At 38.1% G+C, this 53,348-nt stretch carries 57 protein-coding genes, 2 pseudogenes and 2 riboswitches; of the genes and pseudogenes, 16 read left to right on the top strand and 43 right to left on the bottom strand.

Going from position 1 to position 53,348, the window contains the following annotated elements; all coding sequences use genetic code 11:
• Window positions 1-807: 807 nt before the first annotated feature.
• From JOD45_RS12920 to JOD45_RS12905, 4 genes are all read right to left on the bottom strand, one after another.
• Entirely contained in the window at window positions 808-1,098 is a 291-nt protein-coding gene (locus tag JOD45_RS12920) for a hypothetical protein (protein WP_205004316.1), read from the bottom strand.
• A gap of 16 nt (window positions 1,099-1,114) precedes the next feature.
• Entirely contained in the window at window positions 1,115-2,278 is a 1,164-nt protein-coding gene (locus tag JOD45_RS12915) for a Tle-like phospholipase domain-containing protein (RefSeq protein ID WP_205004315.1), read from the bottom strand.
• A complete protein-coding gene (locus JOD45_RS12910; RefSeq protein ID WP_205004314.1) occupies window positions 2,268-2,498 on the bottom strand; it encodes a hypothetical protein in 231 nt (76 codons plus the stop codon). Before JOD45_RS12910 ends, JOD45_RS12915 begins: the two co-directional genes overlap by 11 nt.
• Window positions 2,499-2,731: 233 nt before the next feature.
• The gene (locus JOD45_RS12905) at window positions 2,732-3,073 is read right to left on the bottom strand and encodes a hypothetical protein (RefSeq protein ID WP_205004313.1); all 342 of its coding nucleotides are present in this window, start codon (window positions 3,071-3,073) and stop codon (window positions 2,732-2,734) included.
• 39 nt (window positions 3,074-3,112) lie between these two features.
• Here JOD45_RS12905 and JOD45_RS17040 point away from each other — a divergent pair.
• Window positions 3,113-4,190, top strand: a pseudogene (locus JOD45_RS17040) (tyrosine-type recombinase/integrase); the annotation flags it as partial.
• Window positions 4,191-4,255: 65 nt separating this feature from the next.
• On the opposite strand, the gene sufB reads toward JOD45_RS17040, so the two are convergent.
• The 11 genes from sufB to JOD45_RS12845 form a co-directional block, all read right to left on the bottom strand.
• Complete coding sequence (sufB, locus tag JOD45_RS12895) at window positions 4,256-5,653, bottom strand: Fe-S cluster assembly protein SufB (protein WP_205004312.1); 1,398 nt, start codon at window positions 5,651-5,653, stop codon at window positions 4,256-4,258.
• A 147-nt stretch (window positions 5,654-5,800) separates the two neighbouring features.
• Window positions 5,801-6,244: a Fe-S cluster assembly sulfur transfer protein SufU gene (gene sufU / locus JOD45_RS12890; protein ID WP_205004311.1), complete on the bottom strand. Its 444-nt coding sequence runs from the start codon at window positions 6,242-6,244 to the stop codon at window positions 5,801-5,803.
• Complete coding sequence (locus tag JOD45_RS12885; protein WP_205004310.1) at window positions 6,231-7,454, bottom strand: cysteine desulfurase; 1,224 nt, start codon at window positions 7,452-7,454, stop codon at window positions 6,231-6,233. Before JOD45_RS12885 ends, sufU begins: the two co-directional genes overlap by 14 nt.
• Window positions 7,454-8,764 (bottom strand): Fe-S cluster assembly protein SufD, encoded by a 1,311-nt coding sequence (sufD, locus tag JOD45_RS12880; protein WP_205004309.1) that lies wholly within the window; start codon window positions 8,762-8,764, stop codon window positions 7,454-7,456. The genes JOD45_RS12885 and sufD overlap by 1 nt, the downstream gene beginning before the upstream one ends.
• Window positions 8,765-8,824: 60 nt before the next feature.
• A complete protein-coding gene (gene sufC, locus JOD45_RS12875) occupies window positions 8,825-9,610 on the bottom strand; it encodes a Fe-S cluster assembly ATPase SufC (protein WP_205004308.1) in 786 nt (261 codons plus the stop codon).
• A gap of 201 nt (window positions 9,611-9,811) precedes the next feature.
• On the bottom strand, window positions 9,812-9,961 hold the full coding sequence (locus JOD45_RS12870) for a YuzK family famiily protein (protein ID WP_205004307.1): 150 nt from the start codon (window positions 9,959-9,961) through the stop codon (window positions 9,812-9,814).
• A gap of 216 nt (window positions 9,962-10,177) precedes the next feature.
• Window positions 10,178-10,555 carry a carboxymuconolactone decarboxylase family protein gene (locus JOD45_RS12865; RefSeq protein ID WP_205004306.1) on the bottom strand — a complete coding sequence of 126 codons (378 nt, stop codon included), beginning with the start codon at window positions 10,553-10,555 and terminating at the stop codon, window positions 10,178-10,180.
• Between the two features lie 195 nt (window positions 10,556-10,750).
• Window positions 10,751-11,569: a MetQ/NlpA family ABC transporter substrate-binding protein gene (locus tag JOD45_RS12860; RefSeq protein WP_205004305.1), complete on the bottom strand. Its 819-nt coding sequence runs from the start codon at window positions 11,567-11,569 to the stop codon at window positions 10,751-10,753.
• A gap of 13 nt (window positions 11,570-11,582) precedes the next feature.
• Window positions 11,583-12,251: a methionine ABC transporter permease gene (locus JOD45_RS12855; RefSeq protein ID WP_205004304.1), complete on the bottom strand. Its 669-nt coding sequence runs from the start codon at window positions 12,249-12,251 to the stop codon at window positions 11,583-11,585.
• The gene (locus JOD45_RS12850) at window positions 12,229-13,269 is read right to left on the bottom strand and encodes a methionine ABC transporter ATP-binding protein (protein ID WP_205004303.1); all 1,041 of its coding nucleotides are present in this window, start codon (window positions 13,267-13,269) and stop codon (window positions 12,229-12,231) included. Before JOD45_RS12850 ends, JOD45_RS12855 begins: the two co-directional genes overlap by 23 nt.
• An 89-nt stretch (window positions 13,270-13,358) precedes the next feature.
• A riboswitch (SAM riboswitch) is annotated at window positions 13,359-13,491 on the bottom strand.
• A 125-nt stretch (window positions 13,492-13,616) separates the two neighbouring features.
• Complete coding sequence (locus tag JOD45_RS12845) at window positions 13,617-14,627, bottom strand: homoserine dehydrogenase (RefSeq protein WP_205004302.1); 1,011 nt, start codon at window positions 14,625-14,627, stop codon at window positions 13,617-13,619.
• A 69-nt stretch (window positions 14,628-14,696) separates the two neighbouring features.
• Window positions 14,697-14,830, bottom strand: a riboswitch (SAM riboswitch).
• Between the two features lie 250 nt (window positions 14,831-15,080).
• Between JOD45_RS12845 and JOD45_RS12840 the strand changes: the two genes are divergently transcribed.
• Complete coding sequence (locus JOD45_RS12840; RefSeq protein WP_205004301.1) at window positions 15,081-15,503, top strand: TlpA disulfide reductase family protein; 423 nt, start codon at window positions 15,081-15,083, stop codon at window positions 15,501-15,503.
• On the opposite strand, the gene JOD45_RS12835 is transcribed toward JOD45_RS12840, so the two are convergent.
• The 10 genes from JOD45_RS12835 to JOD45_RS12790 all read right to left on the bottom strand — a co-directional run bounded on the left by JOD45_RS12835 (window position 15,486) and on the right by JOD45_RS12790 (window position 25,551).
• Window positions 15,486-15,842, bottom strand: a complete 357-nt coding sequence (locus JOD45_RS12835; RefSeq protein ID WP_205004300.1) for an SCP2 sterol-binding domain-containing protein — start codon at window positions 15,840-15,842, stop codon at window positions 15,486-15,488. The genes JOD45_RS12840 and JOD45_RS12835 overlap by 18 nt on opposite strands.
• Before the next feature lie 99 nt (window positions 15,843-15,941).
• A complete protein-coding gene (locus JOD45_RS12830; RefSeq protein ID WP_205004299.1) occupies window positions 15,942-17,057 on the bottom strand; it encodes an anti-sigma factor domain-containing protein in 1,116 nt (371 codons plus the stop codon).
• 17 nt (window positions 17,058-17,074) lie between these two features.
• On the bottom strand, window positions 17,075-17,833 hold the full coding sequence (gene sigI, locus JOD45_RS12825) for an RNA polymerase sigma-I factor (RefSeq protein WP_205004298.1): 759 nt from the start codon (window positions 17,831-17,833) through the stop codon (window positions 17,075-17,077).
• A 339-nt stretch (window positions 17,834-18,172) separates the two neighbouring features.
• Entirely contained in the window at window positions 18,173-18,502 is a 330-nt protein-coding gene (locus JOD45_RS12820; protein WP_205004297.1) for a thioredoxin family protein, read from the bottom strand.
• Window positions 18,503-18,590: 88 nt separating this feature from the next.
• Entirely contained in the window at window positions 18,591-18,974 is a 384-nt protein-coding gene (gene gcvH, locus JOD45_RS12815; protein WP_205004296.1) for a glycine cleavage system protein GcvH, read from the bottom strand.
• A gap of 76 nt (window positions 18,975-19,050) precedes the next feature.
• Window positions 19,051-19,410 (bottom strand): arsenate reductase family protein, encoded by a 360-nt coding sequence (locus tag JOD45_RS12810; RefSeq protein ID WP_205004295.1) that lies wholly within the window; start codon window positions 19,408-19,410, stop codon window positions 19,051-19,053.
• 120 nt (window positions 19,411-19,530) lie between these two features.
• Entirely contained in the window at window positions 19,531-19,809 is a 279-nt protein-coding gene (locus JOD45_RS12805; RefSeq protein WP_205004294.1) for a hypothetical protein, read from the bottom strand.
• 290 nt (window positions 19,810-20,099) lie between these two features.
• A complete protein-coding gene (locus JOD45_RS12800) occupies window positions 20,100-21,881 on the bottom strand; it encodes an acyl-CoA dehydrogenase family protein (protein ID WP_205004293.1) in 1,782 nt (593 codons plus the stop codon).
• 18 nt (window positions 21,882-21,899) lie between these two features.
• Window positions 21,900-23,078, bottom strand: a complete 1,179-nt coding sequence (locus JOD45_RS12795) for an acetyl-CoA C-acetyltransferase (RefSeq protein ID WP_205004292.1) — start codon at window positions 23,076-23,078, stop codon at window positions 21,900-21,902.
• 88 nt (window positions 23,079-23,166) lie between these two features.
• Window positions 23,167-25,551 (bottom strand): 3-hydroxyacyl-CoA dehydrogenase/enoyl-CoA hydratase family protein, encoded by a 2,385-nt coding sequence (locus JOD45_RS12790; protein WP_205004291.1) that lies wholly within the window; start codon window positions 25,549-25,551, stop codon window positions 23,167-23,169.
• Between the two features lie 174 nt (window positions 25,552-25,725).
• Between JOD45_RS12790 and JOD45_RS12785 the strand changes: the two genes are divergently transcribed.
• Window positions 25,726-26,007, top strand: a complete 282-nt coding sequence (locus tag JOD45_RS12785) for a hypothetical protein (RefSeq protein WP_205004290.1) — start codon at window positions 25,726-25,728, stop codon at window positions 26,005-26,007.
• Window positions 26,007-26,345, top strand: a complete 339-nt coding sequence (locus tag JOD45_RS12780) for a spore coat protein (protein ID WP_205004289.1) — start codon at window positions 26,007-26,009, stop codon at window positions 26,343-26,345. Before JOD45_RS12785 ends, JOD45_RS12780 begins: the two co-directional genes overlap by 1 nt.
• Window positions 26,346-26,531: 186 nt before the next feature.
• On the opposite strand, the gene JOD45_RS12775 is transcribed toward JOD45_RS12780, so the two are convergent.
• The 3 genes from JOD45_RS12775 to JOD45_RS12765 all read right to left on the bottom strand — a co-directional run bounded on the left by JOD45_RS12775 (window position 26,532) and on the right by JOD45_RS12765 (window position 30,636).
• A complete protein-coding gene (locus JOD45_RS12775) occupies window positions 26,532-26,735 on the bottom strand; it encodes a DUF1657 domain-containing protein (RefSeq protein ID WP_205004288.1) in 204 nt (67 codons plus the stop codon).
• 271 nt (window positions 26,736-27,006) lie between these two features.
• Complete coding sequence (dacB, locus tag JOD45_RS12770; RefSeq protein ID WP_205004287.1) at window positions 27,007-29,847, bottom strand: D-alanyl-D-alanine carboxypeptidase/D-alanyl-D-alanine endopeptidase; 2,841 nt, start codon at window positions 29,845-29,847, stop codon at window positions 27,007-27,009.
• Window positions 29,848-30,279: 432 nt separating this feature from the next.
• Window positions 30,280-30,636: a DUF488 domain-containing protein gene (locus JOD45_RS12765; RefSeq protein ID WP_338056097.1), complete on the bottom strand. Its 357-nt coding sequence runs from the start codon at window positions 30,634-30,636 to the stop codon at window positions 30,280-30,282.
• Between the two features lie 173 nt (window positions 30,637-30,809).
• On the opposite strand from JOD45_RS12765, the gene JOD45_RS12760 reads away from it, so the two are divergent.
• The gene (locus JOD45_RS12760) at window positions 30,810-31,442 is read left to right on the top strand and encodes a CAP domain-containing protein (protein WP_205004286.1); all 633 of its coding nucleotides are present in this window, start codon (window positions 30,810-30,812) and stop codon (window positions 31,440-31,442) included.
• A gap of 112 nt (window positions 31,443-31,554) precedes the next feature.
• Here JOD45_RS12760 and JOD45_RS12755 read toward each other — a convergent pair whose 3' ends face one another.
• The 5 genes from JOD45_RS12755 to JOD45_RS12735 form a co-directional block, all read right to left on the bottom strand.
• Entirely contained in the window at window positions 31,555-32,694 is a 1,140-nt protein-coding gene (locus JOD45_RS12755) for an AI-2E family transporter (protein ID WP_239549271.1), read from the bottom strand.
• Window positions 32,695-32,913: 219 nt separating this feature from the next.
• Window positions 32,914-33,084, bottom strand: a complete 171-nt coding sequence (locus JOD45_RS12750) for a CsbD family protein (RefSeq protein WP_205004284.1) — start codon at window positions 33,082-33,084, stop codon at window positions 32,914-32,916.
• 446 nt (window positions 33,085-33,530) lie between these two features.
• Window positions 33,531-33,710: a hypothetical protein gene (locus JOD45_RS12745; RefSeq protein WP_239549270.1), complete on the bottom strand. Its 180-nt coding sequence runs from the start codon at window positions 33,708-33,710 to the stop codon at window positions 33,531-33,533.
• 80 nt (window positions 33,711-33,790) lie between these two features.
• On the bottom strand, window positions 33,791-34,933 hold the full coding sequence (locus JOD45_RS12740) for an AI-2E family transporter (RefSeq protein WP_239549269.1): 1,143 nt from the start codon (window positions 34,931-34,933) through the stop codon (window positions 33,791-33,793).
• A 255-nt stretch (window positions 34,934-35,188) separates the two neighbouring features.
• A complete protein-coding gene (locus JOD45_RS12735; RefSeq protein ID WP_205004281.1) occupies window positions 35,189-36,163 on the bottom strand; it encodes a nuclease-related domain-containing protein in 975 nt (324 codons plus the stop codon).
• Window positions 36,164-36,542: 379 nt separating this feature from the next.
• Here JOD45_RS12735 and JOD45_RS12730 point away from each other — a divergent pair, with 379 nt between their 5' ends.
• Complete coding sequence (locus JOD45_RS12730; protein ID WP_205004280.1) at window positions 36,543-37,550, top strand: aromatic acid exporter family protein; 1,008 nt, start codon at window positions 36,543-36,545, stop codon at window positions 37,548-37,550.
• 37 nt (window positions 37,551-37,587) lie between these two features.
• On the opposite strand, the gene JOD45_RS12725 is transcribed toward JOD45_RS12730, so the two are convergent.
• Window positions 37,588-37,959, bottom strand: coding sequence for a signal peptidase II (locus JOD45_RS12725; RefSeq protein WP_205004279.1), 372 nt, complete (start codon window positions 37,957-37,959; stop codon window positions 37,588-37,590).
• A 428-nt stretch (window positions 37,960-38,387) separates the two neighbouring features.
• On the opposite strand from JOD45_RS12725, the gene JOD45_RS12720 reads away from it, so the two are divergent.
• Window positions 38,388-38,678 (top strand): hypothetical protein, encoded by a 291-nt coding sequence (locus JOD45_RS12720; RefSeq protein ID WP_205004278.1) that lies wholly within the window; start codon window positions 38,388-38,390, stop codon window positions 38,676-38,678.
• 193 nt (window positions 38,679-38,871) lie between these two features.
• Here the strand turns inward: JOD45_RS12720 and JOD45_RS12715 are convergent, their stop codons facing one another.
• The 3 genes from JOD45_RS12715 to JOD45_RS12705 all read right to left on the bottom strand — a co-directional run bounded on the left by JOD45_RS12715 (window position 38,872) and on the right by JOD45_RS12705 (window position 40,502).
• Complete coding sequence (locus JOD45_RS12715; protein ID WP_205004277.1) at window positions 38,872-39,804, bottom strand: S8 family peptidase; 933 nt, start codon at window positions 39,802-39,804, stop codon at window positions 38,872-38,874.
• A gap of 263 nt (window positions 39,805-40,067) precedes the next feature.
• Entirely contained in the window at window positions 40,068-40,274 is a 207-nt protein-coding gene (locus tag JOD45_RS12710; protein WP_205004276.1) for a hypothetical protein, read from the bottom strand.
• Window positions 40,275-40,286: 12 nt separating this feature from the next.
• Window positions 40,287-40,502, bottom strand: coding sequence for a hypothetical protein (locus JOD45_RS12705; protein WP_205004275.1), 216 nt, complete (start codon window positions 40,500-40,502; stop codon window positions 40,287-40,289).
• A gap of 210 nt (window positions 40,503-40,712) precedes the next feature.
• On the opposite strand from JOD45_RS12705, the pseudogene JOD45_RS12700 reads away from it, so the two are divergent.
• From JOD45_RS12700 to JOD45_RS12690, 3 genes and pseudogenes are all read left to right on the top strand, one after another.
• Window positions 40,713-41,414: pseudogene (locus JOD45_RS12700) on the top strand (glycosyltransferase family 2 protein).
• Entirely contained in the window at window positions 41,411-42,562 is a 1,152-nt protein-coding gene (locus JOD45_RS12695) for a glycosyltransferase (protein ID WP_205004274.1), read from the top strand. The pseudogene JOD45_RS12700 and the gene JOD45_RS12695 overlap by 4 nt, the downstream one beginning before the upstream one ends.
• Window positions 42,559-43,626 carry a polysaccharide pyruvyl transferase family protein gene (locus tag JOD45_RS12690; RefSeq protein WP_205004273.1) on the top strand — a complete coding sequence of 356 codons (1,068 nt, stop codon included), beginning with the start codon at window positions 42,559-42,561 and terminating at the stop codon, window positions 43,624-43,626. The genes JOD45_RS12695 and JOD45_RS12690 overlap by 4 nt, the downstream gene beginning before the upstream one ends.
• Window positions 43,627-43,727: 101 nt before the next feature.
• Here the strand turns inward: JOD45_RS12690 and JOD45_RS12685 are convergent, their stop codons facing one another.
• From JOD45_RS12685 to JOD45_RS12670, 4 genes are all read right to left on the bottom strand, one after another.
• Window positions 43,728-44,249 carry a competence protein ComK gene (locus tag JOD45_RS12685; protein ID WP_205004272.1) on the bottom strand — a complete coding sequence of 174 codons (522 nt, stop codon included), beginning with the start codon at window positions 44,247-44,249 and terminating at the stop codon, window positions 43,728-43,730.
• A gap of 138 nt (window positions 44,250-44,387) precedes the next feature.
• Window positions 44,388-45,497, bottom strand: a complete 1,110-nt coding sequence (locus JOD45_RS12680) for a DNA sulfur modification protein DndB (RefSeq protein WP_205004271.1) — start codon at window positions 45,495-45,497, stop codon at window positions 44,388-44,390.
• Window positions 45,385-46,491 (bottom strand): DNA sulfur modification protein DndB, encoded by a 1,107-nt coding sequence (locus JOD45_RS12675; protein ID WP_205004270.1) that lies wholly within the window; start codon window positions 46,489-46,491, stop codon window positions 45,385-45,387. Before JOD45_RS12675 ends, JOD45_RS12680 begins: the two co-directional genes overlap by 113 nt.
• A gap of 348 nt (window positions 46,492-46,839) precedes the next feature.
• Window positions 46,840-47,043, bottom strand: a complete 204-nt coding sequence (locus tag JOD45_RS12670; protein WP_205004269.1) for a hypothetical protein — start codon at window positions 47,041-47,043, stop codon at window positions 46,840-46,842.
• Between the two features lie 506 nt (window positions 47,044-47,549).
• Between JOD45_RS12670 and JOD45_RS12665 the strand changes: the two genes are divergently transcribed.
• The 4 genes from JOD45_RS12665 (at window position 47,550) to JOD45_RS12650 (ending at window position 50,209) form a co-directional block, all read left to right on the top strand.
• Window positions 47,550-48,077 (top strand): hypothetical protein, encoded by a 528-nt coding sequence (locus JOD45_RS12665; protein WP_205004268.1) that lies wholly within the window; start codon window positions 47,550-47,552, stop codon window positions 48,075-48,077.
• A 198-nt stretch (window positions 48,078-48,275) separates the two neighbouring features.
• Window positions 48,276-48,797 (top strand): hypothetical protein, encoded by a 522-nt coding sequence (locus JOD45_RS12660; protein ID WP_205004267.1) that lies wholly within the window; start codon window positions 48,276-48,278, stop codon window positions 48,795-48,797.
• Between the two features lie 368 nt (window positions 48,798-49,165).
• Window positions 49,166-49,366 carry a DUF7836 family putative zinc-binding protein gene (locus JOD45_RS12655; RefSeq protein ID WP_205004266.1) on the top strand — a complete coding sequence of 67 codons (201 nt, stop codon included), beginning with the start codon at window positions 49,166-49,168 and terminating at the stop codon, window positions 49,364-49,366.
• Window positions 49,367-49,603: 237 nt separating this feature from the next.
• Complete coding sequence (locus JOD45_RS12650) at window positions 49,604-50,209, top strand: YkoP family protein (RefSeq protein ID WP_205004265.1); 606 nt, start codon at window positions 49,604-49,606, stop codon at window positions 50,207-50,209.
• Between the two features lie 47 nt (window positions 50,210-50,256).
• Here the strand turns inward: JOD45_RS12650 and JOD45_RS12645 are convergent, their stop codons facing one another.
• A complete protein-coding gene (locus tag JOD45_RS12645) occupies window positions 50,257-50,493 on the bottom strand; it encodes a hypothetical protein (protein WP_205004264.1) in 237 nt (78 codons plus the stop codon).
• A gap of 128 nt (window positions 50,494-50,621) precedes the next feature.
• Between JOD45_RS12645 and JOD45_RS12640 the strand changes: the two genes are divergently transcribed.
• Window positions 50,622-51,071 (top strand): CBO0543 family protein, encoded by a 450-nt coding sequence (locus JOD45_RS12640; RefSeq protein ID WP_205004263.1) that lies wholly within the window; start codon window positions 50,622-50,624, stop codon window positions 51,069-51,071.
• Between the two features lie 324 nt (window positions 51,072-51,395).
• Here JOD45_RS12640 and JOD45_RS12635 read toward each other — a convergent pair whose 3' ends face one another.
• Window positions 51,396-52,157, bottom strand: a complete 762-nt coding sequence (locus JOD45_RS12635; protein ID WP_205004262.1) for an N-acetylmuramoyl-L-alanine amidase — start codon at window positions 52,155-52,157, stop codon at window positions 51,396-51,398.
• Window positions 52,158-52,344: 187 nt separating this feature from the next.
• Here JOD45_RS12635 and JOD45_RS12630 point away from each other — a divergent pair, with 187 nt between their 5' ends.
• Entirely contained in the window at window positions 52,345-53,229 is an 885-nt protein-coding gene (locus tag JOD45_RS12630) for a chemotaxis protein (RefSeq protein WP_205004261.1), read from the top strand.
• Window positions 53,230-53,348: the final 119 nt, after the last annotated feature.

Below are 53,348 nucleotides of genomic sequence, written 5' to 3'. Positions count from 1 at the left end.
ATTTAAAAAGGATGACCCCTGTTCAATACAGAGATCATCTTCTAAAAATAGCCTAGGCTTTTTTTAAAATGTCCTTTACAAAGGGTACACTTTAAACGGATACGGGGTTTGACTTAGGGCAGATCTTACAATGCTCATGTACCTTGAGAGATGTAGACAGTTGAAACAGAGTCAAAAATAATTGAGTATTTTTGGTTATGTTTGGTACATTTAGCATTATAGACCTGTGTGTTGAAGTATAGTATATATCACCTTGTATGTAAATCCTTAATGAATTATTTCAATAAATGTTCAAAATCTTTCTTGCTCTTTTGTTCCTTCAGCAGACTAAATACTGGCCTTTAAGATGCAGGAAGCGACCATCACCGCCATTATGTAAAATATCAAACCAGCAACCTTTCGATTTAAATTATTAAAAAAAAATCAGCCTAGAAGCCGCTTCACTTTCCAAATCCAACCATTCTTTTTTTAGAATCTATTGCCTTCCATTTATTGACCCCTCTTTTGGGAACTTTTATTTTTAATCATTTTCATATGAGCACTTTGTCAAAATATAGTGCTCTATCTGTTATATTATCAGAAAAATACGCCTAATATTCCTTATTCATTCATAATCGGCATAATCTTCAATAACATATGTTTCATTTTTTGACGGCGAAAATATATTTTATTTAAATAAGGACGGCGCCGAGCAATAAATTAAACCCGTTTTTAAAAATTATTTTTTTAAGCCCTTTCGACATCTATAGACAAATAAAAAATGTCCCTCTCAATGAGAAGGAACCATTTTTATATGAATCGAAATTTTTATTTACTTTTTTTAACTATATCAACAGGCGGAAAGGCTGCTTGAAGTTGTTTAGCGTACAACGCCCCTTTGAGTGCTTCCAGATCGCTTGCCTTTTTCTGAATATCAAAAAATGCCGAGTTGAGTTTTTGCTTGCTTTTATCAGCGGAATGACCTCTCCAATCGTTCAGCTGTCCATAAGTTTGTTTCATTTTAGTTTCTGTTTCTTTTAAAATGCTAATCTCCTCATCTATTCTATAAGCAATTAATCGGCATAGGTTTTCCGCTTCACCAAATGACTTTATTATCATCCTTTCACCTTCTTAATTAATCCTCATCCGCTTGTTCGAATCGAGAAGCTGCATCTTTTAACATCTGTGACTGTTCCTGTATTTTTTCCGTATGAAAATATTGAACACCTTTAACCGTTTGGATAACGCGTTCCGCAAGCTCCGCTAAATTTAATTCTTTAGCGCCTTCCACACTGAATAATCCTTCCGCAGCCATCACAACAGAGCCGGTCGCAGATTCAACAGCACCAATTCTTTGTTCAAGTTCGGTTGCAAGTTGTCGTAATCTATCAGGGGTAACTTCGATTGTTTGACCTCCAGCAGTATATCTCGGAGAAGCCATCAGTTGTTCACCTGTTTTTTGATCGAAAACCGGATTAGCTAAGTTGCCGTCTTTATCAAACTTATAATCTGTATTTAAATAATGATAACCTGGTCCCGCAACTGATTGGCCATACCATTTAATATTTGTCACTAAGGCAGAAGGGATATCAAACTGCGGAATACCTATTTTTGGGGCTTCAGGTTTGCCCTTATAAGGTGAATTAATATAATAGGTTGAACCTACATGTTGTTTAAATTCTTTTATGTAACCGCTTCCTATCCAATCTTTCGGATTAACATAGTTCGTTACTTTACCATTGAACTTGCCTTCTTTTACTTCTTTTTGGAGGTCTTTTGGAAGCGTATTGGTTATATCTGGCGCATTAAATGTTACACCTTCAAGATCATGATTGGCAGCCGTATATTGGGCTAACGCGCCACCTAAAGAATGCCCTGTCACAAAAATTTTAGCAGAAGGATATTTCTTTTTAACATCCTTTACAAGATTATCTGCTTCTGTAAATTGATCATGCTTAGATTCATAGTTGTCGTAAGAAGCCATTGCCTTCCCTATGATAGGGGAATAAGAGTGTTCTTTCATTCTTTCTTGCCGTCTCTTTCTCTCATTAAGAGCCATTTCGGCATCTGTCCGAAGATCACCGAGGTCACTTGGACTAGTGCCAGCGAAGGCAATAACGACTTGATCGTCATGTTTAAAAACTTTGGCTTGAAAGCCGCTTTCTTTATCTTTTTCGATCCATTTTTTACTATTAATAATTCCCCATTCTTTATTATCTGTTTTTGCGGTTTTTCCCCATTTATACACTCTACCCGATAAAAAGTAAAAATCTTTATCTTTTATAGCATTAGTAGGCAATACCAAGGACCTCCCACTGTCCATTTTCGTGTCTAATCATATCAACACTAATTTCTTTTTTTGATTTTTCATTGATATAGTCTAAAGTTATAACTCTCATTGGAGAAATACTATAATCTTTGAATTTAACGTGATTTATTCCTTCTTTTTCTTTTAAATATTTCTTCGCCACTTTTTCTCCTTGAGCTATTATTTCTCTTTCACCTTGTTTATGCTTCACATAAGCACCTCCTATAAAAATAATGAAAATTAAAACCACAATACCGATAGTTATCCATAGTTTCTTTTTAATCTTCAACCAACACCTTTTTATTGTGATTAAGTTAATTTTACCATTTGTTCCAATATGATTAAAACCATTTTTTTGAATTTAAAAATAAAATGATGTTTATAGACAAATAAAAAACCCCGCATCTAAGCAGATACGGGGGGAAAACTCTGTTAAATACATACTTATAAATTTAAAATCTTAGCAATGTTATTTTCGTACATTCCGTCTGAATAATACCCTAACAACACCTCTTCTACATGGAGCATTGGAATACTATCCACAGGAAGATCTTTTATTTCAGCAATCTTTTTTCTAAATTCTTCTTTAGTCGGTATTTTTTTAGTTAACTGAATATCCACTAAATAGTGATCTAATTGACCCATTTCCTCAGACGTATATCCATATTTAAGTAAAACGAAATCTCTTGTTCTAAAATTAGGATCAACATGTTCATATAATGCCAATATGGCATTTTTCATCAGCAACAATTTAGAAGCTAGTTCTTCTCTTTCTTTATCATTCATATTTCAATCCTCCCATTCTTTAAAATAACCATTCTATAAAAAGAAAAATCAAAACGTGGATTCAAAACTAAAAAAGAAGCACAACTTGCAGCGGCACAAGTTGAGATGGAAATTGAATACTACGGATTTTCAGAAGATGGAAATGAGCAAGTGGACAAGTTTTTTGAAAAATGGTTAGAAGTGTATAAAAAGCCTAACGTAAAACCAATAACCTATTCTGTTCAAGAGAGGAATGTAAGATTAAATATTCTTCCACGCTGGGGAAATTACAAACTAAAGGAAATTACAAGAACTGAATATCAAAAGTGGATTAATGAATTAATAAATCATTATAGCAAGGGTACGATTAGGCGTATTCACAGTATAATGAGTACCGCATTACACGATGCTGTTCACGAATTTAAAATATTACGTGAGAATCCCAATTGTACGAATAAACATTCCTAAAAATCCTGATAAAAAGATGAATTGAAATATTTCACTCGTGAACAACTTGAAATATTTCTTAATGAAGTCAAACGTCCAGTTAAAAATGCTAAATATAAACATTCTATCCAGTATTATATTCTTTTTTCTTTAATAGCTCGTACGGGACTTCGTATTGGTGAAGCTTTAGCTTTAACTTGGAAGGACATTGATTTTGAAAAAAACACATTGACAGTTAATAAAACTTTGGTCTACCCATTAAATTCAACGGCTTATTTATCAACGCCTAAATCTAAGAAAAGTTTACGAACAATTAAACTCGATAATAAAACAATTCACTTGCTTAAAAAGCAGAAGATTAATCGTAAAGAAATGTACCTAATGTATGAAAATTACAAAGCGCCAAAGTCAGATATTATCTTTCATCAACATGACGGCCGCTGGTTAAGAACAAACGTAGTAAGAGAATACTTCAAAGCGTAAACGTGCAAATTCACCAATATTATCACCACATGCTCTACGTCATTCACATGCAGTACATTTACTTGAAGCTGGTGCAAATTTAAAATACGTGTCCGAAAGAATTGGACACGCTAGTGTAAAAGTAACCGCAGATACTTATCTGCATATAACTGAAAAGATTGAGGATGATGCTCTTGAATTATATGAGAGTTACACCCACAACCTTTAATTTTTTTGTGGGTGGATTGTGGGTGTAACCTACATTATTTGGTTAAAATCATTGATATATCAAGATTAACCAATGCTACCTTCCATTTCGAATTTAATCAAACGGTTCATTTCAACAGCATATTCCATTGGCAGTTCTTTAGTAAATGGTTCGATGAATCCCATGACGATCATTTCAGTTGCTTCTTGTTCTGAAACGCCGCGGCTCATGAGATAGAAGAGCTGCTCTTCGGATACTTTAGATACTTTTGCTTCGTGTTCCAATGAAATGTTCTCATTAAGAATTTCATTGTATGGAATTGTATCAGAAGTGGATTCATTATCCATTATCAGCGTATCACACTCGACATTGGAGCGGGAGTTCGCCGCTTTGCGTCCGAAGTGAACGATGCCGCGGTACGTAACATTTCCGCCGTTTTTCGAAATGGATTTCGATACTATTGTTGAAGATGTGTTTGGCGCTAAGTGCATCATTTTAGCGCCTGCATCTTGGTTTTGTCCTTTGCCTGCGATGGCGATGGATAATGTATTGCCTCTTGCCCCTTCACCTTTAAGCAATACAGCAGGATATTTCATCGTTAATTTTGAGCCGATGTTGCCGTCGATCCATTCCATCGTTGCATTTTCGTACGCAACAGCGCGCTTAGTTACGAGGTTGTATACGTTGTTTGCCCAGTTTTGGATAGTTGTATAACGGCAGTAAGCATCTTTCTTAATAATAATTTCAACTACTGCACTGTGCAAAGAGTTTGTTGTATATACCGGTGCTGTACAGCCTTCAACATAGTGAACTGATGCGCCTTCGTCAACGATAATTAATGTCCGTTCAAATTGCCCCATATTTTCTGAGTTGATGCGGAAATAAGCTTGCAGCGGCGTTTCGCACTTAACGCCTTTAGGAACATAGATAAATGAGCCGCCGGACCATACTGCGGTGTTTAGCGCTGCGAATTTGTTATCGGAATAAGGGACAACTGTTCCAAAATATTCTTTGAAAAGATCTTCATTTTCTTTTAATGCGGAATCAGTGTCTTTAAAGACAATTCCCATTTCTTCAAGATCTTTTTTCATATTGTGGTAAACAACTTCAGATTCGTATTGCGCTGAAACCCCGGCAAGATATTTTTGCTCAGCTTCCGGAATGCCAAGCTTGTCAAAAGTCCGCTTAATTTCTTCAGGAACTTCATCCCATGAACGTCCGGATTTCTCTGAAGGCTTCACGTAATATGTGATGTCATCAAAATTAAGATCATTTAAATTACCGCCCCACTGCGGCATTGGTCTGCTGTAGAAATGTTCAAGTGCCTTTAATCTGATATCAAGCATCCACTGCGGTTCATTTTTTCGTCTGGATATATCTTCAACAACTTCCTTAGTCAAACCGCGTTCTGTACGGTAGACCGAGACGTCTTTATCTCTAAAGCCATATTTATAATCGCCAATTTCAGGCATTTTCTTGGCCATTGAAAACCCTCCTTAATATAATGGCGCTGCCTACTATTAACATGCAGGTTCATTGTAACATATTCGTTTTCCCGATACATGCTTATTTTGATTGTGTTCAAAGAGTCCGGAAAAGGAGGCTCTATTTATCCTTTTTGAACATGAACTTTATTGCTTTTGTTCGTTTAAAGCCTTTTCCATTGCTTTCCACGCCAAGGTTGCACACTTAATTCTTGCCGGGAATTTGCATACGCCTTGCAACGCTTCTACATCCCCCAGATCAAGTTCATCTTCATCATAATCTTTTCCCTGAACCATGTCAGAAAATATTTCAGACATGTGCAGCGCATCATTAACCGATAATCCTTTAATGGCATCCGTCATCATTGATGCCGAAGATTGGCTGATTGAACAGCCTTCTCCGGTAAATTTCGCATCTGTAATTTTTCCATCTTCAACTTGAAGCTGAAGTTGAATACGGTCGCCGCAAGTGGGATTATTCATATTAACAACTAACTTGTTATCTTGATCCAATTCGCCGCGGTTTCGTGGATTCTTATAATGATCCATAATAACTTGGCGATAGAGTTGATCTAAGTTATTCAAAGACATGACCGAAATACTCCTTTGTTTTCTTTAATCCGGCGGCAAGTGCGTCGATGTCTTCTTTCGTATTATAAAGATAAAAGCTTGCTCTGGCAGTGGCATTAACGCCAAGCCATTTCATTAAGGGCTGTGCACAATGGTGACCCGCGCGTATAGCAATGCCTTCAGTATCAAGGACCGTTGCAACATCATGAGGATGCACCCCGTCAATATTGAAAGTAACCAGACCGGCACGTTCTTTTGGTCCGTATATTTCAAGCCCTTCTATTTCTGATAATACATCCAAAGCATAATTTGCCAGTTCTTCTTCATGTGCATGGATGTTGTCAAGCCCTACTTCATTTAAAAAGTCTATTGCGGCACCCAAGCCAATCGCACCGGCTATCACAGGTGTACCCGCTTCAAACTTCCAAGGAAGTTCTTTCCATGTTGAATCATAATAATCAACATAGTCAATCATTTCGCCCCCGGTTTCAACCGGTTCCATTTCTTCAAGCAATGCTTTTTTTCCATATAAAACGCCTATACCCGTAGGGCCAAGCATTTTATGACCGGAAAGAGCAAAGAAATCAGCGCCAAGCTCCTGAACATTAACCGCTAAATGAGGTGCACTTTGCGCACCATCAACAACCAAAACAGCTCCGTGTCGGTGAGCGATATCAGCAACCTCTTTTATAGGATTAATCGTGCCGAGGACGTTTGATACATGTGCCATAGCAACAATTTTGGTTCTTTCTGTAATGGTCTTTTTGACATCATCTAAATTAAAGGTCCCGTTAGGCTGAAGCGGAATGTACTTCAATGTTGCTCCCGTTGCTTTTGCGACCTGCTGCCAAGGAATAAGATTAGCATGATGTTCCATGGCATTAATAACGATTTCATCGCCTTCTTCTAAACGAGCGCGTCCGTAGCTGTAAGCGACAAAATTAAGCGAAGTGGTTGTGCCGCGTGTAAAAATAATTTCTTCAGTGCTTGCCGCGCCGATAAAGCGCCGTACCTTTTCACGAGCAGCCTCGTAACCGTCCGTTGCTTTCGTTCCCAGCGTATGCACGCCTCGATGAACATTAGAATTATATTCACGATAATATTGACTGATGGCTTCAATCACGGAAACAGGCTTTTGTGATGTTGCAGCACTGTCTAAATAAACAAGAGGGTGTCCATTGACTTGTTGATTAAGGATTGGAAACAGCTCGCGAATGTTTTTAATGTTCATTATTGAACTTTCCCTTCGATAACCTCAGTTAATTGAGCTCTAACCTCTTCGATCGGCAATTGATTAACAACTGGCGCTAAGAAGCCATGAATAACGAGACGTTGGGCGTCTTCTTTTGTAATGCCCCGGCTCATAAGATAAAACAGCTGTATTGGATCAACGCGTCCGACTGAAGCAGCGTGGCCGGCAACAACATCATCTTCTTCAATGAGAAGAATTGGATTGGCATCACCGCGTGCTTGGTCACTTAACATAAGAACACGCTGCGTTTGTTCACCGTCTGATTTAGAAGCGCCATGTTCGATTTTTGTTTTGCCATTAAAAATAGAGTTAGCAGAATCTTTCTGAACACCGTGAATAAGCATGGCGCTTTCTGAATGTTTGCCGAAGTGCCTGATAAAGTTGACAAAGTTTTGCTTTTGGTCTCCGCGGCCAACGCTGACAGCTTTAATATCAGCCGCTGAAGCTTCGCCGATAAGATCAGTTAAGTTTTCAGAAATTGTGTTGCCTTCATTCATTTGGCCAAGCGCCCATTCTAATTTGCCGTTATTTTCAACACGGCCCCGGCGATTAAAATAACTTGTCATGTTTTCTGAGAAGTTATCAACAGAACCGAACTGAACCTTAGCATTGTCCCCGACAAATACTTCAGTGATAACATTTGCTACAGGGGCTCCGCTCTCTTCTGTCGACAAATAGTTTTCAACATAAGTGACTGAGCTGCCTTGTTCAGCGACTACGATAACATGGTTAATAAATCCTGCATTTGGATTTTCCTGCCAATAAATTGTTTGGATTGGTACATTGACTGCTACATTCTTTGGCACATAAAGGAATGTCCCGCTGTTGACTAATGCTGCATGAAGAGCTGTTAAACGATTTTCATCTGCTTTCACTGCATCGGTAAAATAATATTTTCTAATTAAGTCACCGTGATCTTTAAGAGCCGTAGCAAGATCGGTGAATATGACACCTTTATCTTCTAATTCTTTTGTTAGCGAGCGAAAAGCAGGCGCACCGTTATGCTGTATAAGCACATTGCCTGATTGATCGCCTTGTCCGACCAATTGTTTGATTTTTGCCGGCAAATCTTCAAGCGAAGAGAAAGATTTTGCTGATGGCTGATGTTCAAATTCAGTAAAGTTCCAACCAATAATCCTTGTTTTTTCAGGTTTTGGCATTGGAAGTTCTTCAACCCATTGCAACCCTTTTAATCGAAGATCCGTAAACCACTCCGGCTCATGACGATCCTTGGAAAAGCTTTTGATATAATCCGAATCGTATTGAACCCCTGTTACTTCCGTTGACATATTATTCCTCCTACCTCATCAAGATCATTTGAATGCTCTAGCGTTAAAAAGCTCTCAACCTTATACTTCTTGTTCTTCCGCTTCATCTACAATGCCGAGTTCTGCTTTCAGACCGTCATAACCTTCTTCTTCAAGACGCTGTGCAAGCTCAGGTCCGCCGGATTTGACAATACGGCCTTGCATCATAACGTGGACTTTGTCAGGTGTAATATATTGTAATAAGCGTTGATAGTGAGTAATGATTAAGCATCCAAACTCAGGAGAACGCATTTCGTTAACGCCTTTTGCAACGACTTTAAGCGCATCGATGTCCAATCCTGAATCGATCTCGTCGAGGATAGCAATCTTTGGTTCAAGCATCATAAGCTGAAGAATTTCGTTGCGTTTTTTCTCACCGCCGCTGAATCCTTCATTTAAATAACGTTGTGCAAATTCTTGGTCGATGTCGAGCAAATCCATTTTTTTATCAAGCTGCTTAATAAACTTCATTAATGGAATTTCATTTCCTTCGCCGCGGCGCGCATTGATCGCAGTTCTTAAGAAGTCGGCATTTGTTACACCGCTGATTTCACTTGGATATTGCATAGCTAAATAAAGGCCGGCACGAGCCCTTTCATCGACTTCCATTTCTAGAATATTTTGGCCATCAAGTATCACAGAGCCTTCTGTAATCTCATATTTAGGGTGCCCCATTATAGCAGAAGCAAGCGTTGACTTACCAGTACCATTAGGACCCATAATCGCATGGATTTCCCCGCCGTTGATTTCTAAGTTAAATCCCTTAACAATTTCCTTATCCTCTATAGAAACATGAAGATTTTCGATTTTAAGATTTGGTGCAGACATGGTCATACCTCCGTTAATTGATGTCTTATCTTTACTTTTCCTATATTTAAATAGGAAGATTTATTCATTATTATTCTCATTCTATTCTCATTACAATCTTATATCAAATCCAAATACATTTCAAATAATGTTATGTAAAAGTTTTTACCTATAATAAGGAGAAAAACCAGCCGTAAAGACTGGTTTTTATGATGTCTATAACTAAATTATTTTATGGTCCTGCTCAGCTGCAATGGTGTTGCATTTTCGATAGTCTTTTTCGCGTGTTTTTTCAACTTGAATTCGTTTTTCCAAGCTTCTCTCGTATTCAGCATAACCAATACCATGACAATGATGCATCGCTTTTTCCATTTCGCTGGTGTGTAACAGACGAATCTGGTTTTGGGTGTTGATATAAACCATCCCTTTCAAAATGTTTTAACAAATTCAAGGTTAACATATAAAATATCTGCACCCAAAACGCAATTTAAAACATTTCGAACGATAGCCGGCATTGTCGCTTCCTCTAATGCCCCTAACAGTATAAAGGGAAAAATAGCTGGATATTCCTCTGTTTTTCAATATTGTCTAGTGTTTCATCTGATTAAGCTCATCCAAAGTATCCTGGACCAATGTCACCGACTGGCTGATTGCTGCGCCGCCGCCAAAAGCGGCTGTCACACCAGCTGCCTCTAGAATTTCTTTTTCCGTACATCCTTGATCCATACAGCCTTTAGTATGATATACAATGCAATACTCATCTTGAGAGTATATGCTGATGCCGAGAGCAATTAATTGTTTTTGCTTTTGGTCAAGTTCACCTTCTTTAAAACATGCTGCTGTAAATTCATTATACTTATCTGCAATATGAGGCATTTTCTTTTCAAATTCATGAAGTCCGGATTTGTAATCCAAAATAATTTGTTCAGTGACATTTGCAGATGTGTGTTCTTTTTCCACTCTCATACCTCTCTTCTACAGAAGTTCAGGTTTTAGTATGTCAAGAACACGTATAATTATGCGATGCTTTAAAACATGTTAAAAGGAGTAACTATAGCTGCTCCGGGCTGTGTGAAAAGCGGCTGTGCGACTACAAGAAATCCAACAGCGGCGCGCACGCCATAAACACAGCGCCAGACTCTTGCGTCCAACTTCTTCAGACTATTTAATTGGAACAACAGCGCCCTTATACTTCTTATTAATAAAATCTTGGATTTCTTTTGAATGAAGCACCTTCACCAGTTTTTTAACAGCTGGATTATTTTCATCTTTTGCTTTCACAACGATGGCATTGGCATATGGAGATTTTTCATTTTCCATTGCAATAGCATCCTTTTTTGGATCCAGACCCGCGTCTAATGCGTAGTTCGTATTGATCAGCAAAGCATCTCCTTCGCCGTTTTTATAAATTTTAGGAAGCATAGCAGCATCATATTTTGCTTCTATTTTTAAATGTTTTGGGTTAGACGTGATGTCATCAATTCTTGAGTTGACATTGCCGCCATTTTTCAATTTGATAAGCCCCGCTTTTTGAAGGAGCAGCAGCATCCGCGGCTCATCAGAAACTGAATTGCTCATAATGATTGTTGCGCCGTCGGGGAGTTGCTTTAAGCTTTTATATTTTTTTGAGTAAATACCAATCGGTTCGATATGGATGTTTCCAACATCTTTAAAATTGTAATGGAGTTTCTTTTCTTGCACTCTTAAATAAGGAATGGTCTGGAAATAGTTGGCATCAATATCCCCTGCTGCTAAAGCTTTATTTGGTGTGACATAATCTTGGAACTTAACGATTTTTAAATTAACACCTTGCTTTTTCAATATCGGTTTTGCCTTTTCAAGAATTTCCGCATGAGGAACAGGAGTCGCCCCGACTGTTAACGTATTCGTTTTTTCGTTTTTTCCATCTTTTCCAGCTCCGCAAGCAGCTAAAAGAAATACTAAGCTTAGACTTATGACCAATGCATATATCTTCTTCATTCTTTGTTTTCTCCTATCTTTTATCTAATTTTTTCGTTATAAAATCTCCTATAAATTGCAAAATAAAAACAATGATAAGTATGCAAATTGTCGACAGTATCGTGACATCGCTATTTCCGCGTTCGTAACCTTCGTTATAAGCAAGCGTTCCTAAACCGCCTGCGCCAATAACGCCCGCCATCGCTGTAAAGCCTACAAGAGCAATAGCTGTCACCGTTATTCCGGAAGAAAGCGCCGGCAATGATTCAGGCAAGAGTACTTTCCAAATAATTTGCCATTTGCTTGCTCCCATTGCTTGGGCGGCTTCAATGACTCCTTTATCAATTTCCCGCAGTCCAATCTCTACCAAACGAGCGTAAAACGGAGCCGATCCGACTATAAGTGCAGGAAGGGCAGCTGTTGAACCGAGCATTGTGCCGACCAAGATCGTTGTCAGCGGAATCAGTAATATAATAAGGATAATAAACGGAATGGAACGAAAAATATTGACAACAGCTGAAACACACTTGTAGACGATTTTATTTTCAAACATATTTCCTTTGGCTGTTACAAATAATAGCAATCCCAAAATAATTCCTAATATGACGGTTGCCGCAATCGAAATAACCGTCATATAAAGCGTTTGTAATACGGCTTGCCAAAGCTCGCTCCAATCAGCGTTAGGAAATAAGCTGTGCAGCATCTTGTATCACCTCAACTCCAACGCCTTGTTGTTCTATATAATCTATAGCGCTTTTTATCTCGCGGATATTGCCATCTATAAGAAGCGTTAATGTTCCAAACGCCCCATTTTGTGTTTGTGAAATATTGCCTTCCAAAATATTAATTTCAACACGCTGCCTTTGAAATAACTCATTAATGATCGGACGTTTGGCTGAATCTCCTTTAAACAATAATTTAATAATGGTGCCTGATGGATGCGTTTGTTTCATAAGGTCAACCGCTTCATCCGCTTCTTCCTGATGAGTGATTTGCTTCACAAATTCCTTCGTAATAGCCATTTTTGGATTTTGAAAAACGTCTAAGACATTGCCTTCTTCCACAATTTTCCCTGTATCAAGCACCGCTACTTTATGGCAAATCTTCTTCACAACATGCATTTCATGCGTAATCATAACGATCGTTAAGCCTAATTTTTTATTAATATTGAGAAGCAAGTCTAAAATCGAATTTGTTGTTTTTGGATCGAGTGCAGAAGTCGCTTCATCGCAAAGCAATACTTTAGGATTATTGGCCAAAGCTCTTGCGATGCCGACACGTTGTTTCTGACCGCCGCTTAATTGTGACGGATAAGCATTTTCACGTCCTTCTAATCCAACGAGTTTAATTAACTCTTGGACCCTCTTTTTTCTTTCAGCTTTTTTCACACCGGCCACTTCAAGAGGAAAAGAAATATTCCCTTTTACAGTTCTTGACCATAACAGATTAAAATGCTGGAATATCATACCGATGTCTTTTCTTGCCTCACGCAATTCTTTTTTTGATAAGCTGGAGATTTCTTTGCCGTCAACGATTAAACGGCCGCTCGTCGGTTGTTCCAGCCTATTGATCAATCGGATTAAAGTGCTCTTGCCAGCACCGCTGTAGCCAATAATGCCAAAAATCTCACCTTGTCTGATGCTTAAATCAATACCGCTCAATGCTTCCACTGCACCGTTTTTTGAAGGGTAAGATTTCTTAATGCTCTTCAGTTGGATCATGCTGTCACCCCTAACCGTATAAAATCCGTTAAAATTAAAAATCTCCCTACCTGAACAGATAGAGAGATTAAGTATCCAAACTCTTCTCCCTCTTATCTGTCAAGCCTCAGCTTGCAGGAATTGGCACCTTACCCGCACTTAGCATGCTGCATGATTGCAGCTGAGTGCCGGGTGGGTTGCCGGGTTTCATCGGGCCAGTCCCTCCACCTCTCTTGATAAGAGATATTTCATTCTTTTAATTCTATTCTATATATTTAGTATATTATCACTAGGTCTTTATTCTGTCAATGAGAAAATAATCACCTTTTGCCCGGGACAACACCCAAATCATTGACATAGACGGTATATCATTTAAATAATGGAACAGCGCGGCGCTTCTTGCTTATGTCCTTCAATGGTTTATTATTCTTAAAAAGTGAAACAAAATCTTCCATGATGGCGCTTGCTGTCGGAAAAGCCCCGGCTCCCGGCCCGCTTAAAACTAAATCATCCGCAAGATCGGTTTTAATTCTGACAGCATTATTCACCCCTTCAACCGCATAAAGCGGGTGATCCTTTTTGATCCTTACTGGCTCAATACTGGCTTTAATACTTCCATTAGACGACCGTGACAGAGTAGCCATTAATTTGATTTTTTCTTGGGATTCAATAGCAGCATTGATATCTTCTAAAGTGACTTGATCGATCCCTTTTCGGACAACATCGTTCCAATCCGGCTGTCTATGATAAATCAGCTCGCTAAGAATCATTGTTTTATAAAATGTATCCCATCCTAAAATATCATTGGAAGGATCAGCTTCCGCATAACCTAGACGCTGGGCTTCAGCTAGAGATTGTTCAAATGATTGCTTATTATTTCTCATCGCCGTTAAAATAAAATTAGACGTCCCATTCAATATCGCTTCAAGCTTTTGAATACGGTTTACTTTAAGATAATTTTTAATTATGTACAGTATCGGAATACTCCCTGCAACAGAAGCTTCAAAAATGAGTTCCGTTTGATGACGATCTGCAGTGTTCATTAATTCACTGCCCTTTTTAGCCAAGAGTTCTTTGTTTGCTGTAATGACAGGTATCTTTCTTTCCAGGCATTTTCTTAAATAGCCATAGACAGGCTCGCAGCCGCCGACCGCTTCAATAACGGCATCAATTGGATATTTGAATATATCATTAAAATCAGTTGTTATTTCAACGTCTCCACTTATGCTTCTGTTTTTACAAGAATCCTTAATTAAAATGACAGGTATCCTGACAGACTCGCCAGCCGCTTGCCGTAATTCTTCTTGATGACTAACCACTGTTTCGTAAACCCCTTGACCAACCGTTCCTAATCCGAGTAAAGCAACATTAACTGTCATCTTACCACTCCTAAGTCTATTTGGTTTTTGGGTATAAAAAAAACCCTCCGATAAGAGGGGTTATCACCGCTCTTATCTTTCAGGAGCACAGTGCTCCTGCAGGAATTAGCACCTTTCCCTGCACTCAAAAACGTCAGCTGTCTTGAGTGCAGGGAGGTTGCCGGGCTTCATCGGGCCTTTCCCTCCGCCTCTCTGGATAAGAGAAAACTTTATTCAAATTTATAATTGTCAGTCAATAAAACATTATAGTTATAGTATCACTCAAATACATGAGTGTCAACATAAAATTGCCGCTCCATAAGCGTTTAAACCAATTCACCATTGCATAAGTTCTTGCAGCGGCAAAACGGGAATGAAAACGCATACATAAATATTTTCTAATTAGACATATGTAATCGGTAAAGTTATACTTTCCTATAGAAGATTTTTAGAAAAATTGCCTGCGAAAGGGGTATGAAATTGAAAGCGCCAGACTTTGAACTCATCAATTTGCAAACACAAGAAACGGTTAATCTGTCTCATTATAAAGGCAAACCCGTTATGATTACTTTTTGGGTATCTTGGTGCTCTGATTGTCAGAAAGATTTGCCTAAAAAAGTCGAGTTTTATCAATCACTAAATAAAGATGAACTCGTTTTCCTAACTATTAATGTAACGGGACGTGAAGGAAATGAAACAGACGGTCAGCGTTTTGCCCGTGAATATAAACTTCCTTTCCCGGTGCTTTTAGATGAAGGAACAAAAACCTACGATGCCTATCATTGTCATAGTGTGCCAACAACGGTTATTATTGACCGCCATCAACAGATCACGCATTCCTTCGATGACAAATCGTCCTTTTACGATATTATAAAAGCTTTAAGTTTGGTCGTATAGCGGCCTGGAATCACCCTTTGTCAATAAAAACAGGGATTCTAATGCAAGCAAGTGGCGCCCGGGGCCATCTACTCTTAAGCGCCCTTCCTTTTCTAGGGTCATTAATCTTTCCTTCCCATTGATAAGAGCCTTGATTTGTTCTTCCTCCCCGGAAATATATACATCAATTTGATTAGGCCGTTCATTTAACAAAGAACAATCGCCGTCTTTAAATGATATCCAGACAGTGTCTTTTGTATCATTTAACTGCAAAGTAAAATGTCTATTTTTATATAATGGCTGCAGTACAGGTTTTTGTAACAAAACTTGAACGAAGCTTTCAGATGTTTCTTTTAACATCATCTTTCACCTCTTCATAAAGTCCGCGATTCGCGATAATGCAATCTTTTTCCGCTGTTTTTATTAGGCTGGCGAGCCGAGCGGCTTCATGATATCGATTTAATCTTGATTTTCTGCCGATGGCCTATCCGCCTTGTTATTCTGGACTTTCTCCCTGTCTGAGGGGGAATCGGCATGACTGATAGTCTGTAAATCCTCAGTTCTTTTCGTTTGCTGCTGTTTTGTTTTTGCGGAAGAATGAGCCCTCTCTTCACCATGTCTATCGCTGTTGTTCGATCTATTCTTCTGTTCTTCAGCCGGCTTTATTTGCTTATATGCAGATGTGCGGGTTCCTTCAGATTGATCATTTTGATTAGTGATATGAACTTCAGATGGTGAAGTTTTGCCATTCTCAGACCGGCTTTCTTTATCAGTCACAGATCTTGTTTGAATAGAATGATTAATATAATTGCTGCTTGAATCTGTATTCGGCTGAGTGTAGGCCTCCATATCTTTGACCGATAATTTTTTGGCTTGATCAATGGTCAAGTCCTTTTTATATTTAGAAGCATCTAAGTAAACAAGGTATTTCCCGGTTGATAATCCTCGCTTTTTAGCCTTATTGTGCATTTTAAGCGTTGTCGGCCGCACTTCACAATGACCCAAGTTTTTTTGAAAAGTTTCCTGATTAGACAACCTGTCAACGGCTTGATCTATTTGTTTGGCGAAATCTTCACGATTATTTTTGCTAATATGATTTGTAAGCGCTGTTGTGATTAAAACCTCCGGTCGGTCTTTAAAATATCCCTTATGCGCAAGCTTGCTGGCCATTTTTAACACAAACGTTTCGAGAGGCATTTTAAAATACTGTTTAGGGTCATGCAAAACAGCTCTTGCATCATCATTTAATGGTTTAACAGAAAGTACATGCAACTTTCTATTAACGCTGACTTCAATGCTTGGGTTAATATCCAAACTTACGTAAGCAGCCACAGCTTTATTTTTTATCATGCCGTTGATAAAAAGTAAGATACATATAATAGAAAAGCAAGCTGCCAGAGTAGGAAGCCAAATTTTCATATAAAAAGGAAGCGGACGGGAAAGATCATTTTCAAGGATAGCTTCTCCAACATCCACATCAGCTGTCCTTTTTAATTTAATAGTTTCAAAGGCGCCATCGTTTGTTAACAAAACACCGCGACGCCCTTCTTTTGACATTAGTATCCCTCGACTCACCTACTCCCTCCTTCCTGCTACGGGGTTTCCGGCTCTATATAAGACTGCAGCGCACTGAACCCTCCGATGTATATAAGCGCAACTGCTATTATATACTTTCGGTTCCTTTCAATCGTTTTACGACTGCATGACACAAATTGAAGAAGATCTTTAATCGGCAATTGCTTTTTCACTTTAAGATGCTGGGCCATTTCAGGATTTTCAGCAAGCGTTTTGGCTACACGTTTGGCGTTCTCTCGAGCATCTACATGTTTTGGGCAATTTTTGCTTAATACATTAAAAGTGATCCCATATTCTAATAGTAATTGTTTATAAACTTCGATCTGCTCGAGCCTTTCCTCGACTTTACATTGTTCTTCATAATAATCTATTGCAGCCCGCTGCTGAATATAGCTTTCTTCCTGCTGCCCTTCTTCGTCTACTTCTGTTTGGTTTAAGTAAATCGTTTTGGTCTGCCTTGCTTCCTTCCTAATGTAGTCAATGATTCTCCTTCTTATAACCATATCGGCAAAGGTCAAAAACTTGCTGCCTTGTCCGCTTTGGTATTGATCCATAGCTTCATTAAAGCCGATTAATCCTATACTGTATTCATCCATTGTATGATCGATGAATCTATTGCACACTTTTGAAACAACTTTTTTTATAAAGGGTTGATAAGAATCTATAATAACGTTTCTAAGTTTCTCGTTGCCTTGTTGAATTTCATAAATTCTATCCTCAAGGGTAAATGCATCATTTGATTTTGATGCTGCGGGTTGTAATTTTTGGGCTTTCACGATCTCACCTCTCACTTTTGAAAGTCATCTTTTTTAGCGGTCATTTATCATTAACGTCCAACGTATCTTTTAATTGAAAAAAATAAATATAACTTAACCAATTTTAGTATAGATAAAAAAAGTTAGTTTCATAGAAAATGTGTAAAAATCTTTAAAAGTTTGTCCGCACTGTCAAAGAAAACGGACAGCCCTAAAAAGGCCCCGTTATCTTTTATACCATTCTTTAACCGCTTATGAATATACATTTTATTAACAATAGAAGAACTTTCACTTAACAATTGTAATCTTCAACCCAATATTTTCTATAAAAATGAGAGGTGTTGTGTCGCCTTCCAAACATCACCATTTCAAATGATGATAAAGCTTGGTTACTGATTCAAATGCATAAACTTGCAACTTTTTTGAATTGTTTTTAATAATGGCCAAACACGGCACACTTTTTACTTTTAACTTAGCAACTGTTTCGGGCCATTCGGATACTCGGCATTTATATACCGGAAAATCGGGTTCTGCTGCTTCGATCGCAATGTTTAACATTTGTTCAGCCAGCTGGCATGTACCGCAAAACGGGCTGACAAAAAATAGTCCGGCGTCTTGTTCGTTTTTTGCAAAAAAATCGGATTCAGATATTTCTTTCATCTCATCACCAAAGCCGCTTTTATATTCCATTCCTAAACTGCTTGGAACTAATAGAGCCTGCTAGATTATCTAACAGGCATTATAAACTCATTCAATTTGATGCTTGTCCTAAAGAACCTTATTCCTCACTAATCATTTTCTCGTAAGCATCTGCATCCATCAATTTTTCAATTTCTGATTCGTCGCTTGGCTCAACGACAATCATCCATGCTTTTTCATATGGAGATTCATTGACAAACTCAGGAGAATCGTCTAAATCTTCGTTAACTTCCAAAACTTTGCCGCTGATCGGCGCATATAACTCAGATACAGTCTTAACAGATTCTACACTGCCAAACGGCTCATCTGCTTCAACTTCGTCGCCGGCCTCAGGGAGTTCAACAAACACAATGTCTCCAAGTTCATCTTGAGCAAAATCGGTAATGCCAATGCGCACTTTGCCGTCTTCAACTTTGACCCATTCATGTTCCTCTGAATATTTCAATTCCTTAGGTATATTCATTGATAATCCCTCCAAAGTAATAACAATTATAATCTACATATTTAATCTTATTAAAAAATAAAGTTATCAGCAAGCCTTATTTGTTTCCCCAAACATCATGAAACATTTCTTCGTTGAATCCAACCGTTACATATTCATTATCGGTTATAATCGGCCTTTTTATAAGCTTTCCGTCTGAGGCCAGCCAATTGAGCAGCTCATCTTCATTTGCAGTTTTAATTTTATCTTTTAAGCCGAGCTGTCTATATCTTTGCCCGCTGGTGTTGAAAAATTTGCGCAACGGAAGGCCGCTTTTTTTATGAAATTCAGCAAGTTCAGCTTTTGTTGGCGGCGCTTCAACAATATGTATTTCTTTATACTTCAGGTTATGTTCATCAAGCCATTTTTTCGCTTTACGGCAAGTTCCGCAAGTAGGATAACTATAAACCGTTAACATTTTCAAAAACCTCCAATGCTTTCGTCATAAAGGATGCTTAAAAAGTCCGGACAATATCGAAGCCGTTCAAGATGCCATGCTCGTTCCTTTCTAACAAGCATCCCCATACTAGACTAGAATTTAAGATCTATATGATTCCCTTATTTTATTTATCCTCTCAATTTCTTTGACAAGATCTTGATCTGCCTCGATAAGAATAAGCATTAAAGCTAAAAGTTCATATGTTAAATCAGCGCCGCCAATTTCCAATTCCCGAAAATTCACGCCATCTTTCGTACGCTCAATTTCCAAAACGCTGCCATGTACGCCAGACGAAAGCTTAACATATTGGCGACCGGCACGCTCAATTAATGAAACGGTATAATCCTCCATCTGAATTTCATTAATAATTTTTTCCATATAATGGCCTCCTTCTTGCATTTTAATATACTTTCGACAATCATCAAAAGTATAAGACTCTTTCGGTGCGAGGCTGACTCGAAAATGCTGGATAAGCTCACTTTAAAAATAAGGCTGCTTAACTTATCGGCATTTGCCTTCCAGACCGCCTGCATGGCTGGCTTTCATGCGCCTCGGCAAGTTTTCTTTATATTATATCAAAAAAGTCTGTCTCTTAGTATGAAAAAAAGCTCTCCAAAAAAATTGGAGAGCCCCATAAGGAATACGTTTATAGAAGGTTTTCGGAAAAATTATACGGTAAACTGTTCTTCCTTAATTAAGGTTTTGGCAATTGAACGCTTCTTTTCAACCAAATTGCTTGGCGTATAACGGGTTAACTTTCTCAAAACAGATAACATCATGCGGAGCTTATCCCCTTCTTCCACCATTAATAAAGATTCTTTCGCCAATTTCTCGATGTCATCAAAGGCTTCTTGGCAAAAAACTTCTGTCATCAGCAGCTTTTGTTTGGACTGATCGACGCCAGTATTGCGTATAGATTTTTCAGTGCGAACAATAACAGATTCCATGGCATAAATGTTGCTTACAATGTCAGCTACATTTGCCAATATCTCTTGCTCGCCTTCCAGTTTTTTGCCGAACTTTTGCGCGCCTAATCCTGCAACCATTAGGAAAATCTTCTTCGCATGGTTTAACAAATATTTTTCTTTTTCAAGCGGTTCATCCCCTGGTTCTTCAGGCATTAACATCATTAATTCCTCTTGCAGGGTTTGAGCTTTTTCAAAAAGCGGCAATTCGCCTTTCATTGCTTTTTTAAGCAATGTTGACGGAACAATCAATCTATTGATTTCGTTTGTGCCTTCAAAGATTCGATTGATGCGGGAGTCACGGTACATTCTTTCAACTTCATATTCCTGCATATAACCGTAACCGCCATGAATCTGTACAGCTTCATCAACGGCATAGTCCAGCGCTTCTGATGCAAACACTTTATTTAGCGAGCATTCTAGTGCATATTCAGCAATGGATTCAGCCATCTTCTTACCGTCATTCGCTTCTTCATCGGACAATTGATCCAGCCGGTCACGGAACAGTCCAACAGTACGGTAGACCGAGCTTTCAGTTGCATATGTTTTAACCGCCATATTCGCAAGTTTATTCTGAATAAGCGTAAAGTTAGAAATCGGTTGTTTGAACTGTTCCCGTTCATTGGCATAACGAACAGCTAACTCCAAGGCGCGCTTGCATGCGCCAATGCATCCAACCGCTAATTTATAACGGCCGATGTTTAAAATGTTAAAGGCGATAATATGGCCTCTGCCGGGCTCACCTAAAAGGTTTTCCTTCGGTACTGGTACGTCCTCTAATATTAATGTCCGGGTTGACGAAGCTTTAATCCCCATTTTATGTTCCTCGGCACCTGTTGAAACTCCCGGATAATCTTTTTCTACAATAAATGCCGAAAAGTCTTTTCCGTCAATTTTGGCATAAACAACAAACACATCGGCAAAACCGGAGTTTGTGATCCATTGCTTTTCGCCATTTAAAATATAGTGCGTGCCTTCATCATTTAACCTTGCTGTTGTTTTGGCGCCGCGGGCATCCGATCCTGAGCCCGGTTCAGTAAGCGCATAAGCTGCAAACTTGTTGCCATTAGCGAGATCCGGCAAGTATTTCTGCTTCTGTTCTTCCGTTCCAAATAAAACGATTGGCAGCGAGCCAATGCCGACATGAGCGCCATAGCTCAATGAAAAAGAATTGGCTAAAGAGAATTTTTCCGTAATTAATGAAGTGCTAATTTTGTCAAGGCCTAATCCGCCGTATGCTTCAGGAACATCACCTCCAAGCAAACCTAAGTCCCCTGCTTTTTTCAGCAGTTTTTTTGTCAATTCCAAATCTTTGTTTTCCAGTTCTTCAACGTGAGGAAGAACTTCCTTTTTTATATAATCTTCAGTTGTTTTCGCTATCATTTTATGTTCTTCAGAAAAGTCTTCAGGTGTAAATAATTGTTCAGGGGAAAGAGCATCAATGAGAAAGGCACCGCCCTTTAAGACTTCACTCGTTTTTGACATATTGTTTTCCTCCTTAAATTAATCATTAATTAGTTCAAAAACGCCTGCGGCTCCCATGCCGCCGCCGACACACATAGTCACTAAGCCAAATTGAGCATTCCGCCTCCGCATTTCATGAATGCATGTAAGCGTTAATTTAGTGCCTGTGCAGCCAAGCGGATGTCCCAGTGCAATGGCCCCGCCGTTGATATTGACAATTTCTTCATCTAAATTAAGCGACCGGATCACTTGAACAGCTTGAGAGGCAAAAGCTTCATTAAGTTCAATGACCCCTATATCGCTTAAAGTTAGACCGGCCATTTTAAGCGCTTTAGGAACAGCTTCAATCGGACCGATTCCCATGACTTCCGGACGCACACCCGCAACTGCAAAAGAGCGGAATTTCGCCAATGGCTTTAACCCTTCGCTCTTAGCCTTTTCTCTGTTCATGACCAATACAGCAGCCGCTCCGTCGCTTGTTTGCGAAGAATTTCCCGCTGTAACCGAACCTTTGCGATCGAAAACGGGTCTTAGCTTTGAGAGGGCTTCCATCGTTGTATCCCTTCGCACACCTTCGTCTTGCTTTACGGCAATGGTTTTTTCTTGCACTTGGTTGTTTTCATCGACCCAGCGATTAACGACTTCCACAGGGACGATTTCTTCATCAAACTTGCCTTCGTCTTGTGCTCTCGCTGCCCGTTCATGACTTCTCATGGCAAATGCGTCTTGTTCTTCCCTTGACACACCGTATTTTTGTGCCACCTGTTCCGCAGTTTGCCCCATTCCCATATAATATTCCGGCGCGTCTTCTACTAATTTGCGGTTTGGCTTGATTAAATGGCCGCCCATAGGGATAAGAGACATCGTCTCCGCTCCGCCGGCAATAACAGCATTCGCCCTGCCCACCATAATGCTTTCAGCTGCGTTTGCGATACTTTGAAGCCCTGAAGAACAATAGCGGTTAATAGTTATCGCCGGGGTTTGTTCTGATATACCGGAAAGCGCGCCGATCATCCTCGCCATATTTAATCCTTGTTCAGCTTCCGGAATTGAGCAGCCGATGATTAAGTCATCAATTTCCCCTTCATAACCCGAACGCCTTAACGTTTCTTTCACGGCAACAGCGCCGAGGTCATCAGGACGCATATGCCGAAAACTGCCTTTATTCGCTTTGCCTACCGGTGTTCTGGCACCTGAGACAATCACTGCTTCATTCATTTTTTTCTCTCCTTTCTATGAATACATGTTGCGGACTTTTTATATTTCAGGTCATTTGCCGCCTTTTGAGGCTATTAGCACACTTTCTTTAGTTTCTGAGCGGTTTTCCTTTCAGAAGCATATGCTGCATACGCTGTTGAGTTTTGGCTTCGCCTATAAGGCTCAAAAACGTCTCGCGCTCAAGGTCAAGCAAGTATTGTTCTTCTACTTCTGTTCCTTGAGGCAGCAGTCCGCCTGAAAGCACTTTAGCCAGCTTTTCAGCAATTTTCAGATCGTGTTCTGAAGCATATCCCGACATTGCCATTGACTTTGCCCCCATTAGCATGGCTGCATAACCCGCTTCGCCTGAAACAGGAATTTTCTTTTTAGCCGGCGGCTGATAACCGCTTTCATAAAGGCGAATGACTTTTTGTTTTGCATCATACAATAGGTGGTCATTATTAACACTAATACCATCCGATCGGCGGATAAAACCGTTTTCAACAGCTTCATTTGCGGATGATGATACAGCTGCTGTTGAAATGAGTTTAAACACTTGATTGGAAACTGCCGTTAAATCGACAGGAACGTCTTTTGGCAATTGCTCAAGATGCCTGATATACAACTCCTTGTTGCCGCCGCCGCCTGGGATAAGACCAACGCCGACTTCAACAAGCCCCATATAGGTTTCCATTGATGCCTGCTGAGCGCTTGTATGCAGGCAAACTTCAGTCCCGCCGCCCAAAGTCATATTAAACGGGGCCGAAACAATCGGTTTCCTGGCATATTTCATAAACATCATCGTTTGCTGAAATTTTTTCGCAACATTTTCAAGTTCAAAGAAATCGTCATCCTGAGCCGCCATGAGCATAATGGCAATGTTAGCCCCTACACAAAAATGGCTGCTCTGATTGCCAATAACAAGACCTTTATAATTTTTTTCCACTTCTTCAACCGATTTATGGATCATTTCTAAAATGTCCAACCCTATGGCGTTGTTCGGCGAATGGAATTCTAGACAGCAAACGTCATCGCCTATATCTATTAAGCTGGCGCCTGAATTTTTCTTAATGACACGTTCTTCTTTTTTTAGTAGATTTAAGTTAATATGCTTTTTCGAGCAAGGGATGGGAACGTACTGTCCTTCATGATAATAGGATGGAACGCCGTCGACATCTTTATAGAAAGAAGTAAAGCCTTTCGCAAGCATGAGTTCCACCCAATCAGGAACCGTATCGCCTTCTTTCCAAATGCGTTCTATTGACGCTTCAAGTCCAATGGCATCCCATGTTTCAAATGGACCGTATTTCCATCCGAATCCCCATTTCATGGCCAAGTCTATGTCACGGATGTTATCAGCGATTTCATAAGCTTTTTCAGCAGCGTACAGCAGCGTTTGTTTCAGCGTCGACCAAAGAATTTCTCCGGCCCGGTCATCCGCAAATGCGAGCGCTTTAATTTTTTCTTTGGTTGACTTAAGCTGTTTAGCCTTTTCTATAGATGGTGCTTTTAATTTTTCGCGAGGCTCATAGTCCATCGTTTCTGGGTTTAATTGAAAGATTTCCTTGCCCTGTTTTAAATAGAAGCCTTGCCCTGTTTTGGCGCCAAGCCATCCCCGCTCAAGCATGCTGTTGACAAAATCAGGTATCTCAAAAGCCCGTTTCTCGTTTTCTTCCTCAACATGCTGCCTGACATTTTTTGCTACATCAACAAAAATATCAAGTCCAACGACATCTAAAGTTCGAAATGTCGCGCTTTTAGCCCTGCCGATAAGCGGGCCGGTAACTGAATCAATTTCTCCTATGCTATAGCCTTTCTCAAGCATTGTGTTAATAGTTATTTGGGTCCCGTATGTTCCGATTCGGTTCGCTATAAAGTTAGGTGTGTCTTTAGCTGTAACGACACCTTTGCCAAGTCTTTCTTCACCGAATGTTTTCATAAATTCTGTTACTTTTTCATCTGTATCTTTTGTTGGAATAATCTCTAGAAGTTTTAAGTAGCGTGGAGGATTGAAAAAATGCGTGCCAAGGAAATGCCGTTTAAAATCATCTGAACAATCTTCAGCCATTGCTTGAATAGAGATCCCGGATGTATTCGAACTGACGATTGCCCCTTTTTTGCGGTAACGGTCAACTTGTTCGAAAACTTGCTTTTTGATATCCAAATTTTCAACAACGACCTCAATAATCCAATCTGCTTCTGATAATCTTTCCATATCATCTGCCATATTTCCAGGAGTGATGAATTGAATATTATCTTTTACAGTTAATGGTGAAGGCTTTTGCTTTAAAAGTCTTTTAACACCCTGAGTACTGATGCGATTTTTAACCGCTTTATCATTAAGGGTAAGTCCTTTTTTCTTTTCTTCCTCTGTCAATTTTTTAGGAACAATGTCTAGCAGCAAAGTCGGTATACCTACATTGGCCAAGTGAGCAGCGATGGCAGCTCCCATTGTACCAGATCCTAATACAGCGGCTTTTTCAATTTTATACATTTATGTACCTCCTTTTATATGTTTTGAATGAATACTCATTCATTTTATTACTAGAATTATCCGCCTATATTAAATATAAAACATTTATAAAAAATTCTCAATATTATTTTAAAAGTTCACAATGTGTATTTTTTTAAAACAGTTGGTGACATTAAGAAAGAGGAGGTATCAAGTATGAATCAACAGCAACAACAGCAGCAAAATCAAAACGTTATGGCTCAGCCGCCTTCCGTTATTACAACAAAAGATCATCTCTACTTACAGGATATGCTGTCTTGGAATTTAAATGTCGTTAAAAAGTTTAATTTCTTTGCCCAACAGTGCCAAGATACTGAAGTTAAGCAAGCCATCAATCAAGCCTGCCAAATGCATCAAAATCATTATCGCACCCTTTTAAACCATATTCAGCGGCATATTCAAAATAACACAAATCCAAGCACTGGAGGGATGCAATAATGCAGCAAAGCAATAAAATCCAAAACCCTTCCACGCAAACACCTAAGACTCCGCAAATGAACGACCGGGATTTTTTAAACGATTGCTTGGCAACCGAAAAATATTTAACAGCATCATACAGTATGGCGCTTCATGAAATGAGCCACCAAGGCCTTTACCAAGACCTTTCAAGAATTTTCAACGAAACTGAAGAGTGCCAGCGCCAAATGTTCAATTTAATGTTTAAAAAAGGCTGGTACGCCATGGATGCCGAACAAGGGCAAACACTTCAGCAAACTTACCAGCAATTCTCGCAATATGAAACTGAGCAATTCCCAAATCAAGGTACCGTTCAGTAAATTTTTATAAGAAACCTGGCGGCCTTTGAAAAGCTATTTGGCTGCGACTATTTGGAAGATGATCTCTGTAATTGAACAGAGGTCATCCTTTTTAAATGCCATTGATATCTGCGGTTATTGCCATATGTCATATATATGTACCCGTCAGTTCCATAATAAAACCGGCATAAAGCCGGTTTTCTGCATTTATTGGTTATATTGCGGTTCTTCTTGTTGAATTTCTTGAAGTCGCGGTTCAAGCTGATCACAAATCATTTTTGTTTGTTGAGCAGCATTTTGGTAAAGTTGCTTGGCTTGTTGATTGTCTGTTCCTAAAGCAAATGTTTCTAAGCTGGCTTGAGCACTCTTTAAGCTTGCTAAAGTTTGTTTAACTTGGTTAATGACAGTCATTTAGATGCCCTCCTTTTTTTATTCCGAAAAAAATAGTTCATCTGTTTCAAGAAAGCTTTCTTGGATCAATCGGTGAACCACTCCGACTGTTATAGATTATGTCATTTGCTTCTTGTTATGCGGCTCTCCAGATGACTTTTTTTGGAAAGCAAATACAGCTGTAAACCATCATATATAAAAGCTTTATGCCTAAAATAAAAACGTATCCGGAATCGGAAACATGCCCGGTTTTTGCCCCGGGCATGCATGAATAAAAACATTTAATTAAAATTTATGGTTCCGATAAAGCAATTCCAAATCTGTCTAAAAGACGGTCCAGTGATGCCCGGCTGTACCCTTCCGTTTCAATAGAATAAGCTAAAAGATCGCCGTCTGGCGTCTTAACATATCCTGACAAAGCACGCTGCATTGGCATTGAACCCGTAATCCCCCGCAAGCGATGTTCGGCACTCGTGCCGCGCATCCAGTTGTGCAATAAACCCTTTTCACCCGCTTCAGGCAATGAACGATAAAAGCTTTCAAACGTTGATTGATGTGTTTGGGCAGCAAGCAGAGAAACCAATTGTTCAGCGGAAACTTGGTTGTATCCGGACAATCCTGAACCATCCATCATATCAAATGGAGATAAAATGCCGAGATTCTTTAAATGATCATGAACCGCATCAATGCCGTTTTCGAATGTTCCTTTTTTGTCTTTTTCAAGTCCTAATGTTTTTAATATCATTTCTGCACAAAAATCATTATTATAATGGTTCATATAGCTGATGATATGTGACAATGGCGGAGAATGATAAGTTTTTAAAAGTTTAATGCCATCATGTACTTTACCGGCTTTTATTTGAGTATCCGACAGTAAGCGCACGCCTTTTTCTTTTAACTGATCACGCAATAGATAACCGGTATAAAGATAAGGTTTTTCTACAGTGACACTTGTATGACCGCCGTTATCATTTGCCGGCAGGCTTCCTGTGATACGAATAATATTTTTGCCGCGGCCGCGCTGAATTTTCAGATTGCTTTTCGAGTTCTTCTTGCCGGTTACTGCTTTATTTATCACGCTTACATAGCCAGCTGCTGGTATCTGCTTTAATCGAATCGGCATGCCTGGCTTTTTTCCTGGACTATAGTCAAACCGCACCGTCCCTTGATTGACGGATAATGCCGAAATTTGCGGTTCAAAAGGTTTGCTTTCATTATCCCATGTCCAGCCGGGTGCATATATCTCATCTGTAAAAGCGCTTGTATCAACAAGAATATTTCCTTTGATGCGATGAATCCCCGACTTTTTAATATCAGATGCCATACGTTCTAAGGTCGGCCCATTCAGTGGATTTAAGGAACCTTTCACAGATATCGTTGGGTCGCCGTAACCTTTTATAATCAGATCACCATTTAACAGTCCGTTATGAATCTTTCCGGCTGTATAAATGTTTGTACGAAAACGGTAATCCGGGCCGAGTTTTGTCAAAGCGGCAGATGCCGTTAATAATTTTGTGTTCGACCCGGGCGTTAATAATCCTTGGGCGTTGTTTTCATATAGCATTTTGCCGCGTTTCGTTGAATAGACCATCGCCCCTTTTATAACCCTGCGATACTTTTTGTCATTTAAGATCGGATCTAATTTTTTTGAGAGCGGATATTTCCTTTGATCAGGTATTTGTCCCGGATCCGGCAAATCAGGATACTTAGCCATAGCCACCGCCATCTTATCTTGAAGCGCCTGTGCATATTTGCTCTTATATACACCGCCTGTCATGATAGAAAAGGCCAGCCTTTCCCCATTTTTGCTCTTTACAAAACCGACCAGAGAATTAACGCCGTTCATGCTGCCTGTCTTCGCTTTGATATTCCCTTCCGCAGGGGTGTCTTTCAGACGCTTTTTCAAAGTGCCGTCAACACCTGCCACTGGAAGATAGGATATAAAGCGTTGACGGTAAGGCTTATTATCAATTCCCTTTAATAATTGAATAAAGTGATCTGGTGAAATGACATTTAAACGGGATAAGCCTGATCCGTCCTTTTGGACAAACCCGCTGTCAACCCCTAGAGTGCCTTGGACATAATCTTTTATGACGCTAAGTCCGGCCTTTGTGCTCCCTTCATGCCGAAATCCAGCGCCTAATTGTTTTGTTAACATTTCGGCTATAAAATTATCGCTGTCTTTATCTTGTTTCTTTAAGATTTGATCAAGCGGCGGAGAATAAACTTTGGCCATTAATTTTCCATGCTTATCGATTTTTCCTTGCTTAATTTGCGGTGTATGCTGAAATGAAATGCCGCAATGTTTTAGTTGATCATAAAAAACGCTCCCTGTATAATGCGCCGGATCTTGAATTGACATTCCTTCTTCATAATAATGATGGCCATTGTGTTCATCACCCTTGTAGTCTTTTCCAATTGAGCCTTTGATAAGGATTTCATTCTTTAACCTTTTACGGGTTATGGTTAAATCTTCATCCTTTCCCGATACCGTTTCGGCATGGTTTATAACTTTAACATATTCAGGCAAAGGCTTAATTAAAATCCTTGGTTTATGGCTGAGCTCGGACGGCTCCACCATAACATTGACTGTGCTTTCATTCACTGACAGCGCCCCAATTGGCGCGGCATAATCGTACGGCTCATCATCCCACATCCAATTAACTCCTAAGCGCTTATTATCAAAATAACTATCATCTACAACAAGCCGGCCCTTTACGCGGCGCACACCCTTATCTTTTAGGGATTTGGCTAATGCTGCTAACTTTTTTACAGTTAAAACGGGGTCTCCATAACCTTTAAGTTCAATATCCCCATTTAAAACACCTGAGGAAGAGAGCTTCCCGCTCATATAGACTTTTGTAGGGAACCTTTTATCCTTAGACCATGAACCGCTCGCCGCTGCCGTTACCAGCAATTTCAAAACAGATGCCGGCACAAAAGTCTTATCTTCTTGATAGGAGGCCAGCGTCTTATGCCGATCCAAAGAATATACTTCATAGCCGACATTCATGCCTTTGGCATCAGTTTCAGAATGCAAATCTTCAACATAATGGCGGAGGGTATCCGCCAAAACTTTATCCGAACCTTGGGTTTCCCGGGCACCTGCCGGAGAAGCAAATCCTATAAGCAAAAGGACTGAAAGAAATAAAGATAAGACCCTATAATATGTAAAAATGACTTCTAAACCTCCTTTTTATATTTTGTCTTCTCAGCATCCCTTACAGTGATTGCCCAACTGCATCTATAATGCGCCTTCACCTTGAACACCATGACGTCTCACTAAAAAAAACGCAGTCATCCCAATCGTATGATGGCACCGGAAAAGAATGACCCTAAATAGCCGAAAAGCTTTCTTGGGGTAAATGAATCGTACAGGATATAACATGCAAAATTAAAACGTCTCTTTCCTTCGGCATATTGCAACATCGATAGCTTCCCGCATTCAGAATGTTTTAATTCTTAACAAACAAAAAAATCCATTTGGCCGTGATCAAAATAAAAAAATCAGAGCAGGCGCAGCATGAGGTTTTTCCATAAAAATACACTTTAGTTTTTAATCCCTTTATCTTTCAATATATTCTTTTAACACTTTCACATGATTATGCATTTCATCTTTTGCAGCGTAAACTAGCGTCACAACGCCATTTTCCAGCCGTTCTTTAACTTGTTCGACAGCCTTTTGCTTTTCTGGTTCTGTTTCTAATTCCTCGATATATCGCGCTTTAAAAGCTGCAAATTTATCCTTATCATGTGCAAACCATTTTCTTAGATCGGGACTTGGCGCAATATCTTTTAACCATAAATCAATATGAGCGCTCTCCTTTTTCACACCTCTGGGCCATAATCGGTCAACTAATATCCGAAAGCCGTCTTCAGCCTCAGCCTTTTCAAAAATCCTTTTCATTTTTAACTCAGACACTATAAACGCTCCTCCTTATTTTCTCTACTCATATTCTGCCCGCAAATGGACTTTTTCTGCCGAATAATGATTTACTTATTCTATCAAACTGGTAATTTCCAGCAATAATAAAATAACCCTTACACATCTCCTATCATCTCGAAGGCTATAAAGTGAAGGAGGGAATCAATCTTATGAAAAAAATATTAGGCATCGTCCTTACAAGTTTATTGGCACTGCCGCTTTTTGCTGTACATCATGCCGATGCGGCTGGACATGAACATCGTCAATCCGCTCAAACAAACTCGCACTCTATCCATCATTATAATAAAGATAAGAGCAAGAACAATGATCAAACAAAACCAGCCGCAACTGATCAAAATAATAAAGCAGCTGGAAACGATCAGAACGCTGGCCAAACTGGCTCAAGCAAAAGCCAACTTAATGCTTTTGAACAAAAAGTGGTAGAACTCACAAACCAAGAGCGTCAAAAGAAAGGCCTTAAACCATTAAAGGCGGATAACCAATTAGCAAAAATGGCTCGTGACAAATCACAAGACATGGCTGACAAAGGTTATTTCGACCACCAATCGCCAACATACGGTTCTCCATTCGATATGATGAAGACTTACGGCATTAAATATACGGCGGCTGGAGAAAACATTGCCGCAGGACAGCAAACGCCTCAAGATGTTGTGAATTCTTGGATGAAGAGTCCAGGACATAGAGCCAACATACTTAATAAGGACTACACATACATCGGTGTCGGCTATGTTAAAGGCGGTTCTTACGGTTCGTATTGGACTCAAGAATTCATTAAGAAGTAAAAAAAGTCTCCAAAAAATAAAGCAAGCGGTGAAAAACAGTCGTTTTTCACCGCTTGCTTTTATATTTTTTAATGATTTCATCTGCTGCTTCTTGCAGTTTCCCTTAGGGGTTCTAGTTTGAATCAGAATACATATTAGAACGCAAACGGATGAACCGATAGAGATGTGTAACGATAACTTTCAGAACCGCATAGCCAGGAACAGCCAAGATAATGCCAACTATCCCAAAAAGATTCCCAGCCGTTAAAATGACGAAAATAACAGTAATAGGATGGATGTGCAAGCTTCTGCCCATAATTTGAGGCGAAATGACTTTGCCCTCAAGTAAATGAACCACTACCCAAACGATAGCTAATTTGAGAATCATTAAAGGTGAAGTAACAATAGCCAATACAGCAGCCGGCAAAATTGCAATAAAAGGGCCCAAATAAGGAACGACATTGGTCACCATAGCAATTACGGCGAGCAACAAGGCATAGTTCAAGCCAATAATTGAGTAGCCAATAAATAATAAAATGCCAACACAAACGGCAACAAAAATCTGCCCCCGAATATAAGCGCTTAATGCATGACTCATGTCACTTAAGATTTTCTTTGCTTCTTGATGTGTTTGATTCGGCAAGAAATTAACGATATAATCCGGCAGTTTTTTACCGTCCTTCAACAAATAAAAGAGAAGGAAAGGCAAGACAATAATTGATAGTATAACCTCAGTGATCGTGCCGACAAATGTCACGATTCCTTTGGAAAAACTAGCGGCATATTTACTCAAGTATTCTGATATATCTTTAGTTATTTTACTGATGTCAGTATTTAATGATGAGCCGGCCTTATGAATAATTTTGCTCTGTGTAACTTTATGAATAATCCCTTGTATTTCATGACTGAGGTAGGGAATACTTTTTATTAAACTTTGAATTTGCTCTTTCAATGGCGGTATCACCGATCCAATGATAAACGCAATAATACCGATGATAGCGATATACAGCAATAGAATAGATAAGATTCTCGGAATTCTCAGTTTCTCTAAAAAGTCAATGATAGGATTAAATAAGTAGAAACAGACCCCTGCCAATAATACCGGCAAGAAAACCGTTTCTATGAAAATGATAACCGGCTTTAAAATAAAGGTAATCTCTGATAAAGAGAAGATCGTTATACTGATAATAAAGATGATTATTGTATAAACAACGAACTTATTATTTAAAATTTTCTCTTTAAAAACCGTCCTTTTTGAATTCTTGAACTCCAAATCTATCACTCCTTCACTTAAGGACATAGATGCTTATTTTTTATACAGTCATCATACCATAATGACTTTAATTGGAAACCTCTTTAGATTCATTTTTCATAGCATCGCTTTTTGTCAGCCTTTAATAGAGACTTTATGTCCGATAAGATTATTATATTTGAAATGAATTTAAAAAGGAGCACCCATTTTTAATAGGATGCTCCTTTTTAAATTTAGTGTTTATTTTGTAAATTTATCTTTTAGTTCACCTGCTTTTTCTTGAATTTTTCCTTTAACTTTATCTTTTTCACCTTCAGCGGCTTTTTGTTCATCATTAATTAAATCTCCCCAAGCTTTTTTCGCTTCACCTTTAACTTGATTGGCTTTACCTTTTAATTTATCATTGCTCATCGAAATTCCTCCTTTATTTGGTTATTTTTCTTTACCCGTACAAAAAGATCGTTAAACATTAAAACAATATAGATAAATGCACTTATCAAGCCTGGATAACCGAATTTCGTGATCGGTCAATCCCTTTTTTTCAAGCGATCCATTTCCTCTTTGTGCTTTATTTTTAAAGCCTCAATCTTATTAACGATATTTTTCATTTCTTTAGCTGTCTTAACCCTCTTTAATTTATGCCTCAAAGACTTTAGTTTCATTTGATGCTTGAGTATGTTTTGACTGACATGACTAGAAATATGTTTCATCTTAAATGCTTTCCTTTCCGATATTAGCGTTGTAAGCTTTTCTTCTGAGAAGGGATATCGAGCTCTCCTTATTTAATATCATGTCCACTCCCTATATCAATGACAGTAAAAAATCGAGAACTGTAATGTTCCCGATTTTTATACTTACTAATCTTCAGCTTTTCTCGGTTTTTCTTCCTTTTCAACCGGCCTTGATTCATCAATATGAGGACGTTGATATCTATTGTCAACAGTCCCGCCGGCCAGCCCTTCATCGATCATCCGGTCAACATCAAAGTTATATGACTTCTTTTTTCCACTGTCATTGTTTTTATTCTGTTCAGTCAATGTCATATCACTCCTTTACTTTCCTCATACCCGTTCAGCAGCATATTCTAAACTTCAAATATTCCTAATTGTCCTTTTAATTAATCTTTTGTATCAGTGTACATATCAGAATGCAAGCGGATAAACCGATAGAGATGGACAGCAATGACTTTCAGAACAGCATAACCAGGGACAGCCAAGATCAACCCGCCAATGCCAAAGAGATTTCCAGCCGTTAAAATAACGAATATAACAGTAATTGGATGAATATGCAGGCTTTTGCCCATAATTTGAGGTGAAATCACTTTGCCTTCGAGCAGCTGGACAACGACCCAAACAACGGCTAATTTCAAAATCATAAAAGGAGAGGTGACAATGGCTATGATAATGGCCGGCGAAATGGCTATGATAGGTCCCAAATAAGGAACAACATTAGTCACCATAGCAATCACTGCGAGTAATAATGCGTAATTTAAGCCAATCATTGAATAGCCGATAAACAGCAGCATCCCTACACAAACAGCAACAAAAATTTGGCCGCGTATATAAGCGCTTACCGCATGATTCATATCTCTTAAAATTTCCCTGGCCTCATGGCGTATTTTATTCGGTAAATGCATAACGATATAATCAGGTAATCGCTTGCCGTCTTTCAAAAGATAAAAAAGCAAGAAAGGCAAGACGGCGATCGATAATACAACTTCAGTGACCGTGCCGACAACATTCATGATGCCTTTCGATAAACTTGCAGCGTACCGGCTGATGTAACCCGTCAAATCCTTAGTTATCTTACTGATATCGCCATTTAATGCGTCCCCTGCTTTATCTGCAATTTTGCTTTGCGTCAATTGATGGATCATGCTTTGAATGTCATGGCTTAATTGAGGAAGATTGGAAATGAGACTTTGAATTTGTTCTCTTAACAGCGGAATAACAGATGTAACGATAAGCGCAATGATATCAATGATCAAGATATACAAAGCAAGAATAGATATCATCCTTGCGATGCCTCTTCTCTCTAAAAAATCGATTAACGGATTAAATAAATAAAAACAGACACCAGCTAATAAAATAGGCAAGGCAACCGTTTCTATAAAAATCAACAACGGCTTTAAAATAAAACTAATCTTTGCCAGAGAAAACATCGTCAAACTGATGATAAAAACAATGATCGTATAAACGACAAATTGATTATTTAATATTTTTTCCTTAAAAATTGTCGTCTTCGCGTTTTTCGATTTCAAATCTATCCTCCTCGCTTTGCAAAACGCTGACATTTCAATATTGCTCCGATATAAGCAGATAAAATATTAACCTTGTCATATCATATTCTAAAATCATAGATTTATGATTTTAGACTTCTATCTTTAGGTGAAAAAATTGAGGAGGAAGATGATTTCTAATAGCTGAGCATTGATATCCGGTTCAAGCAGATTCACATGTTAGGAATAAAAGCATCATCTCAGGACAAAAAAAGACACCGCAGTCAAACGGCGATGTCAATAAAGATCAGTCTTTCTTATATAATTAATATTTTGCAGCGTTTCTTTAATCTGCCGCAAATCATTTTCAGAAAAAACCGGCGCATGATTAAGCTGGTTCCTGATAAATCCGCATAGATCCTTTTTGTTTGTCAATCGGTAGGTGTCCCCGTCATTTGATAAATCTAAGACACCTTGTTTGTAAGCTTCATCTTTGACAGATTCGTAACTAAAATAGACGATAGGCGTTACATAAATTTTATGATCCAAACGCTCCGACAAATACTGACCAAGGACTTGAGCGGAGCGTTTGGCTTGTTTGGCCGGATCTCCATAAGATTTGATCTGTACTGTCGGTATTTCAGCATCATCGTCTGTACCTTGTACAAATACAAGCGTTTGATCATCATGACTATCTTTTGCACCCATCATATCATTAATAAATGAAAACATTCCCGCATTATGTTTATTTAACCCATGGATAACCTTTCCTCGCCAACATTTTGTTTCCACAACAAATAAGCCGGCAGGCAGCAAAATAAGGTGATCCATTTGACGGGTTTTTGTTATACCATCTTTATCCGTATATGGAATAAATAAATTAGGCAAAATAACCATCTCAGAAGAAGCCAAATGGCCTTCTTTCATTAATTGCTGTTTTAGCTCTTCAAGAATCCGATGCGTTTCAATTTCACTAGCATTCTTCGAATACATCTGCAAATCTATCACATGCTGCTGCAGTGCATCTATTGATCGATTTAATTCATTAACCTGCTGATAATAAGCATCCTCCATCTCTTGAAGCTTTTGCTGATAATCAAAATCTTTCTGTTCTTGCTGGGTTTCAAATAAGCTTTGAGTCGCTGCTATTTCAGTTTTGTGCTTCTTAATCAGCCGCGCTTCGGTTTCTTGCATCTTTTTTCTTAGATTATATATATACCAAACGCTCGCACCAAGAGCTATTATCAATAAAATCATAATGAAAATGCTCATTGTTATTCCCCTTTCTATAAACTCATTCGTTATAGGAAGAAAGCTTGTGACTACGGTAAGATGTTACCATTGTTTGCGACTCAGCGCCATTCCTAAATGTCAATTAAGGAAATAACTCATTATATATCTAATGTTTCAATACTAATATTAAAACTTCTATATTCTATAGATTTTTCCTTCCAAGCCGTTAATCAATGAACTTGTATGTTTGCCATAACAAGAATGATAAAATAATGAATAAGGTTCTTTAACTGCTTAGAACATTAAGGGGGTCTTTCGACAAATCGAGGAATATGACATCATGCTTGACTCTGCACATCTGATAATTTTAAACCATGCTGTAAAACTACAAATTAACGGAGGTTGCTTAAAGAGATAGATGTTTAATATAGGTTACAGAACGATTAAGACCGCAATCGGAGCCGGTATTGCCATTGGCATCGCACAGTTTCTTGGATTAAACTTTTATATCTCCGCAGGAATTATTACCATTTTATGTATCAAACCTACTAAGAAAGCGTCATTATACAGTGCATGGCAACGCTTTATCGCCTGTCTCCTTGCCATGCTGTTTGCTGTCGCTTTCTTCCATATACTAGGATATCATCCTTGGACAATTACACTTGTTTTGCTTTTATTTATTCCATCACTTGTTAAGTTAAAGGCACAAGACGCTGTCGGAACAAGTTCGGTTATTATTCTGCAGTTATACTCACTGGAACAAACATCATGGGCAATTATCTGGAATCAATTTCAAGTGATTGTAATCGGAATCGGCGTTGCACTTTTGATCAACTGGTATATGCCAAGCATGGAGAGACGGATTAAACAATACAGGAAACGAATTGAGGAAAACTTTTCAATCATTTTAAAGGAATTTGCCGTCTACTTGCGCAAAGGCGACTCTGATTGGGCAGGCAAGGAAATTATTGAAACAGGCGACATTCTAAAAGAAGCCAAAATGCTTTCGCTTAAAGATATCGAAAACCATCCGTTTCGTGAAAAAGACAGCTATTACACATATTTTAAAATGAGAGAAGAACAATTTGAAATTTTAGAGCGGCTGATGCCAATGATTGCGTCGCTTGATAAGACTTACAAACAAGGTGAACATATAGCCGATTTTTTAGAGCGCTTAAGCCAGAAAGTATCACCCCAAAATACAGCAAACCTATTCTTAGAAGATCTAAGAGCGATGCGGGCAGAATTTCGCGAATCACCGCTTCCGAAAGATCGAAAGGAATTTGAGATTCGTTCGGCTCTTGCTCATTTTGTAAACGAAATGGAAAAATATCTTGAACTAAAAAGCAATTTACAGAAAACTTCTGATTTAGAGGAATCAAAACGGCAGATGCTGTTCCAGCGTCTATTTGGCCGAACAAACTGAAATAGATAAGACTAGACGCAAACGAGCCGTCTAGTCTTCATTGTTTTTTTAAGTGGAGGCACAATAGTAAAAACAGACCAAAAATAATTTCGACGTCTGCGATATTAAAGATTACCGGACAGGCATGAAAAGAAATAAAATCAACAACATATCCGAAACATAAGCGGCTGACGAGATTGCCGAAAGCACCGCCTATCAATAATGAAAAGCCTAATTGCGCCGGCAGCGAAGGCACACATCTATGATACAAATAAAGAATCAATAGAATTGCGCTACAATTAATGCTAATTAATAGATTGGCATCCCCAGAAAGCAGTCCGAAACTTGCTCCTGTATTATGAACTAATTTCCATGCCAGCCACCCTGGGATAACGGTGATGAGTTGATCTGTTGTTAAATGGGTATCCATCCAATGTTGTTCCCCAATCTAAAATAAAGAAAGCGCCAATGATCCAGCTTACCCGAGTCATTGTATAACTTCCTTTTCCTATAAAGTTAAATAGGTTTCCATGTTATCTCATAAACAAATTATTCATTTTTTAAGTAAAAGTTCATTTGTCGGCTCTTATTTACAATTTTGGGCTATCTCACTATTAGTTGCAAGGGCAAGCGTCCAAAAATCCCGGCTTGCAAATAACAAGCGGTTAAAAAAGCTTCATAAAAAGCAAATGGAGTGTATATATTATAGAAATCATGACAGACATTTCGAAAGTTACAATGCCTATGGCCCAGACAAAGCAAAACATCTTAACAGAAACAGCGACCAAGTGTAATGTTTTGAACAGCATCTTATATAGGGTGCTCGTCAAAAGATTGAAATAGGAAAGGGGTAAAAATATGATTTTTTCTGAATGGGATGAAGCGTCGATCAACCATGACCAACAGAAAGAAAAAGAAACATTAAACCAAAAGCCCAACAATGAACATGGCAATATTTCACTTCTATTGGAAATCGCCAATCAGCTTAACAAGTGCAAAACAACATTAGAAGAAGAATATGGAACAAAAGCAGCAAAGCTTGCTGAAATCCCATTTAATCGGTTAATCCATCACATTTTGGATATTTATGATGTTACAAACGTCGATATAAAAGCGAATCATATTAGCATTCAACTTTCAAATTCGTAATTTCCGAAATATAACCTATGTCTTACACTTGCCAGAAATCTAGATTTATAAATTCGAAAGGCCGGCTTAACCAGAAGCCGGCCTTTCGTTTTGACTGGAACGAATAAATGTCCATCTCTTACGGCTTTATTTTTCCTCACAGATACATTATCGAATGCCTATTGAAACTGACCAATCGTTATAGTCAGCAGATTTAATTTTTATTAGAATTCTGCATTGCTGTCAGATTAATAAGCCCGTTTCCTTGAGCTTTTCTGCTTACACCTAAATCCTCAGCATGCTTGCATAACTGGGCATATAATTCCGGTTCTGTCAGAGTGCGGCCGAATTGCTTTTCTGATATTTTCTTAACTAATGCTGCCGCACCCGAAACATGCGGTGTCGCCATTGATGTTCCGCTCATTTTTGCATATTGGCCGCCTGGATAAGTGCTAATAATATCTACCCCCGGAGCAACGAGATCTATTTCACTATTAGTATTTGAAAAATCAGCTATATTTTTGTTTAAATCTACTGCACCGACTTCAACGACTTCCGGATACGCCCCTGGATAATCTCGTTCATCTGTATCGGGATCGCCATCCCCTTCATTTCCTGAAGCGCAAACGACAAGAATATTATTTTGAACAGCTTTCTTGATCAGTTGATGCTCCTGCTCATCAGCCTGGCCGCCTAAAGACATAGAAATAATATTAACCTTTTCTCCTTTTGCTCCCCGCCAATTTATAGCATATTCAATGGCATTATTAATCCATTGAGATTCACCTTCACCTTGCTGATTGAGCGCTTTCAACACCAGCACCTTGGCTAATGGAGATACACCGACGACACCCCTATTATTTAGAGAGGCCAGTATCGTTCCTGATACATGAGTGCCATGACCGTGATCATCTTGATAATCGCCAGTGCCAGTAAAATCCTTGCCATCTATAATTCTATCTTTTAAGTCGGGGTGATTTTTATCGATACCTGTATCTATTACAGCAACGATCGCTTCTCGTCCATAATCGGCTTCATTCCAAACCTTTGGCGCATGAATCAATTGAATGCCTTTAGGAATATTATCTTTTATCTCCTCGGCACTCATTATTTTTTCAATTCTATGCGGAATGAGTCTTTTATTCATAAAATACCCCTTTCAAAAATAATCTCTCTCGAAAAAGAGAGATACGCTATATGCTATTAAAAAACTTTAAAATGGCTTGGACATATGTTTCATTCTCTTTAAAAAGTGTTAAATGACGACAAATTCTATTCTAGTTCTGAGCTTAAAGACATAACGAACAACCTGAATGACTTTAGCTCATAGACTTTTATCAAACGAAAACTGCATGGGATTAGCTGAGAATACAAAAAACCACCGAATTTTTTCGGTGGCTTTTTGTAGAATTAAAGTCTTATCCTGATAAAATTAATAGCGAAAATAGGTATTATCACGAGGCGTGTAATTTCTTCATATCCTGTTACCGTTTCGACGATTTCAATAATGCCGTCTTTGACTTTCACCAATATTCCTTCAATCAGAACATGGTCAGTAGCAACCTCAACTTTTTTGCCTTTAATTTCTTTTAATTGCTCTTCAGTTGTTAATGACATAAGAAAACTCCTTTATTCTAAAATAGTTACGAATTGAATATTTGGCAATAAAACATACACAAAAACAGAATCGGATTCCTCAAGAACCGCATAACCGTCTTTAACCTTTATCAATGTTCCAACGACCGGACCAAACTTTGTCACAATTTCCACTTTTGAATTTAACAATTTTAAAAGCTGGTGCCGCAATTCATCGCAGCAAGGTTCGCCAATTTTTTTATTCAGCATTTTAACTATCCTTTCTTAATAAATTACACCTTAAAAGATATTCAACAAAATCTCTAATGTATAGTTTTCTTTACTAAAATTACCAAAAATAGTTATATATTTATTTTTTCCTACACGACGTTTCAGCTCAATTACCATTTTTATCAAATTCCGTTTTTTGCTCTCACTTTTAAAAGTTGGTTTACATAGTAATAGTCGAGGTGAATTATCATGTTATATAAACGGACTAAGGGTTTAATCAGTGTGGTTATTACATGTTATAATGTTGAGTCTTTTATCGAAGATTGTTAAGACGGTCTTCTGAACCAAACCTATAAAAATATTGAAGTGATTATAGTTAATGATGCTTCTACTGATCAAACTGTTCAGAAGATAGAAGATTGGGAGAAAAAAATGGATCCCCATTTCGACATTAAATTAATTGATCTTCCAAGCAATGTCGGTTTTTCCGGTTCACTGAACATTGGCTATTTTTTAAGTTCGGGGGAATTTATAGCCGTCCACGACGGTGATGATATTTCACATCCGGAACGATTAGAAAGACAGATTAAATTTTTGAAAGATAATCCCGATATAGACCTTGTCGGTACTAATTATTCATATTTTCCGACAGGAGATTTTTCTAATCAAACAAAGGCAAATTGGCTAAAGTTTGGCGATGATATCCTAAAAACCTACGCTCATGGCGGGCATTGTGTTTGCCATGGAACGATCTTATTTCGCGGGAAGGTTTTCGATCAGTTAGGCGGGCCTACAAGAAGGGTTAAAGGCGCTGAGGATTATGAATTTATCGTGAAATTTCTTAATGCTCAATTAAAAATTGACAATTTGCCGGAAGTTTTATATTACTACCGCAGTCACCCTAATCAACGTTCCCGGCAATTTTTCACAAAGGCAAGTGATAAACAATGAATGTTCAATCTGTTCGGATATTGATGGCGTTGGATAGCTTAGATGTGGGCGGAACGGAAACGCATGTATTGAGCCTGGCTGAAGAATTGATTCAACGCGGGGTTTACCTCGTTATCGCCGGACGAGAAGGCAAACTGCTATCTGAATTCAAAAAAATCGGATGCCCCATTTATCTGGTAAACTTTCCTTTGACTTTAAATATTGAAGAAGAACAAAAAAAGGACTTATATGAAAAAATACGCACTATTATGGAAAAAGAAAAAATAACGATTGTTCACGCCCACCAAACACCTTCAGGATTCATAACTTTTTCTGCAGCCAAAGATTTAGGAATCCCTGCTATTTTCACAGTTCATGGCACATACTACCCCAAATCAGAAATCATCCAAGTATTAAAATTAAGTTCATTGATCATTTGTGTCAGTCCGCCGACCCAAAAATATATTGAAGAATTAAATGATCAGTCTTCTATTATTATTCCTAATGGCATTAATACAAGCCAATATACTCTGATAGATGACAGCGAAGTTTTAGATTTGAAAAAGCAATTAGGTATTCCTCCTGACGCCGCTACAATATTGTACAGCAGCCGTTTGAACTGGGCAAAAGCCAATATTTGTATGATGTTATTAAGAGCTTGCAAAGACATCAAATTATCATTCGCTCCAAATCTTCATGTCATTATCGTAGGAGACGGACCGCGATTTCACGATATTCAAAACCTGGCAAACCTCATCAATCGAACTTGTAAAGACGAATTTATCCATCTTATCGGAGAAAAATATCATGATATGCAAAAATATTATTCTATGGCAGACTGTGTCGTTGGGACTGGAAGAGTTGCTCTTGAAGCCATGGCTTGCTCAAAACCCGTTATTGCAGTGGGAAACCACGGCTACTTTGGATTGGTCAGAAAAGAAGAGTATGAAGAGGCTTGGTATTGTTATTTCGGTGATCATGCCTCTAAGAAATCATGCAGCAGATTCACCCTGGTTCATGATCTCAAACCTATTGTCTCTTCAAAATCATACGCAGAAAAAATTGGCTCTGATGCAAGGAAGTGGGTCGTTGATCAATTCGATATTCATCAATCCGCGGAAAAATTATTAAATTTATATATTTCAATGTTAGGAGATACTGCCACATGAAAAAAATTCTCTATATAGGCTGGATTGGGTTTGGCAACCTTGGAGATGAATTGTTATGGCATATCTTTAAGGATTTAAGCAATTATTATTTGAATCAGGAAGAAATAAAAATTATCCCCTCTCTTCCTGATTTAGATATTCAAAATATAGAACCCTATGATGCGATTGTACTTGGCGGGGGTTCTTTATTATTGCCTGGTTATATTGAAATTCTATATAAGGCTATTGAAAGGCAAAAGGAAATTTTTATCTGGGGAAGCGGCATTGATTGGATTGATAAGGAAGAACTGGATTTAATCTTGTTAGGAAAAGCGCCTTGTTTAGAAAAACTTTCCCCAGAACGAGAGGCTGCAATATTAAGAGAAACTTTCGCAAAAGCCAAATTTGCCGGAGTAAGAGGACCTTTAACAAAACAAGTGCTTGCGTCTCTAGGCGCAAACAGCAAAAACATTCAAATCATAGGGGACCCAGGATTATTGTTGGAAACACAAGACATTCCAAATATCAAAAACCAAGAAAAAATCGTAGGAATCAATTGGGGAACAACTTATGACCGGCTTTACGGACAAAATGAAATAGAAGTCGAAGATGCCCTGGTTAACGTCTCAAAAAACTTAATTAAACAAGGCTATAAAATTTTAATCTATACTGTTTGGGCTGCTGACTCCCCTTCTTGCCAAAGGCTGTTTGAAAAGATTAACAGTCCCGAAAATGTTAAATTTGACGATACTTTATATAACGAACAGGAGCTCATGTCTCAATTATCTTCTTGTTCAATGACCATCAATTTTAAACTCCATGCCAACCTGTTATCGTTGGCCACTCATGTGCCTTGCATCCCGCTCGGTTATCGTTTCAAAGTGTTTGATCTCGCTTATTTGCTGGGTTTGGAGAAATATATTGTATCAACTGATGCCCCGCTTTTAGATATAAATATATTGGAGCGCGTGAAATTAATCGAAGATAACCATTCGGAAATACTCAAGCAATTTCGGCTGACTCAAAAATATTATAATCATAAATTATTGGAACCTTTTCAAAATCAATTTAAATGGCAGGATTAACGATTTCAAAACATGAGCTTATCGTTTTTTAAATATTCCCCTTTAACAGGATGAATCAATAATAAAAATAACCAGCTTAAAAAATAAGCTGGTTTTTCCACTTACAATACTTCTAATGGATGACTGTGCAACATATAAAAGAACTTTTGGCTTGACGTCAATCTATCAAATAAAAACATCCGATACTGCCCGGCACGCAATATTTTAATTTCTACGACATCTTTTGAAAAAGGAACAGGCAAAGCTTTTCCATTTTTGAAGAGGATTGTTGAATAACCGGGTCCTTTGTCAATCACTTTTCCTATATGATGATGGGAAAGCCATATGCACATTTCATTATTCGGCGATTCAAGCGGGAAAACAACAATGCCGCTGACATCATTTATCACAATTGGCTGCATTTTAGTATAGTTCATCAGTTTCGTTGTTCCGTCAACACGCCCCGTATAAGTCGACCCGCCTGCATAACAGCTGTCTTTAACAATATTAAGGGGTTTATTCTCGATTACGAGAACTTGATCAGATTCATAAATTTCCGTATATACTTCACCTTTTTCATTATAAAATGGCACAAGCGCCATCGTTTTTGGATGAATCACATAAGTGAATCCAAGATATTCCACGTATATTCCTCCTTTTATTTACTAAAAAAAGAGGGTATACTAACAATATGTTGGCATACCCAACATGTCTAATCCCTTAAGTGTGTGCTTTTGCAGGCTGTACACTTAAGGGATTTATTTTTTTCCTTCCAATATCCATCACCCCCCTTCCATCCATTCCACAAGCTTAAGCAATGTTTTTTTATCTTTGGATAAATGATAATAGTTTTTGTGTCCCCTAAAATCACCTGCAAACGTTTGCCACTTAGGATGATGAATGCTCCAATCAATGTTTAATAACCTCGCCATCCGCTCTTTGACAATCTTTTTCCGTGCGTTCAATGACTTATTATTCGTTCTTCTATTGACATAATAAGCAATGGCCCGAAGCATAGGGAATCCGGCTAATATCGTATGTTCGTAATTCCCAATCGTTTCGGGATCATGTAATTGAAACAAACAGTTTAACCACTCATTAATGAGTTGAATATACTCTTCCTCAGATAAATAATAAGGAGTCTTTCTTTGCTCAAAATGGCTGTTAATTTCTATGCCGATAAATATGCCGACGATTTGTTTTAATTGCGACAGTGAAAGAAGGTTTTTGTTTGTCGGCTTGATGACCGCCCTTTTTTCTGTTTCAACGCCAGCCGTCTGTAAATCTTTATTTGTAGTCATTAACTTGTTCGTAATGACGTTTAGAAGGTTTCGAGAATCATAAGAGATTCTTTTTGATAGGGCCACTTTCTTCCCTTTAGTATTAAAATCCACGAAGAGCTGGTTACATTCTTCAGAGGTTAGGCCGCTAAACATCTGTACCGCGATTTGAGCATCTTTTAATAGAAGGGAGAGAGCGATATAGTTTTTAAAATCTTCGCCCGTTCTATGTTTATTATTTTTCATGTCTTTTGCGAGTTGGCATAAAGCCAAAACCCTTTTACTTCCATCAATGACTCGAAAGTATTGCGGTTTTTGAACAAGATGGGCATCTGTATTGGCTACTATCGGCGGAAGATATATTTTCTTTTCCTTTGCATTGTTAAAAATATATTTTTTTAAATGCCTTACTTGGGATTGATTAGTTTGCCTGATCGTTATAAGTTCTTTGTCCATCAATTGTACTAATTCTTCAACAGAATAGGTGTACATACATTGTTCAATAGACAACGCTGCCACCTTCTTTGCAAACCAATGACATAAACTTTTTTGATAACTTTTGAATGGCTGAAGTGCTTGAATGGTTCTTAATTCGCCTTGTTGAGGAGTCATAGAAGTTTTTAAAAAGCGGATCAGAATGGAGCCACGTGCAATGATGCGTTAATTTTTTAATTGAGTTTATCGCTTCGCTGTAAGTTAAATCGCAGCTGTTTGCCAATTGAAAGACTGTATAGGCTGTTGCGACTTGAATTCCCGATAATCCTGTGACATATTTCTCCCTATCATGCATATTCCTTGGAAAAACGTCTAACCAAGATTCAAAGAATGCAACGGCAATATCAAACATTTCATCTTTTCTGCACTTTTTTGGATTTGGTGAACCTTTTTTCACTGTTAGAATGCCTTCGAATAAAGCTAAAAGACACCGTCGCATAATCGTTAGAGAAGTCACTGAGCTATTTTGAACCGTTAATCTTGACAACTTCATTTCAATATCAAAAGAATTTTTCAACTGATTCGCAATTTGTCTCGTTAGTTCGATATATTCATCACGATGATCATATTGCATAATAAGTCCATAATGCGCTTCTTTTCTTTCTGTATTGATGTCTGTAAACAGTTGGCGCTCATCTTCTTTTGATAAATTTAAATATATTTGCATCGAGATCGGATAATTCCTGAGTTTCTCAATATCCTTTTTAATGACTTGAATGTCCTCTTCCCGCTCTGGAAAGGATCCTTCAAGAACAGATAATTCACTTTGCAAATCAAGAATGGCTTTCTCCATACTTTTGTAGCGGTGCTGCCCGTCTAATATAAACAGCCGCTTACCCGGGGGTATTTCCCATGTACCGTTGCTGTTTTCGACACTGTCTCGGGCTGAGAATATAAATGGCGAAAAATAAAATGTGCCTTCCCGGACGGTATGTAAAATAAACGCCTTAATATCATTGCACTTCTTAATATCTAATTCACGCTGCACCTCTCTATCAATATCGAAGATAGATTCTAAATACCTGAAATATACAGTTGAAACTAAAACTTCTTTGCCAAATTGTTGATAAATGTCCCCATTCAGGCGCGCAGTTACGCCAGAATTCATCATCATTTGCACCTCCTATTACAAAATTCGTATTCTTATGCCCCATTATAACTTATTATGATAGATTATGAAACATAATTTCTCGCCAATTCTAAAATTTCCGATTAAATAATTCTGTTTTATTAAATATTTGATTTTAATCATTCTCCTTAATCATTGACATTTATAATTAAATATAATATAATTTCTATTTTTACAAAAAACAACTAAAAGCGGCTTTTACAGACCTCTCTCCAGCAGCAAAAAAAAACACAGTTATAAAAACTGTGCTCGTGGTCAGAACATTTAAGATTTATATATCTATCTTCTAAAAAATGAAGCGATAAACTAAATTCGTTTCATTTATAAAATTTAATAGCAACTCTGCTTAACAACAGCATCTGTGTCTTCTGCAATGTTTGCGGCGGCATTTCCTAAAACAGCAGCATTCTTCTCTTTCACAACAGTGTCTGCGTCTGCAGCAGCATTCTTCTCTTTCGCAACAGTGTCTGCGTCTGCAGCAGCAATGATGTCTATGTCGGCAATGGCATCTATGATGACATCTATCACATTCATGACAACATTTATTTGTAAAGGACATAAAATCCCTCCTTCATCATTCTTTCTTTATATTTAATGATGGAAAGGGATTTTTTGTATAGACGACCTTCTTTATTAAATCTTTTTTGGTCTTTTGCTGCATGCCATTTTTGCTTTAGCATCCCTGATATCTTTTGTGTTTCTTATACTGTGCTATTGTTTGCTCTGGCATATCGTATTTCAAAAAATTATAAATCCATTTTTCTCCTAATTATATGATGGAAGCGATCTTGACAAAAAATCATATAATATATCAACAACTACATAGATAAAAGGGTTTAAATATTTTTTACCTCCTTTTTTTATCTAAACCCTTTGCCGCTTATTTTAATCAGCTTTCTATGTAGTTGTTATTTGTGCTCCTTATTCTATTTATCATTCTTCATTCCAGTGCTATCGCACATTTTTTCCGCCCTCCACCTTTGACCATACCATTATTAAAAATAACAATAAAATATAATAAAAAAGGAGGTCAATCCATTATGGGTCATAAAAACAACCTATTTGATGATTGTTGCTTTGAAAGAAAAGAATTATGGATAAAAGAACGCGATCATCATTGCTGCGAAGAAGATTGTGAATTTAAAGAAGAACACTGTGAGGAAGAATGCTGCGAAGAAAAATGTGTCGGTGTCGTCACATCAGGATCTTTGCTGACTCTGGCTGTTACAGGCGCCCCTATTCCTCTGCCTTTAACGTCTCCTAAGCTGGTGACAGATTGTGTTCGTATATCTCCTACCGGCGGTATTATTGTGGAAGAAGAAGGCGACTATCTTGTTGAATTTACAGCTAGCGTACTTGTTGTATCCGTAACAGGCAGTCTTTCCGTATATGCAGATTCTAAATTTTTAGGAAACGCAGGTCCGCTGTCTGCTGTTGGTTTGGCTAATTTTGCTGAAATCGTTCATCTTTGTAAAGGTGATCTCGTTCAAGTTGTAGCGAATGGACCTATTGCTGCTGGTGTACTTGGCCAAGGTACTTTAACTGTGGCAAAACTAGATGAATGTTAATTATAAAAGAGCATAAGAGTAGGCCATTTTTAAACGGCCTGCTTTTTCATATTTGTCTCGCAGCCAAGATGAGGAATGATCGAAATAGAACCTTCACGTGCTCTTCTTCTAGAACAATCGCACATTTTCCTCCTCTTCCGCCTTTGACCATACCATAATAGAAAATAGCAATATGATATAATGAAAGGAGGTCAAATAATGAGCTTTGATAATAGACATAAACCTAACCTTTTTGAAGATTGCTGCTTTGAGAGAAGAGAATTCTTTATTAATAAAAAATTTGAAGATGAGTGTTGTGAACGCGAGAAAGAAGAATGCTGCGAAGAAGAGGAATGCGTCGGTGTCGTCACATCAGGATCTTTATTGACTCTAGCCGTCACAGGAACTCCTATTCCTCTTCCATTAACAACCCCTGTCTTAGTGACAGATTGTGTTCGTATTGCTCCTACCGGCGGTATTATTGTGGAAGAAGAAGGCGACTACCTTGTTGAATTTACAGCCAATGTATTAGTTGTTTCAGCAACAGGCGGTCTTTCCGTATATGCAGATTCTAAATTTTTAGGAAATGCAGGTCCGCTGTCTGCTGTTGGCTTGGCTAATTTTGCTGAAATCGTTCATCTTTGCAAAGGTGACCTCGTTCAAGTTGTGGCTAATGGACCAATTGCTGCCGGTGTTCTTGGCCAAGGTACTTTAACTGTAGCAAAACTAGATGAATGTTAATGAGAAAGCAATAATATTGCGCCTCTAAAGGCTGTCAGTCCGACAGCCTTTTTTACGCTTGCGGTTTAGCTAAGTTTATTTAGATATTAATATTTATATGAGATCACCAGCTGCCTTGATATATATATCACTCATTAGCACTATAAGGGTATAAGATATAGTTTCATCTTTTCGGGATTGCGGATTTGGCAATAATGTAAAGCTATGGTTTCAAAGCGCTCGAGTCAGTTTCTTCATTTGCCGTAAAAATGGCTCAGCTGCGGCTGGCAGTCATTCGGAACCATTCACGAGGATGATAATGTATTTGGCATTTCCATTTCTTCGGCTGAATAACATTGTTAAAGAAAGGTGAAAGGAGTGGGTTGCCAGTGCAAAATATATTCACGGTTCTTGAATGCAGAAAGTGTAACAAAGCCTATAACGTCAAACCTGAGAAAATGCTTGCTCATTATGCCAATATCCATTGTCCGCATTGCGGAGCCATGGCAAAGATGCCATCCGCATTAGAAAAATATTATCATTCAATGAACGATTTTAAACAGCATCTCAGCGGCGCAGCGAAAACTTAACTTAGATGCGCCGCATAAATCTCTTCTAATAACTTAAACCAAGCTGCTCTTTAAAAGAATGCCATCTCCTTTTAACTGCCATGCCTAAACGGCAATGCTATTTTTTTCGATAAAGGATAAAAACATCATAAAGATGATTTAGAATAGCTTTCCTTTCTAATTGGAAAGCTATTTTTATATTGGGAAAAAATCACATCATAAATACAAATATGACTTCACGGGGAGAAAAATGTTTCAATGGCTATTGAACGAGCTTCAACAACATTTACATTGAAAAAGAAATGTTTAATTAAAATATGGTTTTTTTGGGAACGGATTTATCATCGGCTTAATCGTCTGAGTTTGGGCCATGAAGAAGATTTGCTTTATTTTAAGGTCAAGATTTATAAAGGTCGGCCGTTATTGCTCAATGACGGTGAGTGTATTAAGAAAGGCGACTTGATACTTGAACTTCATTTCAATAACAAAATGCTGTTAAAAAAAGCTTCGAAAGCCAAAAATAACATTCATTTGGCTTTAAGTCTTATCCACGCCATGAAGACAACATTAATACGAATAGGTGCTTATATAGAAGAAATCGAACGCCAAAAAATGACTATTAAGGCTCTGTATGGGATATCCATTTTACATAAAGGCGCTCATCAGTTTGGCTTCAATGTTATTGATATACAGGAAAAATGGTCAGAAAAATGGCAGCGGTTGTTCTTGCAAATATTATTAGTTGTTGTTCACCCCAGCGGCAGAAAAGGAATGATCACAAAAAGCCATGATTTATATCCAAAAATAATCGCAGTATCGAAAAAAACATTTAAAGATAATCTAGGCAAGCTTTATTCAAATTAAGAAAGTACCTATCACAAAAGAAGAGAGATAGGTACTTCCTATATGGCTTATTGGTTTTGCTGGTTTTGCTTATTTTGCTGGTTGCTGCTTGTCGTATTTTGTGCTGTATCACTAATCGCTTGAGCCGTTTGACTCACAGCATTTGTAGTGATATTTTTCGTTGCTTCCAATGTATTTTGCGCAGCATTAAAAATAGCCTGTGTCCCGGTATTAACCGTATTCGCTACTCTGTTTGCAACATTTTGCTGACCTTGATTCTGACCCGTGTTTTTTTGATTTGCCATTTTTTCACCTCCAACTTTATATTGCGGCAATAGATATCAAAATAACCCTTGATTTTTTTGTCAAAAATATAATAAGCAAAGGTTTAATTTGCCTTAAAGGTTTTGATCGCGGAAGAAAGAGGTTAAAGATGTTATCGAATATCTTGATTGGATTTATAGTGCCATGGATCTTCGGCGTATGGTTATATTTAATCAACCCTAAAGCAGTTTTAACAATAGCTCCTTTCATGTCCGTGATAGCCTATACCGTAAACCAATGGGGATTTTATGTTGAATTTTGGGATTTAATGCCCGTATTAAAAGATAAAACAGCTTCTGCTGTTCCATTTAATCTTGGCATTTATCCGGTTCTTTCCAGTCTTATGATTCATTTTGTCCATACCCGCAAATCCAATCCTTATTTATGGATTTTTATCGCAGCGTTATTCACTACTTTTCTTGAACTAACATTGTTAATATCAGGTAAAATAGTCTATCACAACGGATGGAATATATTTTGGACATTTATCTCTTATTTGCTTCCATACTGGTTCGTATACCTATATTACAAAGTATTAAAACATCATGGCGTTTTCTGAGCCAAATCTTAAACTCACCAAAAAAAAAAACGATTCTCCTTAATTTTAAGGGAATCGATTAGTTTATAACTGAAATAAGCTGCCGCTAAGACACTCAAGCAAATGGCGGCGGCCAAACTTTTATAAAATCTCCGGCGAAGGCAAAATATCCTTTACAAAGGGTATACTAGCGGGAGAATGTTAGCTTTTTCAGCATTGACCTAAATGGTTTTTAAATAAATTCTCCAAAGTTCAAAAATATCGGACAAAACATTCTCCATACTTCGGTTTATTCGTAAAAGCTCCTGCGCTATCGCCTAAACTTATCATTAATAATCAGCGGATCTAGCCCTGCACCTTTTCTACATATTGAGGATTCGCGGTTATATAATTTCCGCTTTTAAGCTTATACATTTCAGATCCCTCGACGGTTAATATGTCAACAACTGTAAAAACATCGCCTTTATGAACTATTCCAGCCTTAGCATGCCAGTCAGGCTTATTATAGTACCACAAAGAATCCGCTTTCACGCGAATCAAAAAAGTCCCTGAACCAGACTGGTCTTTTAAGCCAAAGGCTTTAACCAGTCCATTAACGTGTCCGCGTGCAACTGCTGTTATCCACGATGGATCCTTCATTTTTGCCGCATCACCAGCATTATCAATAAAACCATTTTCCGTTAAAACCGCAGGCATTATCGTATTCCTTAGAACATAGTAATCGGCTTTCTTTTCGCCGCGATCCCCCAATCCGTTGACCTTGATTACCTCTGAATGAATATCGTTTCGAATTTGACCGGTTCTCGAACTGTCGGATAAACCTGTATCAATATAATCTTCATAGCCCTCTCCGCCGCCGGAATTAATATGAATACTGAGGAAAAAGTCAGCTCCCCATTGATTGGCTTCATTAGTCCGTTCGGCTAACGTTGGATAGGTATCTCCTGTACGCGACATTTTAACACTGACATCGCTGTATTCGCTTGTTAAAATATGATAGATTTCTTTTGAGATTTCTAATGTAATATTTTTTTCCTCGAGACCGTTCCCTTCAGTACCCGGATCACTTCCACCGTGACCGGGATCCAAAAATAGTTTAAATGTCATACTCTATGGCTCCTCATTCATCAAAATATTTTTAATATATTTTATTTAAGAGGACTCTTTTTTGATTATACAATTATATTAGTCGATTGGTTGGATTTACATGAAAAGGATTTAATTATAAGATGATACCAATAACTAAAATTATCAGAATTAACGTAATTTTAAATTTTCTTATAGGAGGATTCATATGACACAAAAATTAGGAATCATCATCTTACATGGGATTGGCAGTCAGAATAGACACTTTGCAGATGATTTTATTCATGAACTCGGGAAAACTTTTAATAAGAAATTAAGTCAACACACTTCGCAATTCGACTCAGAGCTCGTCATCAAACCTGTATTTTGGGGCAAAGTGTTTGAAAATGAGGAAAACAAATTATGGGAAAATACACGTAAAGGAGGCAAGATGGATTATGCTTTAATGAGAGAGTTTGTCATTGATTTTATTGGGGATGCCATTGCCTATCAACCTACTTTATCCGGCAATCCCAACTACGATAAAGTCCATGCAGTATGCGCTGATGCCATCCATGATATTAGCGAAGCCGCCGGTTCCAAAACCCCTTTATTTGTCATTGCCCATAGTCTAGGAACCGTTATTGCCAGCAATTACTTCTATGATTTGCAGTATATTCCAAAACGCATTTCGAAAGCCGTAAAAGGCAAAATTCATCATACACCGATTGAAGAAGGCAAAACATTGACCGCTTTTTATTCATTAGGTTGTCCTATTCCCCTTTGGAGCCTCCGTTATACTGATTTTGATAAAACTATGATTGTTCCTTCAGCATCCCTATCAGATTATTATCCTCACCTTGAAGGAGAATGGTTAAATTTCTACGATAGAGATGATATTTTTGGTTATCCGATAAAAACAATAGATAAAGCCTACGCTGAGATTGTGACCAAAGATATTGAAGTGAATACCGGCGGATTGCTGACAAGCTGGAATCCTTTGTCTCACCTTTATTATTTTAAAAATCAAGAGATTATTAATACCATCGCTGAATCCCTTGTGAAAACGTGGACATTCATTAACTTAAAAATTAAAGATCTTAACTTTAATTAGCCACGCTCATCCTACTGCACTATATTAAAGTGTACCCTTTGTAAAGGACATTTTAAAAAAAGCCTAGGCTATTTTTAGAAGATGATCTCTGTATTGAACAGGGGTCATCCTTTTTAAAT

The sequence above is a fragment of the Scopulibacillus daqui genome (assembly GCF_016908855.1).
GTDB classification, from domain to species: Bacteria; Bacillota; Bacilli; order Bacillales; family Sporolactobacillaceae; genus Scopulibacillus_A; species Scopulibacillus_A daqui.
Note: the sequence above shows the minus strand (reverse complement) of the source record. Positions and strands in the feature narration are given on the sequence as shown.

Excerpts from the sequence above, each read along its gene's own strand:
- JOD45_RS12885 (WP_205004310.1), bottom strand. The coding sequence starts at position 7,454 with ATGAACATTAAAAACATTCGCGAGCTGTTTCCAATCCTTAATCAACAA.
- JOD45_RS12675 (WP_205004270.1), bottom strand. The coding sequence starts at position 46,491 with ATGATGAATTCTGGCGTAACTGCGCGCCTGAATGGGGACATTTATCAA.
- JOD45_RS12860 (WP_205004305.1), bottom strand. The coding sequence starts at position 11,569 with ATGAAGAAGATATATGCATTGGTCATAAGTCTAAGCTTAGTATTTCTT.
- JOD45_RS12735 (WP_205004281.1), bottom strand. The coding sequence starts at position 36,163 with ATGAGCATTTTCATTATGATTTTATTGATAATAGCTCTTGGTGCGAGC.
- sufC (WP_205004308.1), bottom strand. The coding sequence starts at position 9,610 with ATGTCTGCACCAAATCTTAAAATCGAAAATCTTCATGTTTCTATAGAG.
- JOD45_RS12715 (WP_205004277.1), bottom strand. The coding sequence starts at position 39,804 with ATGAATAAAAGACTCATTCCGCATAGAATTGAAAAAATAATGAGTGCC.
- JOD45_RS12695 (WP_205004274.1), top strand. The coding sequence starts at position 41,411 with ATGAATGTTCAATCTGTTCGGATATTGATGGCGTTGGATAGCTTAGAT.
- JOD45_RS12795 (WP_205004292.1), bottom strand. The coding sequence starts at position 23,078 with ATGAATGAAGCAGTGATTGTCTCAGGTGCCAGAACACCGGTAGGCAAA.
- sufU (WP_205004311.1), bottom strand. The coding sequence starts at position 6,244 with ATGTCTTTGAATAACTTAGATCAACTCTATCGCCAAGTTATTATGGAT.
- JOD45_RS12660 (WP_205004267.1), top strand. The coding sequence starts at position 48,276 with ATGAGCTTTGATAATAGACATAAACCTAACCTTTTTGAAGATTGCTGC.
- JOD45_RS12680 (WP_205004271.1), bottom strand. The coding sequence starts at position 45,497 with ATGACTCCTCAACAAGGCGAATTAAGAACCATTCAAGCACTTCAGCCA.
- sufD (WP_205004309.1), bottom strand. The coding sequence starts at position 8,764 with ATGTCAACGGAAGTAACAGGGGTTCAATACGATTCGGATTATATCAAA.
- JOD45_RS12750 (WP_205004284.1), bottom strand. The coding sequence starts at position 33,084 with ATGAGCAATGATAAATTAAAAGGTAAAGCCAATCAAGTTAAAGGTGAA.
- JOD45_RS12665 (WP_205004268.1), top strand. The coding sequence starts at position 47,550 with ATGGGTCATAAAAACAACCTATTTGATGATTGTTGCTTTGAAAGAAAA.
- JOD45_RS12840 (WP_205004301.1), top strand. The coding sequence starts at position 15,081 with ATGAAATTGAAAGCGCCAGACTTTGAACTCATCAATTTGCAAACACAA.
- JOD45_RS12835 (WP_205004300.1), bottom strand. The coding sequence starts at position 15,842 with ATGTTAAAAGAAACATCTGAAAGCTTCGTTCAAGTTTTGTTACAAAAA.
- JOD45_RS12775 (WP_205004288.1), bottom strand. The coding sequence starts at position 26,735 with ATGACTGTCATTAACCAAGTTAAACAAACTTTAGCAAGCTTAAAGAGT.
- JOD45_RS12855 (WP_205004304.1), bottom strand. The coding sequence starts at position 12,251 with ATGCTGCACAGCTTATTTCCTAACGCTGATTGGAGCGAGCTTTGGCAA.
- JOD45_RS12865 (WP_205004306.1), bottom strand. The coding sequence starts at position 10,555 with ATGAGAGTGGAAAAAGAACACACATCTGCAAATGTCACTGAACAAATT.
- JOD45_RS12640 (WP_205004263.1), top strand. The coding sequence starts at position 50,622 with ATGTTATCGAATATCTTGATTGGATTTATAGTGCCATGGATCTTCGGC.
- JOD45_RS12720 (WP_205004278.1), top strand. The coding sequence starts at position 38,388 with ATGATTTTTTCTGAATGGGATGAAGCGTCGATCAACCATGACCAACAG.
- JOD45_RS12790 (WP_205004291.1), bottom strand. The coding sequence starts at position 25,551 with ATGTATAAAATTGAAAAAGCCGCTGTATTAGGATCTGGTACAATGGGA.
- JOD45_RS12905 (WP_205004313.1), bottom strand. The coding sequence starts at position 3,073 with ATGAATGATAAAGAAAGAGAAGAACTAGCTTCTAAATTGTTGCTGATG.
- JOD45_RS12805 (WP_205004294.1), bottom strand. The coding sequence starts at position 19,809 with ATGGAAAAAATTATTAATGAAATTCAGATGGAGGATTATACCGTTTCA.
- JOD45_RS12730 (WP_205004280.1), top strand. The coding sequence starts at position 36,543 with ATGTTTAATATAGGTTACAGAACGATTAAGACCGCAATCGGAGCCGGT.
- sufB (WP_205004312.1), bottom strand. The coding sequence starts at position 5,653 with ATGGCCAAGAAAATGCCTGAAATTGGCGATTATAAATATGGCTTTAGA.
- JOD45_RS12650 (WP_205004265.1), top strand. The coding sequence starts at position 49,604 with ATGGCTATTGAACGAGCTTCAACAACATTTACATTGAAAAAGAAATGT.
- JOD45_RS12850 (WP_205004303.1), bottom strand. The coding sequence starts at position 13,269 with ATGATCCAACTGAAGAGCATTAAGAAATCTTACCCTTCAAAAAACGGT.
- JOD45_RS12845 (WP_205004302.1), bottom strand. The coding sequence starts at position 14,627 with ATGACAGTTAATGTTGCTTTACTCGGATTAGGAACGGTTGGTCAAGGG.
- JOD45_RS12800 (WP_205004293.1), bottom strand. The coding sequence starts at position 21,881 with ATGTCAAAAACGAGTGAAGTCTTAAAGGGCGGTGCCTTTCTCATTGAT.
- JOD45_RS12920 (WP_205004316.1), bottom strand. The coding sequence starts at position 1,098 with ATGATAATAAAGTCATTTGGTGAAGCGGAAAACCTATGCCGATTAATT.
- JOD45_RS12690 (WP_205004273.1), top strand. The coding sequence starts at position 42,559 with ATGAAAAAAATTCTCTATATAGGCTGGATTGGGTTTGGCAACCTTGGA.
- JOD45_RS12670 (WP_205004269.1), bottom strand. The coding sequence starts at position 47,043 with ATGAATGTGATAGATGTCATCATAGATGCCATTGCCGACATAGACATC.
- JOD45_RS12635 (WP_205004262.1), bottom strand. The coding sequence starts at position 52,157 with ATGACATTTAAACTATTTTTGGATCCCGGTCACGGTGGAAGTGATCCG.
- JOD45_RS12725 (WP_205004279.1), bottom strand. The coding sequence starts at position 37,959 with ATGGATACCCATTTAACAACAGATCAACTCATCACCGTTATCCCAGGG.
- JOD45_RS12710 (WP_205004276.1), bottom strand. The coding sequence starts at position 40,274 with ATGTCATTAACAACTGAAGAGCAATTAAAAGAAATTAAAGGCAAAAAA.
- JOD45_RS12810 (WP_205004295.1), bottom strand. The coding sequence starts at position 19,410 with ATGTTAACGGTTTATAGTTATCCTACTTGCGGAACTTGCCGTAAAGCG.
- JOD45_RS12630 (WP_205004261.1), top strand. The coding sequence starts at position 52,345 with ATGACACAAAAATTAGGAATCATCATCTTACATGGGATTGGCAGTCAG.
- JOD45_RS12645 (WP_205004264.1), bottom strand. The coding sequence starts at position 50,493 with ATGGCAAATCAAAAAAACACGGGTCAGAATCAAGGTCAGCAAAATGTT.
- JOD45_RS12870 (WP_205004307.1), bottom strand. The coding sequence starts at position 9,961 with ATGGAAAAAGCGATGCATCATTGTCATGGTATTGGTTATGCTGAATAC.
- gcvH (WP_205004296.1), bottom strand. The coding sequence starts at position 18,974 with ATGAATATACCTAAGGAATTGAAATATTCAGAGGAACATGAATGGGTC.
- JOD45_RS12820 (WP_205004297.1), bottom strand. The coding sequence starts at position 18,502 with ATGGAATATAAAAGCGGCTTTGGTGATGAGATGAAAGAAATATCTGAA.
- JOD45_RS12780 (WP_205004289.1), top strand. The coding sequence starts at position 26,007 with ATGCAGCAAAGCAATAAAATCCAAAACCCTTCCACGCAAACACCTAAG.
- JOD45_RS12785 (WP_205004290.1), top strand. The coding sequence starts at position 25,726 with ATGAATCAACAGCAACAACAGCAGCAAAATCAAAACGTTATGGCTCAG.
- JOD45_RS12705 (WP_205004275.1), bottom strand. The coding sequence starts at position 40,502 with ATGCTGAATAAAAAAATTGGCGAACCTTGCTGCGATGAATTGCGGCAC.
- JOD45_RS12760 (WP_205004286.1), top strand. The coding sequence starts at position 30,810 with ATGAAAAAAATATTAGGCATCGTCCTTACAAGTTTATTGGCACTGCCG.